Source organism: Lonepinella sp. BR2357, assembly GCF_051851525.1.
In the GTDB taxonomy this organism is placed as follows: domain Bacteria; phylum Pseudomonadota; class Gammaproteobacteria; order Enterobacterales; family Pasteurellaceae; genus Lonepinella.
On record NZ_JBPDVG010000001.1, the window covers coordinates 173014 to 230058 of the forward strand.

Annotated in this window: 62 protein-coding genes, 1 other RNA gene and 1 pseudogene (2 of these 64 cut by a window edge); 34 read left to right on the plus strand and 30 right to left on the minus strand. The window is 40.8% G+C overall.

The window, feature by feature from the left end; genetic code table 11:
• From ACTG7L_RS00805 to ACTG7L_RS00855, 11 genes and pseudogenes are all read left to right on the plus strand, one after another.
• Nucleotides 1–790: the 3' portion of a hypothetical protein gene (locus ACTG7L_RS00805; RefSeq protein WP_439287098.1), read on the plus strand. The gene continues 74 nt to the left of window position 1, outside the view; 790 of the gene's 864 nt are visible here — the last part of the coding sequence; the start codon falls outside the window, past its left edge; it ends in the stop codon at nucleotides 788–790.
• Nucleotides 791–936: 146 nt separating this feature from the next.
• A complete protein-coding gene (locus ACTG7L_RS00810) occupies nucleotides 937–1146 on the plus strand; it encodes a helix-turn-helix transcriptional regulator (protein WP_439287099.1) in 210 nt (69 codons plus the stop codon).
• Entirely contained in the window at nucleotides 1146–1415 is a 270-nt protein-coding gene (locus ACTG7L_RS00815) for a hypothetical protein (protein WP_439287100.1), read from the plus strand. The genes ACTG7L_RS00810 and ACTG7L_RS00815 overlap by 1 nt, the downstream gene beginning before the upstream one ends.
• Before the next feature lie 84 nt (nucleotides 1416–1499).
• Nucleotides 1500–1832: pseudogene (locus ACTG7L_RS00820) on the plus strand (ash family protein); the annotation flags it as partial.
• A gap of 42 nt (nucleotides 1833–1874) precedes the next feature.
• Complete coding sequence (locus ACTG7L_RS00825) at nucleotides 1875–2096, plus strand: hypothetical protein (RefSeq protein WP_439287172.1); 222 nt, start codon at nucleotides 1875–1877, stop codon at nucleotides 2094–2096.
• On the plus strand, nucleotides 2089–2310 hold the full coding sequence (locus ACTG7L_RS00830) for a hypothetical protein (protein WP_439287101.1): 222 nt from the start codon (nucleotides 2089–2091) through the stop codon (nucleotides 2308–2310). The genes ACTG7L_RS00825 and ACTG7L_RS00830 overlap by 8 nt, the downstream gene beginning before the upstream one ends.
• Nucleotides 2303–2644: a hypothetical protein gene (locus ACTG7L_RS00835; RefSeq protein ID WP_439287102.1), complete on the plus strand. Its 342-nt coding sequence runs from the start codon at nucleotides 2303–2305 to the stop codon at nucleotides 2642–2644. The genes ACTG7L_RS00830 and ACTG7L_RS00835 overlap by 8 nt, the downstream gene beginning before the upstream one ends.
• Nucleotides 2641–2850 carry a hypothetical protein gene (locus ACTG7L_RS00840; RefSeq protein WP_439287103.1) on the plus strand — a complete coding sequence of 70 codons (210 nt, stop codon included), beginning with the start codon at nucleotides 2641–2643 and terminating at the stop codon, nucleotides 2848–2850. Before ACTG7L_RS00835 ends, ACTG7L_RS00840 begins: the two co-directional genes overlap by 4 nt.
• Nucleotides 2844–3083 carry a helix-turn-helix transcriptional regulator gene (locus ACTG7L_RS00845; protein WP_439287104.1) on the plus strand — a complete coding sequence of 80 codons (240 nt, stop codon included), beginning with the start codon at nucleotides 2844–2846 and terminating at the stop codon, nucleotides 3081–3083. The genes ACTG7L_RS00840 and ACTG7L_RS00845 overlap by 7 nt, the downstream gene beginning before the upstream one ends.
• 47 nt (nucleotides 3084–3130) lie before the next feature.
• Complete coding sequence (locus ACTG7L_RS00850; RefSeq protein WP_439287105.1) at nucleotides 3131–4936, plus strand: DUF927 domain-containing protein; 1806 nt, start codon at nucleotides 3131–3133, stop codon at nucleotides 4934–4936.
• Between the two features lie 836 nt (nucleotides 4937–5772).
• On the plus strand, nucleotides 5773–6132 hold the full coding sequence (locus tag ACTG7L_RS00855; protein ID WP_439287106.1) for a ComEA family DNA-binding protein: 360 nt from the start codon (nucleotides 5773–5775) through the stop codon (nucleotides 6130–6132).
• A gap of 92 nt (nucleotides 6133–6224) precedes the next feature.
• Here ACTG7L_RS00855 and purN read toward each other — a convergent pair whose 3' ends face one another.
• From purN to ACTG7L_RS00880, 5 genes are all read right to left on the minus strand, one after another.
• Entirely contained in the window at nucleotides 6225–6863 is a 639-nt protein-coding gene (purN, locus tag ACTG7L_RS00860; RefSeq protein ID WP_439287107.1) for a phosphoribosylglycinamide formyltransferase, read from the minus strand.
• A 56-nt stretch (nucleotides 6864–6919) separates the two neighbouring features.
• Nucleotides 6920–7957, minus strand: a complete 1038-nt coding sequence (gene purM, locus ACTG7L_RS00865) for a phosphoribosylformylglycinamidine cyclo-ligase (RefSeq protein WP_439287108.1) — start codon at nucleotides 7955–7957, stop codon at nucleotides 6920–6922.
• Between the two features lie 176 nt (nucleotides 7958–8133).
• Nucleotides 8134–8388 carry a hypothetical protein gene (locus ACTG7L_RS00870; protein WP_439241369.1) on the minus strand — a complete coding sequence of 85 codons (255 nt, stop codon included), beginning with the start codon at nucleotides 8386–8388 and terminating at the stop codon, nucleotides 8134–8136.
• Nucleotides 8389–8531: 143 nt separating this feature from the next.
• On the minus strand, nucleotides 8532–9815 hold the full coding sequence (locus tag ACTG7L_RS00875) for a type II toxin-antitoxin system HipA family toxin (RefSeq protein ID WP_439287109.1): 1284 nt from the start codon (nucleotides 9813–9815) through the stop codon (nucleotides 8532–8534).
• A complete protein-coding gene (locus ACTG7L_RS00880; RefSeq protein ID WP_439241365.1) occupies nucleotides 9815–10129 on the minus strand; it encodes a helix-turn-helix domain-containing protein in 315 nt (104 codons plus the stop codon). The genes ACTG7L_RS00875 and ACTG7L_RS00880 overlap by 1 nt, the downstream gene beginning before the upstream one ends.
• Before the next feature lie 183 nt (nucleotides 10130–10312).
• Here ACTG7L_RS00880 and ACTG7L_RS00885 point away from each other — a divergent pair, with 183 nt between their 5' ends.
• Nucleotides 10313–10693: a hypothetical protein gene (locus tag ACTG7L_RS00885; protein ID WP_439287110.1), complete on the plus strand. Its 381-nt coding sequence runs from the start codon at nucleotides 10313–10315 to the stop codon at nucleotides 10691–10693.
• Between the two features lie 234 nt (nucleotides 10694–10927).
• On the opposite strand, the gene lnt is transcribed toward ACTG7L_RS00885, so the two are convergent.
• The 3 genes from lnt to infA all read right to left on the minus strand — a co-directional run bounded on the left by lnt (nucleotide 10928) and on the right by infA (nucleotide 13735).
• Nucleotides 10928–12457, minus strand: coding sequence for an apolipoprotein N-acyltransferase (gene lnt, locus ACTG7L_RS00890; protein ID WP_439287111.1), 1530 nt, complete (start codon nucleotides 12455–12457; stop codon nucleotides 10928–10930).
• A gap of 2 nt (nucleotides 12458–12459) precedes the next feature.
• Entirely contained in the window at nucleotides 12460–13362 is a 903-nt protein-coding gene (corC, locus tag ACTG7L_RS00895) for a CNNM family magnesium/cobalt transport protein CorC (protein ID WP_439287112.1), read from the minus strand.
• 154 nt (nucleotides 13363–13516) lie between these two features.
• Nucleotides 13517–13735, minus strand: coding sequence for a translation initiation factor IF-1 (gene infA, locus ACTG7L_RS00900; protein WP_132301427.1), 219 nt, complete (start codon nucleotides 13733–13735; stop codon nucleotides 13517–13519).
• Between the two features lie 154 nt (nucleotides 13736–13889).
• Between infA and miaB the strand changes: the two genes are divergently transcribed.
• From miaB to ACTG7L_RS01000, 20 genes are all read left to right on the plus strand, one after another.
• Complete coding sequence (gene miaB, locus ACTG7L_RS00905) at nucleotides 13890–15314, plus strand: tRNA (N6-isopentenyl adenosine(37)-C2)-methylthiotransferase MiaB (RefSeq protein WP_439256586.1); 1425 nt, start codon at nucleotides 13890–13892, stop codon at nucleotides 15312–15314.
• Between the two features lie 219 nt (nucleotides 15315–15533).
• Complete coding sequence (gene mraZ / locus ACTG7L_RS00910) at nucleotides 15534–15992, plus strand: division/cell wall cluster transcriptional repressor MraZ (RefSeq protein WP_439287113.1); 459 nt, start codon at nucleotides 15534–15536, stop codon at nucleotides 15990–15992.
• A 141-nt stretch (nucleotides 15993–16133) separates the two neighbouring features.
• A complete protein-coding gene (gene rsmH / locus ACTG7L_RS00915) occupies nucleotides 16134–17096 on the plus strand; it encodes a 16S rRNA (cytosine(1402)-N(4))-methyltransferase RsmH (RefSeq protein WP_439241356.1) in 963 nt (320 codons plus the stop codon).
• On the plus strand, nucleotides 17097–17426 hold the full coding sequence (ftsL, locus tag ACTG7L_RS00920; protein ID WP_439241354.1) for a cell division protein FtsL: 330 nt from the start codon (nucleotides 17097–17099) through the stop codon (nucleotides 17424–17426).
• Nucleotides 17423–19258, plus strand: a complete 1836-nt coding sequence (locus tag ACTG7L_RS00925; RefSeq protein ID WP_439287114.1) for a penicillin-binding transpeptidase domain-containing protein — start codon at nucleotides 17423–17425, stop codon at nucleotides 19256–19258. The genes ftsL and ACTG7L_RS00925 overlap by 4 nt, the downstream gene beginning before the upstream one ends.
• 11 nt (nucleotides 19259–19269) lie before the next feature.
• Nucleotides 19270–20772, plus strand: a complete 1503-nt coding sequence (gene murE, locus ACTG7L_RS00930) for a UDP-N-acetylmuramoyl-L-alanyl-D-glutamate--2,6-diaminopimelate ligase (protein ID WP_439287115.1) — start codon at nucleotides 19270–19272, stop codon at nucleotides 20770–20772.
• A 156-nt stretch (nucleotides 20773–20928) separates the two neighbouring features.
• Nucleotides 20929–22323, plus strand: a complete 1395-nt coding sequence (murF, locus tag ACTG7L_RS00935; RefSeq protein ID WP_439287116.1) for a UDP-N-acetylmuramoyl-tripeptide--D-alanyl-D-alanine ligase — start codon at nucleotides 20929–20931, stop codon at nucleotides 22321–22323.
• Between the two features lie 5 nt (nucleotides 22324–22328).
• On the plus strand, nucleotides 22329–23411 hold the full coding sequence (mraY, locus tag ACTG7L_RS00940; protein WP_439241346.1) for a phospho-N-acetylmuramoyl-pentapeptide-transferase: 1083 nt from the start codon (nucleotides 22329–22331) through the stop codon (nucleotides 23409–23411).
• 38 nt (nucleotides 23412–23449) lie between these two features.
• Nucleotides 23450–24766, plus strand: coding sequence for a UDP-N-acetylmuramoyl-L-alanine--D-glutamate ligase (murD, locus tag ACTG7L_RS00945; protein ID WP_439287117.1), 1317 nt, complete (start codon nucleotides 23450–23452; stop codon nucleotides 24764–24766).
• A gap of 8 nt (nucleotides 24767–24774) precedes the next feature.
• A complete protein-coding gene (gene ftsW / locus ACTG7L_RS00950; protein WP_439241342.1) occupies nucleotides 24775–25965 on the plus strand; it encodes a putative lipid II flippase FtsW in 1191 nt (396 codons plus the stop codon).
• 34 nt (nucleotides 25966–25999) lie between these two features.
• Complete coding sequence (gene murG, locus ACTG7L_RS00955; RefSeq protein ID WP_439287118.1) at nucleotides 26000–27082, plus strand: undecaprenyldiphospho-muramoylpentapeptide beta-N-acetylglucosaminyltransferase; 1083 nt, start codon at nucleotides 26000–26002, stop codon at nucleotides 27080–27082.
• 94 nt (nucleotides 27083–27176) lie between these two features.
• Entirely contained in the window at nucleotides 27177–28604 is a 1428-nt protein-coding gene (gene murC / locus ACTG7L_RS00960; RefSeq protein WP_439287119.1) for a UDP-N-acetylmuramate--L-alanine ligase, read from the plus strand.
• A gap of 29 nt (nucleotides 28605–28633) precedes the next feature.
• Entirely contained in the window at nucleotides 28634–29596 is a 963-nt protein-coding gene (locus tag ACTG7L_RS00965; protein WP_439287120.1) for a D-alanine--D-alanine ligase, read from the plus strand.
• An 18-nt stretch (nucleotides 29597–29614) separates the two neighbouring features.
• Entirely contained in the window at nucleotides 29615–30388 is a 774-nt protein-coding gene (locus ACTG7L_RS00970; protein WP_439287121.1) for a cell division protein FtsQ/DivIB, read from the plus strand.
• 17 nt (nucleotides 30389–30405) lie between these two features.
• The gene (ftsA, locus tag ACTG7L_RS00975) at nucleotides 30406–31698 is read left to right on the plus strand and encodes a cell division protein FtsA (protein ID WP_439287122.1); all 1293 of its coding nucleotides are present in this window, start codon (nucleotides 30406–30408) and stop codon (nucleotides 31696–31698) included.
• 91 nt (nucleotides 31699–31789) lie between these two features.
• Nucleotides 31790–32992, plus strand: coding sequence for a cell division protein FtsZ (gene ftsZ, locus ACTG7L_RS00980; RefSeq protein ID WP_439287168.1), 1203 nt, complete (start codon nucleotides 31790–31792; stop codon nucleotides 32990–32992).
• A gap of 40 nt (nucleotides 32993–33032) precedes the next feature.
• A complete protein-coding gene (lpxC, locus tag ACTG7L_RS00985; protein ID WP_439287123.1) occupies nucleotides 33033–33950 on the plus strand; it encodes a UDP-3-O-acyl-N-acetylglucosamine deacetylase in 918 nt (305 codons plus the stop codon).
• Nucleotides 33951–34099: 149 nt separating this feature from the next.
• Complete coding sequence (gene pheA, locus ACTG7L_RS00990; protein ID WP_439287124.1) at nucleotides 34100–35257, plus strand: prephenate dehydratase; 1158 nt, start codon at nucleotides 34100–34102, stop codon at nucleotides 35255–35257.
• A 175-nt stretch (nucleotides 35258–35432) separates the two neighbouring features.
• Nucleotides 35433–35711, plus strand: a complete 279-nt coding sequence (locus ACTG7L_RS00995; RefSeq protein WP_439287125.1) for a hypothetical protein — start codon at nucleotides 35433–35435, stop codon at nucleotides 35709–35711.
• Between the two features lie 15 nt (nucleotides 35712–35726).
• Nucleotides 35727–35999, plus strand: coding sequence for an NGK_0946 family protein (locus ACTG7L_RS01000; RefSeq protein WP_439256604.1), 273 nt, complete (start codon nucleotides 35727–35729; stop codon nucleotides 35997–35999).
• Between the two features lie 74 nt (nucleotides 36000–36073).
• Here the strand turns inward: ACTG7L_RS01000 and rnb are convergent, their stop codons facing one another.
• The 15 genes from rnb to ACTG7L_RS01075 form a co-directional block, all read right to left on the minus strand.
• Entirely contained in the window at nucleotides 36074–38056 is a 1983-nt protein-coding gene (gene rnb / locus ACTG7L_RS01005; RefSeq protein ID WP_439287126.1) for an exoribonuclease II, read from the minus strand.
• A gap of 175 nt (nucleotides 38057–38231) precedes the next feature.
• Nucleotides 38232–39020 (minus strand): enoyl-ACP reductase FabI, encoded by a 789-nt coding sequence (locus ACTG7L_RS01010; RefSeq protein WP_439287127.1) that lies wholly within the window; start codon nucleotides 39018–39020, stop codon nucleotides 38232–38234.
• Nucleotides 39021–39102: 82 nt separating this feature from the next.
• Nucleotides 39103–39372 carry a hypothetical protein gene (locus tag ACTG7L_RS01015; protein WP_439287128.1) on the minus strand — a complete coding sequence of 90 codons (270 nt, stop codon included), beginning with the start codon at nucleotides 39370–39372 and terminating at the stop codon, nucleotides 39103–39105.
• A gap of 11 nt (nucleotides 39373–39383) precedes the next feature.
• Nucleotides 39384–39776: a phage holin family protein gene (locus ACTG7L_RS01020; RefSeq protein WP_439287129.1), complete on the minus strand. Its 393-nt coding sequence runs from the start codon at nucleotides 39774–39776 to the stop codon at nucleotides 39384–39386.
• Between the two features lie 76 nt (nucleotides 39777–39852).
• The gene (locus ACTG7L_RS01025; protein ID WP_439287169.1) at nucleotides 39853–40164 is read right to left on the minus strand and encodes a DUF883 family protein; all 312 of its coding nucleotides are present in this window, start codon (nucleotides 40162–40164) and stop codon (nucleotides 39853–39855) included.
• 135 nt (nucleotides 40165–40299) lie between these two features.
• Nucleotides 40300–40944 (minus strand): histidine phosphatase family protein, encoded by a 645-nt coding sequence (locus ACTG7L_RS01030; protein WP_439287130.1) that lies wholly within the window; start codon nucleotides 40942–40944, stop codon nucleotides 40300–40302.
• A 2-nt stretch (nucleotides 40945–40946) separates the two neighbouring features.
• The gene (locus ACTG7L_RS01035) at nucleotides 40947–41717 is read right to left on the minus strand and encodes a Nif3-like dinuclear metal center hexameric protein (RefSeq protein ID WP_439287131.1); all 771 of its coding nucleotides are present in this window, start codon (nucleotides 41715–41717) and stop codon (nucleotides 40947–40949) included.
• A 2-nt stretch (nucleotides 41718–41719) separates the two neighbouring features.
• On the minus strand, nucleotides 41720–42562 hold the full coding sequence (locus ACTG7L_RS01040; protein WP_439287170.1) for a metal ABC transporter permease: 843 nt from the start codon (nucleotides 42560–42562) through the stop codon (nucleotides 41720–41722).
• Between the two features lie 8 nt (nucleotides 42563–42570).
• Nucleotides 42571–43425 carry a metal ABC transporter permease gene (locus tag ACTG7L_RS01045; RefSeq protein WP_439287132.1) on the minus strand — a complete coding sequence of 285 codons (855 nt, stop codon included), beginning with the start codon at nucleotides 43423–43425 and terminating at the stop codon, nucleotides 42571–42573.
• The gene (locus ACTG7L_RS01050) at nucleotides 43425–44309 is read right to left on the minus strand and encodes an ATP-binding cassette domain-containing protein (protein ID WP_439287133.1); all 885 of its coding nucleotides are present in this window, start codon (nucleotides 44307–44309) and stop codon (nucleotides 43425–43427) included. The genes ACTG7L_RS01045 and ACTG7L_RS01050 overlap by 1 nt, the downstream gene beginning before the upstream one ends.
• 12 nt (nucleotides 44310–44321) lie before the next feature.
• The gene (locus tag ACTG7L_RS01055) at nucleotides 44322–45203 is read right to left on the minus strand and encodes a metal ABC transporter substrate-binding protein (RefSeq protein WP_439287134.1); all 882 of its coding nucleotides are present in this window, start codon (nucleotides 45201–45203) and stop codon (nucleotides 44322–44324) included.
• A gap of 148 nt (nucleotides 45204–45351) precedes the next feature.
• Nucleotides 45352–45681, minus strand: coding sequence for a TusE/DsrC/DsvC family sulfur relay protein (locus tag ACTG7L_RS01060; protein ID WP_439241298.1), 330 nt, complete (start codon nucleotides 45679–45681; stop codon nucleotides 45352–45354).
• Nucleotides 45682–45766: 85 nt separating this feature from the next.
• Entirely contained in the window at nucleotides 45767–46441 is a 675-nt protein-coding gene (locus tag ACTG7L_RS01065) for a Bax inhibitor-1 family protein (protein ID WP_439287135.1), read from the minus strand.
• 118 nt (nucleotides 46442–46559) lie between these two features.
• Nucleotides 46560–47102, minus strand: a complete 543-nt coding sequence (locus ACTG7L_RS01070) for a KdsC family phosphatase (RefSeq protein ID WP_439287136.1) — start codon at nucleotides 47100–47102, stop codon at nucleotides 46560–46562.
• Between the two features lie 11 nt (nucleotides 47103–47113).
• Nucleotides 47114–48049, minus strand: a complete 936-nt coding sequence (locus ACTG7L_RS01075; protein WP_439287137.1) for a KpsF/GutQ family sugar isomerase — start codon at nucleotides 48047–48049, stop codon at nucleotides 47114–47116.
• 117 nt (nucleotides 48050–48166) lie between these two features.
• On the opposite strand from ACTG7L_RS01075, the gene rnpB reads away from it, so the two are divergent.
• Nucleotides 48167–48570: RNase P RNA component class A (rnpB, locus tag ACTG7L_RS01080), an RNA gene on the plus strand.
• A 45-nt stretch (nucleotides 48571–48615) separates the two neighbouring features.
• Here rnpB and ACTG7L_RS01085 read toward each other — a convergent pair.
• From ACTG7L_RS01085 to ACTG7L_RS01115, 7 genes are all read right to left on the minus strand, one after another.
• On the minus strand, nucleotides 48616–49884 hold the full coding sequence (locus ACTG7L_RS01085; protein ID WP_439287138.1) for a sugar efflux transporter: 1269 nt from the start codon (nucleotides 49882–49884) through the stop codon (nucleotides 48616–48618).
• 99 nt (nucleotides 49885–49983) lie between these two features.
• The gene (locus ACTG7L_RS01090) at nucleotides 49984–50772 is read right to left on the minus strand and encodes a hypothetical protein (protein WP_439287139.1); all 789 of its coding nucleotides are present in this window, start codon (nucleotides 50770–50772) and stop codon (nucleotides 49984–49986) included.
• 222 nt (nucleotides 50773–50994) lie between these two features.
• The gene (gene dnaJ, locus ACTG7L_RS01095; RefSeq protein ID WP_439241284.1) at nucleotides 50995–52128 is read right to left on the minus strand and encodes a molecular chaperone DnaJ; all 1134 of its coding nucleotides are present in this window, start codon (nucleotides 52126–52128) and stop codon (nucleotides 50995–50997) included.
• A gap of 20 nt (nucleotides 52129–52148) precedes the next feature.
• Entirely contained in the window at nucleotides 52149–52379 is a 231-nt protein-coding gene (locus tag ACTG7L_RS01100) for a DUF2798 domain-containing protein (protein ID WP_439256621.1), read from the minus strand.
• Nucleotide 52380: 1 nt separating this feature from the next.
• Nucleotides 52381–52977, minus strand: coding sequence for a hypothetical protein (locus ACTG7L_RS01105; RefSeq protein ID WP_439287140.1), 597 nt, complete (start codon nucleotides 52975–52977; stop codon nucleotides 52381–52383).
• A gap of 66 nt (nucleotides 52978–53043) precedes the next feature.
• Nucleotides 53044–54942 carry a molecular chaperone DnaK gene (gene dnaK, locus ACTG7L_RS01110; RefSeq protein ID WP_439287141.1) on the minus strand — a complete coding sequence of 633 codons (1899 nt, stop codon included), beginning with the start codon at nucleotides 54940–54942 and terminating at the stop codon, nucleotides 53044–53046.
• Nucleotides 54943–55262: 320 nt separating this feature from the next.
• Nucleotides 55263–55898, minus strand: a complete 636-nt coding sequence (locus tag ACTG7L_RS01115) for a membrane protein YczE (RefSeq protein ID WP_439287142.1) — start codon at nucleotides 55896–55898, stop codon at nucleotides 55263–55265.
• A 137-nt stretch (nucleotides 55899–56035) separates the two neighbouring features.
• Between ACTG7L_RS01115 and ACTG7L_RS01120 the strand changes: the two genes are divergently transcribed.
• A protein-coding gene (locus tag ACTG7L_RS01120; RefSeq protein WP_439241273.1) for a NupC/NupG family nucleoside CNT transporter crosses the window boundary here: on the plus strand, nucleotides 56036–57045 show its 5' portion. The gene runs 256 nt beyond the window's last position; the window shows 1010 of its 1266 coding nt (coding positions 1–1010); the start codon lies at nucleotides 56036–56038; the stop codon falls past the right edge of the window.

A 57045-nucleotide genomic window follows, 5' to 3' on the forward strand; every position in this document is an offset into this window, starting at 1 on the left:
GATAAATGTCACGATTGAAGATTTAATTCATTATGCAAGTAATCATTTATTAATGCTATGCGTAAAAGTGAGAACCAACCAAGAAGAACACCGCCTAGAATTTGATTTTATTGATAATAACCAATGCCTAGATTATGGCTTTTTCGGTGATGTTATAAAAGCGGAAATTGATAATGATATTTTAATTTATCGTAGAAAACCGAATTTAGAACAAGCGAAAAATATAAGAGAATTAAAGTTAACCTATTTTAACGAAAAAAATCATTTTCTATTAAATGGATTTTTAGGGGTTGTACCATTAAACCATAAATACGGAACATTTGAGCAAGATTTATTAAATAACGAAATATCATTACAAAGAATAACGCTAGTTATGCCAAGAGAAATCAATAATAATTTGATTATACAAATAGAATCAAAAACAGGTGAAGATATAAAGCAAAAAATTAATTACAATGATTTATATATTTTAGCAACGGAATTTGAGTTATTAAAGACGGGCGGTAAAATATTAGATAATTTTACAGAAAATAGCCTTTTAACTATCCAACAAGCCCCCAAAATCAACCGCCAAAACGTCAAGCAAGAAAACCAAATAAACTTTATTAAAACCTTGCTTTTTATGGATTATGGCATAGAAACCGCAGAACAGGCTAGAAATACTATCAGAAACGGCAATTTAGGGCGAAAATTGGAAAGACTTAAACAGGAACACCCCGAAAAAATAAACGATTTGAATTTAAAAATAATCACTGAAAAAACCTTGTTTAACTGGTATCAAAACAGCTAACTAACAAATATAAAAAAGGGTAATTACCCCTAAAAAATGGGTAATTACCCTTTTTTTATTCCCCAATCCGCCACACTACCCCACGAAACAGAAAGACAACTTAAAACACATTAAAAACACATAAAGCACACCAAAAAGGGGGAAAAATGCACAATGAAACCATAACGCTATCTGCTTATGTCACATTGCAAGAGCTAGGGGAATGGCTAAAGCTATCAAGAACAACGCTTTATCGAATGTTAAAGGATGGCAGATTACCGCCACCGTTAAGAATAGAACGTGCGTTACGCTGGCGAGTTAGTACGGTGAAAAACTGGCTAGACCAACAGGAACAAACCACACAAGGGGGAAATTAATGGGATTAGATATACATTGCCCAAAATGCAATAAACCGATGAAAGTGCGCACCAGTGACCGCCCCACAAATACCACGGTGAGAGCAACTTTATTTTGTAATAACTGTATGACGGTGAAAGCCTATTTTATGGGCGGAATAGAGCGGATCGAATACGCCCACTATTCCACCCAAGACCCCGACAAACCACAGGCACAGGCAGAATCCGAGCCAATGCCACTGCCTAAGGTGAGCCAATTAGATTTATTAAATACGCCGTATCTAACCTAACAGCCAAAAAAAAGCCCCTTTACGGAGAATAAAGGGGGGAATCTAACCAAAGATTAATTTTAATTACCAAAGGATTAAAATATGATGAAGTTTTATTATATTGATTTTACTCAAAAAATCAACAAAATAACATATTTAAACATAAATAATCATAAAAAACGCTTGACAAAGTGCGGTGATTTTTGCGAATATTTTTGCAACGGGCGTGACAACCCTACAAAACTATACACGGCGAATAATTGCACGCCTTTAAATCGTGCTTTTTTTATTCGTAGCGTTCGCACCTATCCAAAAAATAGGCTATTATGTCTATCTTCAATGATAGCGTGCAACGGGCAACCCCTAGCGGTTGGCGGCGTTCCGTGTATAGCCGTTTTGTCACCCCGTTGCACGTTATCGCCAAGCCGTGACAAGCACAGCGATAACTTCAAAAATCAACATTACACGGAGTTATCAGCAATGATCTATCTATTTTTAGGCATACACCGCCAACACCTAGCCGACACTAGTCGCACCGTTCAACGCTTACCGAAAGCACGTTTAATCATTAACGCCGACAGCGAACACACCGCCCGAGCCAAAATAGCAAGGGATTATTGTTTATTGCAATGCTGGAACGTGAAAAACCCCGAACATTTACACCGCACTTTAACCAATGTTAAGGGGGTGATTTATGCGTAAACGTTTTAACCGCCAATATACGCCACGCAGTGCAAGACATTTAAAAGCGATCGGGCAATTTATGCAAGTATGCGGAATGATTACCCTAGATATGCAAGGCTTTCAACGCAATGGCATATTAAGCCCCGAAGAATACGAAGAAGTCTTTGATATGCTAACTACTTTGCAATCGATGCTTGATGATGTGGATTTTAAGGGGGCGAATGATGAGTAACCAACCTTTAACGGATAAATCACCGCAATTTGAATATTACAGCAATATTCGACACTATCGCCCAATGCCAAGCGAACGCACCGCCCTAGATGAAAAGCTAGACACTTTTCAAAGCCTTTTGAGCGTTAAAAATTCGCTATATGTAGCGATTGATGATCAGTATCAAAAATTCACTTTCCACGGTAGCCAATCTATCAGGGAAGCAAGTAACGCCGTATTTTTTGATCTGATGATGATAGCCCAAATTCTACAAGAGAAAATCGAGCAAGAATTTCAGCTATTAAGCGAATTTATTCAAGCACAGCAACCACAAAACCAAGGGGGCGAACAATGAAAGCAAGACAATATCAACCACAAATCATTGACAGCGGCAGAGTAGAATATTGTGCAAAAATGATTAAGGGCAAAACCGCCGAGCAAATAGCGGAAATGATGAAAAATCCAGTTTTCAGAATGGTCGCCCGAAAATATGAAAAAGACCGCCAAAAGCGGCAACAATGGCAACGAGAACACGGCATCAATAGGGGGATTTTATGCTAGAAAAACAGATAACCGTCAATAGCAAAGAGTTATGGGGAATAAAGCAGATCGCCAATTATTTAGGTTTAAGTTATCGCTATGTACAAAGCCTAAAACGTGATCCGAATTTCCCAAAGCCGATCAGATTGCCAAAGCTAAATGACCCGAGCGTCACAAGCACTCGCCCGAAATTTTTTGCCGGTGATATTGTTCGATATTGTGAGCAATGCAGAACCCCAAAAAACCAAAGCTAACCCAAAGGGGCAAACCGCCCCTTTTTTTGATTGAAAGGTTATGAATTATGATGAACGGAAGACTTAAAAAAGCCCAAACTGGCAACGAGAAACAACCGCAAGAAATGGAAAAACCGAAAAATACGCCCTATGTAGATTACAAGGAAATGGAGAACCAAAGCGGGCTATTTTTTATTAATCCTGAACAGATTACCTATAAAGGCGATACACCAATTATTAAACCAGAGAAGATTAGCTGGATTTGCAATAAATTAGAGCTAAAAGGGCAAGGCAAAGACAATCAAGGCGATTATTATTACTTGTTCAGTTGGCAAAATACGGACGAAAAAGCCCCCAGACTCGAGGCGGTCGCCCTTTCTGATTTTGGCAGTGAAACAGGTTGGAAACAGCTCAAAGCCAAAGGCTTAAAAATGACACAGGGGCAAGGCTTAGTATCTAAATTAACCGACCATTTTCATCAAATTAGCCAACAAATGCCAACAAATTGGAAAATAACCAAACTTTCAGGATGGCAAAATGGGGCGTATTTATTGCCAAATGGGGAAATGATAGGCGAACCGACAAGCCCGATTTATTTCACTAACCAAAGCTCCAAAAGTTTAGGCTATACCACAGGCGGAACGCTAGAAAGTTGGCAAAATGAGATCGCTCAAAACGTCAGGGGCAATTCTTCAATGATGTTAGGCGTAGCCGTGGCATTATCCGCCCCAATGTTAAAAATTTTAGAGCGTGATTCGTTCGGCGTGCATTTATTCGGACAAAGCTCAAAAGGCAAAACCACTATATTAAAAATTGCTAATAGCATTTATGGCAAAGGAAAAGATATTATGCTTAACTGGAATGCAACCGCCCTATCTGTTCAAAATGAGGCGGCAGCCCGTAATGATGGTTTTGTAGGATTAGACGAAATAGGGCAAGCAACAGACGGATTAATGCTAAAAAAAACGGCATACGATTTATTTAATGAAATTAGCAAAGGACAAAGCAATAAAGACGGCGTAAACAAAGAGGCGAAACACTGGAAAATAACGGCACTTTCAACAGGTGAAAAGGATCTAGAAACTCAAATAAAAATAGCCTTAGGCGGAGCTAAAGGGGCAACCGTACACGCTGGGCAATTAGTGCGATTTTTAAATATTCAAATACAAGATATTCAAGCATTACACCAATTTAAAAACACCAAAGCCCACGCCGATCACTTGAATGAAAAAGTGTTAGAGCATTACGGCATTATTGGCAGAGAATGGATCAGCTATTTAGCCAAAAATAAAAAACAGGTCAAACAGAAGTATGAAGAGGTTAAATTAAAATGGATTGAATTAACCGAAACAATGAGCGACCAAGTAAAACGAGTTGCAACGGAGAGATTCGCCACGCTAGAAACCGCCCTACAATTAGCCCAACACTTAACAGGCTGGACGGCAGACGAAAACGAAAGGGCAATAACCGAGAATTTTTTAAACTGGAAAGAAGACTACGGCGAAACCAACAGGGAAGAAAAGGATATAGCCGAAACGGTTATAAACTGGATTTTGCAAAATGAAAGCCGTTTTTGTACCGTTGAACCAAATAGCGGGTTATATGATAAGGAATTTAAGCCGCAGAATATGGCGGGATTTAAAGTTATAAGCACAGAAAAAGAACCCGAGCATTTTTATATATACCCGAATGCGTTTAGAGAAATGGCAAGCGATTATCAAATAAAAATGGCGTGTAAAATTTTGTTCAGTGCTGGCATATTAAAGCCAATGCGAAAACCCGAACGGAATTATGAATATCATTTCACCATACCTAAAACTATAACAGGGGGGCGAAAGGTAAGGGCATTTAAAATAGAATTACCACAGATTTAAAAACAACCAAGAGCAAGGCGGAAACCTTGCTTTTTTTATGGCTCAAAAATACAAATTTTTATAGAGATATTATTATATTTTTAGGAATTTTAGGAACGTAAAATAATAAATATTATAATATCAATAATTTAATATATTTTTACGTTCCTAAAATACCCCTTTGCGTTCCTAAAACACCCCTTTACGTTCCTAAAAATGGCGGTTACGTTCCTAAATTCCATTTTTATAAAATTTTGCGTTCCTAAAAATACCCCCTTGCGTTCCTAAAAAATTCCTAATTTTAGGAACGCTTAAATAATTGAATTATAAAGTAAAAACGGCTTGCGTTCCTAAATTCCTAAAATTCCTAAAAAAAATACACACACCCAAAATATTTTTTTATTTTTAGATTGGAGATATGGATCCAAGGGTAAGGGCAATTAATAACATTTTGCTTTAAATATGCTCAATTATGATCAATAATAAAATTCAGAAAGCCACTAAAAAGCCACCAAAGGGAACGAGAAAAAATAGAAAAACCTTTATTTAACAATAGTTAGCGGTTGGATTTAGTTACCCCTCTCACCGCCATTCTTTTAATATATTATTCCGCTATCTATCTAGTTCTTATTCTGTTTTTTTCTTTTTCTTATTGGCTTTTTTGTTTCTTTTATTTCTTTGGTGGGCAGTTTACTTGCTGTTTTGCCATCCTTTTTTACGATTTTTGTGATCTGCATTCCAAAACTGCGGTAAATTTCTTGAGACTTTTTGCATTTTGCTTGAAATTACGTTCTGTTGAGTTTACTCACAATATTCTCAGCAAAAAAATCAACATTCATTTTCAAAAAGGAAATCTTATGAAATCTATTAAAACATTATTAAGTACTGTGGTACTTGCAGGCTCATTATTAAGCGGTGCAAACGCATTCGCAGAAAACACTCAACCAGTCACAGCTCCGACTCAACAAGTAGCAGTACAAACGGTTGCAACTGAAACACAAGCAGAAGTTGCCGTAGTCGGTGATAAATTAAATATTAACACCGCATCTGCAGCAGAGATTCAAAAAGCCTTAACTGGCATCGGAGCGAAAAAAGCGGAGGCGATAGTTCAGTATCGTGAAAAGCACGGCGCTTTTACGTCAGTAGAACAGTTATTGGAGGTGCAAGGTATTGGGCAAGCCACATTAGATAAAAATAAAGATCGGATTATTTTCTAGTTATTTGCCAATCATTAATCAAAAGCCATTGCAATATTATGGCAATGGCTTTACAACTTAGAATATACACCGCAAGGATAATATTCTAAATGTTAATCTATGGCATACCCTTGTGGTGAAAGTAATTGACCATCTAAATAGGCTTGTCCGTCAATTTCTTTCAAGCGATCATCAACAAACCATTTCACCACCAAAGGATAAATTTGTAATTCTTGTGTTTTCACTCGTTGTTGAATATCTTCTATGCTATCGTCAGGGAAAATCGGCACTTTAGCTTGTAAAATCACGGCACCGCCATCTACTTGCTCATTCACAAAATGCACCGTTGTACCATGTTCCGTTTCGCCAGCGTCCAAAGCCTGTTGATAGGTGTTTAAGCCACGGAATTTTGGCAATAATGACGGATGAATATTTAAAATCTTGCCAGCAAAGCGTTGGGTAAATTCAGCGGTGAGAATTTTCATATAGCCAGCCAACACAATCAAATCTGCCTCAAGATCAGCAATAAAATCCCCAATAGCTAAATCCATTGCCAGATTATTTGGATAATGTTTACGTTCAAAAAGTGCGGTGGGAATATTGGCATTTTTGGCACGTTCTAAACCGTAAGCATTGGCTTTATTGCTAATCACAGCCACAATTTGCCCATTAATCATTTTATTTTCGCAAGCCTCTATAATCGCTTGTAAATTGCTGCCTGAACCTGAAATAAGAATAACGATTTTTTTCATAAAGATAGGTATTAAATTGAAAAATTAAGGGCGGACATATCGATCCGCCCCGAATATTATTGAATAATCACTTGTTGTTCGCTTGCTTGTAACGGTTCAATTTGACCAATTAACCAAGCGTCTTCACCTGCTGCACGCAATACTGTCAAGGCTTTTTCTACATCTGCTTGTGGTAATGCAATCACCATGCCTACACCACAGTTAAAGGTGCGGTACATTTCATAGGTTTCAATATTGCCTTTTTCTTGCAACCATTTGAACACAGGCTGCCATTGCCAGCTTTTTTCATTAATGACCGCTTTCAAATTCTGTGGTAAAACTCGTGGAATATTTTCCCAGAAACCGCCACCGGTTAAATGAGCAATCGCATGCACATCAACATTTTCAATCAATTCTAACACCGATTTGACATAAATTTTGGTCGGTGCAAGCACTTGTTCGCTTAACGGACGACCTGCCAACTGTTCTGTGGCAGGGTTTACGCCTGATACTTCAATCACCTTACGTACTAAAGAATAACCATTGGAATGTGGACCACTTGACGCTAACGCAATTAACGCATCTCCCACTTGTACTTGCGAACCGTCAATAATTTTAGATTTTTCCACCACACCGACACAGAAGCCAGCTAAATCGTAATCACCAGCGTGATACATACCCGGCATTTCCGCTGTTTCACCGCCGACCAAGGCACAACCTGATTGTACGCAACCCTCTGCAATGCCTTTCACCACATCGGATGCTACATCTACTTCCAATTTTCCTGTGGCATAATAATCCAAGAAGAACAACGGTTCTGCACCTTGTACCACTAAATCATTGACGCACATTGCCACCAAATCAATCCCAATCGTATCGTGTTTTTTCAAATCAATCGCTAAACGTAATTTGGTGCCAACACCGTCAGTACCTGAAACTAAAATCGGTTCTTTATATTTGCTTGGCAACGCACATAACGCACCGAAACCACCTAAACCGCCAATCACTTCAGGGCGAGTGGTGCGTTTTACGTGCGGTTTAATCCGTTCGACTAATTCATTGCCTGCGTTAATATCCACGCCAGCATCTTTATAACTTAATGATGGTTTGCTCACGATGTTGTCCTTTTATTAGAAATTTTGCCGTATTATACCGAGTTTACTGATTTACGTAAACGTTTGCGTAATGGTATTTAAAATAAAAAAGTCCTAAAAAAGATGCTCCCCAATATCTAGGATATTAGGGCGTAGAGCTTTACGGTTATTTTTTCGGAAATTTCAAGAAATAATAATTAATTTAATGGCTTAAATACATTGAAACGAGCTGGATCTTTATTTTTCGCCTCAAAGAGAATTTTAAACAATGAATACAAAACTTTATTAGGGACAGGTCTAGAATTATCTTTACCGGATTTTCTTCTCCAACTTCGAATATTAGCCTTAGTCGCCTTTACCCCTTTTTCTTCCAATAGAGATAGCAATAGATCAATATCGTCAATTAATCCTGATAAATACAAGAGGTGATTGAAAGAGTCATTATTATCCATAAGATTCAACTAATTAAAGAAAATATTGGTCTTTTAGTATAGTTCAAAAACTATAATAACTCAACATCTCTACAATTTAAGCTAGAATACACATTATACCTTTTAGAGGTTAATTTGTGTTTTACCCTTTATGGGGGATTGAATTAAACCCTCAATATACTTTTTGTTTTTTCCTCGATCCCTTGCAAAATAGGTTCACGAATAAATTCAGGAATATGATCACATTGAATTTGTGATAGTGTTGGCAATGTTTGACTAATCTCATGTAAAATATCTTCCACATTTTCTTTGGCAAAACCTGCTAGTTTGGCGGTATGGAAGATATGGCGAAGTTGGATTTTATCCCAGAAATAATGCTTATTTTCGCCGTGCCATGCCATGGCCATTTTGATTTTTTGATGGCGTAGTCCTTTCGGGTTGATCAACGGATAAGCTGACATCACATCATAAAATGGCGTTAGGCGATAGCGGTTACCTTGTTCCAGAAAAATACTGAAATTTTTGGTATGTCCATCAATGGCACATAACAGCCAATACAAAATCTGTGCTTTAAAAAAGCGTTTTCGGTCATTGAGCGGATCAGCAGAGCTATTGAGTAAGTGCATAATCGACAAAATGCCAGCACCACCATCTGATTCATATTTGCGAGCGGGAGCAATATTTAAGGCTTGGCAGAGGTCTTCTTGTGGCAAACGTACAAGCCAATTTCCCGATTTTGCCCAACGGCGGTCAAATCGTTCTACAATTAACACTTTGGTTTCTCCAAAATGGCGAATTTCGGCGTTAGGTACATCTAAACCAAAGAGGCGTAAAATTTCCAAACAAAGCCATTCATTTTCACAACTCATTGAAAGATCAAGCTGACCTTGAGCGACTTGCCCAATGGGTAACTTAAAAATATGGCTAGTTGCGGTGGAATAAAGCGGACGTTTCCATTGTCCTTGATGAAGTAATAAGGCTGTTTTTTCTTGAGCACCAGCAAGTGAAATACGAAAATCATCTGATTTATCCATGCCTAATGGTAAGGATTGATAATTTTTCAACAGCACTTCAATTTCATGCTCATTTAATGTTGCTGCCTCGATTTGACGAATAAAATGCGGTGTTTCTTGATAAAGTTGAATTGCCCCGACACAATCTTGCCCAATGGCAGCAAGTAAATCAAAAGGGGTTTTGGTGTGAGTTTGAAAACGTTGCTGAATACGAGAGCGAATTTGCTCATTATCAGGTAATAAATTATCAAAAAAATTAAATACCACTTCGCCTTTATAAATTTTATTTGAAAGTGGGAGCGAAAGTGATATTGGTCGGCCACGTTCAGAATGTAGCCAGTTTGGGTTATATTGAAATTCGGTTGCCCCACTCGTTAGCTTGCGCCATTGTCCAACGTGAAATCCATTCATTGCAATATTCAAAATATTTTCCATTACCAAATCTCACTATCAACAATATAAGTTGCACTTTCTTCTCTAATCATATTTTTATCTGAGTCTTGTTTTTGGGTCGGCAACACCTGCCCCTGAGTTGGACGAGGTTGAACAATCAGTTCCAATTCCAATGCCATTAAAATTTTAAACAATGTGTCTAATTTTGTGCTTTCGGGCGTGTTTTCAAATACGGAAACAGTCGCTTGTTTTGTCGCCGCTTGTTTTGCTACATCTGTTTGGGATAAACCTGCTTGATAACGATATTCTCTAATAATTTGTGCAAGCATTTTTGCACTGGTAATACTTAATGCCATAATGAAATCCTACACTCTAAAAGGGATAATTTATATTATATCCTTTTAAGGGGTTAAAGTCAATGTTATCCTTTAAGCGGTATATTTAAAAATTTATTATTTCCAAATAATAACAAATTGTGCAAAAAAAAAACAATGTTAGAATGTGTTTAATTCAATTTCACACTATCAAGGGGTATCTATATGACAAGTAAGTATATTCAAAATCGCCTAACAAAAGATGAATACGTCGTTTACGAACCAAAAAGAAAATCAAAATTAATTTGGTGGATTATTCTTCTTTTGCTTACTTGGACGCTAATTGGGGCGTTAATTTCCATTCCAATGGCTGCATTATTGACGAAACACTACAAAACCTATTTAGCATTAACGAATAAGCGAATCATGCTACAAGATCAAGATTTACATGAATATTCCATTCCTCTTGAAAGTATTGAAAATATCGTGTTTGAAAATGGTGCGTTGAGTATTATCAGTTCTGCTTATGACAATACATTTAGAATTAACTTTATTGCAGATCAACATATTTTTAAACAAAAATTTGATGCTTTAATGAATAGTTAGGAGTGGGAGGATGAAAGATTTTTCTCATTTTTTTCTTTTTCAGAAAGTATTAGAAAAGGCGTGATGAGATTTTATTTCATCACGCATCTTGTTCTTCAAAAGCTATATATTATAAATTATCTCCTTTAGGGGTTAAATTGAATTTTATCCTTTTAAAGGGGTTGTTTCCATTTCTTGTAGAAATACAAACATTTTTCAAAAGAGTAGATAGCGTTGATGCGGGCAAGGCATTTACTACAAGTTAGGTGATATGGCTGTGATTTTCTTTTTCACGAACAGTCCCACGACACGAAATAACACAAATAATAATAGCAGAAAGTACAATGGTTTGTTCCCTAACACGGCATAAGGTGTTTTACCTTGTGTTGGGGCAATTTTCTGCGTTAATGTCGTTTCCACAAACTGCGGTGCTTTTTGGATGATATTTCCTTGTGCATCAATAAAAGCGGTTACGCCAGTATTCGTGGCTCGAATCACGGGTTTACCTAATTCTAAGGCTCGCATTCTGGCCATTTGGAAATGTTGCCAAGGACCGTAGCTGTCACCAAACCAAGCATCATTGGAAACGGTTAAAATAAAATCGGTATCGGGTTTTAAATTAGCTTGTAATTGGCTGCTTTCAATAATTTCATAGCAAATTGCGCCCATAAAATGGCGACCTTGGCTGACGAGATCAGATTGAATAGCGTGGCCACTTTGGAAAGCAGACATGGGGAGATTAAAGACCGATCCAAGAGGGCGTAATAAACTTTCTAAGGGGACATATTCCCCGAATGGCACAAGATGATGTTTATTGTAACGTTGTGCTGTGTCAGAACGGTACTGGCCGTCAACTAAGGCAATGGAATTAAATAATTTTCCGCTGTTGTTATCATGATGAACGGTGCCGATCATAATATCCGTATGGGTGGTTTGACTGGCTTGATTTAATTCCGCAAAAAATGGCTGGATACGTTCTTCTAAAGCGGGTAGGGCGCTTTCGGGAAGAATAATCAGATCGGATTTGCCAAGATGTTGGCTAATTAACTTGGCGTAAATTTGTAAGGTGGATTGTAAATAGTCGGGATCCCATTTTAGCGATTGGGCAATATTGCCTTGCGCTAACGTGATGGTAATGGCTTTTTCTTCCACGGGTTTGGTGTAATCTCTTTTGGCTAAGGTCGCAACGATACTAACCACAACAGCAAGAGCGATATTTGCGATTGCAAGGTTGAATTTTCGAGGGCGGGAAGTGAAAGCAAAAACAGCATTAAAAATCACCGCACTTAACCAAACCACAAAGAACGTTAAACCAGTGACCCCGAAAATAGGCGCAATGCCCGCAAAAGGGCTGTCAATTTGCGTGTAGCCGAATTGGAGCCATGGAAAACCGGTAAATAACCAACCTCGTAAAAATTCGGTCAATGTCCAAATTGCGCCAAAGATAACAGGGCTTGATACTTTAAAGCGTTGGACTAAATAACTGAAGAATAAAGGGAAAAGCGCTAAATAACAGGCGAGAAGTAATACCAATCCATAACTTAACCAGAGGGGCGAACCGCCAAATTGGTGAATACTGACATGTAGCCAACTGGTGCCAATGCTAAAAAAGCTCACGCCCCATAAAAAACTGGCCCGAAGTGCGGTGCTTTTGGGGGGAATTTTAGCCACATAAAGTAAACCAAACACAGAAAGATAGGCAATGCCCCAATAATCAAAGGGAGAAAAGGCAAAGACGCCCACGCCACCTGAGATTAACGCAATAAGATAGGGTAAGCCTCGCATGATTATTCTTCCGTGTTGTTTTCAATATGGCTGATGGTTTCCAACTGCTCATCCGTCACGGTAATGCGTAACTGGATAATCCGGCGGCTGTCGGCGGAAGTGACTTTAAAATGAATGCCGTCTAGCTCAATTTCTTCGCCTCGTTTGGGCAAATAACCAAAGGCCTGCATAATCACACCGCCGATAGTATCCACTTCTTCATCCGCAAAATGGGTACCAAATTTCTCATTAAAATCATCAATATCCGTTAATGCCAGTACAGCGTAAGTATGGCGAGAAAGTTGGCGGATATTAGCAATCACTTCTTCTTCATCAAATTCATCTTCAATATCGCCGACAATTTGCTCTAAAATATCTTCAATGGTCACCAAACCTGAAATGGCGCCAAATTCGTCCACCACGATTGCCATGTGAAAGCGTTCAGTACGGAAATCTTTCAGCATGCGATCCACCCGTTTGCTTTCTGGCACGATCACCGCAGGGCGTAAAATCGCTTGTATATTGAACTCATCAGGCTGTTCGCGCAGAAATTGCAACAGATCTTTGGCATGCAAAATCCCAAGTACGTTATCTCGTTCATCCGTAATTACCGGAAAACGTGAGTGTGCAGTGTCAATAATGGTATCAAGGCAACTTTCGAGATCAAGATCGTTTTCAATAAAGACGATTTGCGCACGTGGGATCATAATATCCCGAACGCGCAGTTCAGCGATTTCCATGACGCCCTCGATCATTTCTCGGGTGTCTTGGTCAATGAGATCATTTTGTTCAGAGTCCCGAATGACTTCCACTAATTCTTCACGGTTTTTCAGTTCGCCTTGAAAAAAACGACCAAATAAAGATTGAAAGAACGATTTTTTTTGATAAGTATCGGTTTGAGTTGGGTTATTCGAGTGTTCGTCCATAGTTTTTTTATTGGTTTGATAGTTGACCTGTTGAAATTAGCATATTTTTCATGCAAAGAAAAGGTTAGTTGAGCGAAAAGTGCGGTAGATTTTTAATGTGTTTTGCCAAAAAACAAAAGCCCGAATGTTTCGAGCTTTGTTGGTCAATATTGAATTATCTCGCACGGAAAATAATGCGCCCTTTGCTTAAATCATAAGGGGTCATTTCCACGGTCACTTTGTCACCGGTTAAAATACGAATATAGTTTTTACGCATTTTACCTGAAATATGGGCCGTCACTACGTGACCATTTTCTAATTCCACACGGAACATTGTGTTTGGCAAGGTTTCCAAAATGGTGCCTTGCATTTCAATGCAATCTTCTTTAGACATTAATTGATTAATCCTTTTTTCTTTAACATAAATATAAAAAACGGGCGAATTATACTATTTTGTCGCCTGTTCTGAAAGCATTAATTTGATAAAATGTGATTAAAACTGTACAATAGCCAACCGATTTTATGACCCGATTAACAAATTAATTAAAATGACGCAAAAATTACATATTAAAACCTGGGGCTGTCAAATGAATGAGTATGACAGCTCAAAAATGGCAGATTTATTATTAAGCACCCATGGCTTAGAACTGACCGAAGAAGCAGAAGAAGCGGACGTATTGTTGTTAAATACTTGTTCCATTCGTGAAAAAGCCCAAGAAAAAGTATTCCACCAGCTCGGGCGTTGGAAACAGCTGAAAAAACATAATCCGAATTTAGTGATTGGTGTGGGCGGTTGTGTGGCCTCACAAGAGGGGGCGCATATTCGTGATCGTGCGCCATTTGTAGACATTATTTTTGGCCCACAAACCTTGCACCGTTTGCCCGAAATGATTAATCAAATTCGGGGCGGAAAACGTGCTGTGGTGGACGTGAGTTTCCCTGAAATTGAGAAATTTGACCGTTTGCCTGAACCTCGAGCCGAGGGGCCAACGGCGTTTGTGTCGATTATGGAGGGCTGTAATAAATACTGCTCATTCTGCGTGGTGCCTTATACTCGTGGCGAAGAAGTGAGCCGTCCTGTGGACGATATTTTATTTGAAATCGCCCAATTAGCCGAGCAAGGCGTGCGTGAGGTGAACCTGTTAGGGCAAAACGTGAATGCCTATCGTGGGGCAACCTTTGATGGCGAAATTTGTTCTTTTGCGGAATTATTGCGTTTGGTGGCCGCCATTGATGGTATTGACCGCTTACGTTTCACCACCAGCCACCCGATTGAATTTACAGACGATATTATTGAGGTGTACAGCGATACGCCAGAACTCGTGAGTTTCTTGCATTTGCCGGTACAAAGCGGGTCGGATCGGGTATTAACCATGATGAAACGTAACCACACGGCGTTGGAATATAAAGCGATTATTCGTAAATTACGCAAAGTTCGTCCGAATATTCAAATTAGCTCTGACTTTATCGTGGGTTTCCCAGGGGAAACGGATCAGGATTTTGAAGATACCATGAATCTGATTGCGCAAGTAAATTTTGATATGAGCTTTAGCTTTATTTACTCGGCTCGCCCAGGGACACCTGCGGCAGATTTGCCTGATGATGTGAGCGAAGAGGAGAAAAAACAACGCTTGTATCTGTTGCAACAACGTATTAATAACCAAGCGGCACAATTTAGCCGTGCTATGTTGGGGACGGAACAGCGTGTCTTGGTAGAGGGGCCGTCTAAAAAAGACATTATGGAACTCACTGGTAGAACCGAAACCAACCGTATTGTGAATTTCAAAGGCACACCAGATATGATCGGCAAATTTGTGGACATTAAGATTACTGACGTGTACACCAATTCCTTGCGTGGTGATGTGGTGCGTACTGAAGATCAAATGGGCTTACGTGTGATTCAATCGCCACAAGCCGTGATTAATCGAACGCGTAAAGAAGATGAATTAGGGGTTGGCAAATATGCCGCTTAATTAAAAAATTCTGGTTATTTTCACCGCAGTTTTTGTTCTCAAATAAAAACTGCGGTTTTTTTTCACCAAAAAATGCTTTTTACTGTATAAACTGCTTGTCAATTAAACGATCTAAGTATAGAATTGAACAAAATGTGGGAAAAAGTGGAGTTTTGTGTCGAATGACCTCGCTTAACACGCATTTTCAAGTAAATAACGGACTGAATAAGGCAAATAACAATGTTTCGTGGTGCAACAGCGGTGAATTTAGATACAAAGGGACGTCTTGCGATCCCGACCCGCTATCGTCCAGAAATTCTTGAACAAAATCAAGGACAAATGGTCTGCACTGTGGATATTCGCCAATCTTGTTTATTGTTATACCCCTTGAGTGAATGGGAAACCATTGAGCAAAAGTTGTTAGCCTTATCGAATTTTGACCCCGCGCAACGCAGTTTACAACGTGTCATGTTAGGGTATGCCACGGAATGTGAATTAGATAGCGCCGGTAGAATTTTAGTCAGCGCGCCATTACGTCAACATGCGAAATTAGAAAAAAATATCATGTTAGTCGGTCAACTCAATAAATTTGAGATTTGGTCCGAAGCGGAATGGCACGCACAAATTGAACAAGACATGGCATTAGGCGCCAGTGGTGAATTTGCCTTGTCAGACGCATTAAAAACGCTCTCTTTATAAAGAGGGCAGCACTAGCAAACTCACTTAAGGGACAAAGATCCTCCGGTGAGATAATAAAAAAGGTGGCGAGCTAGAATTTTCTAGCTCCGCTCAACCTGATGAATACCTTTCTTGGATTAATTTTAGTTTTGGGATAATTTTATGAATGCGCCAAATACCTTATGTCAAACGCATATCACTGTGTTACTTCATGAAGCAGTGGATGGCTTGGCGTTGAAAGAAAAAGGTATTTATATTGACGGCACTTTTGGCCGTGGCGGGCATTCTCGTTTAATCCTTTCTCAACTGGCGGATAATGGGCGTTTAATTGCCATTGATCGTGACCCGCAAGCTATTGCGGAAGCCAACACTATTCAAGATCCCCGTTTTCAGATTGAACATAACAGCTTTTCAGCCATGCCTGAGATTTGTGAAAAATTAGGTTTAGTCGGCAAAATTGATGGTATTTTGCTTGATCTTGGTGTTTCCTCTCCGCAACTGGATGATGCTGAACGTGGCTTTAGTTTTATGAAAGATGGCCCGTTGGATATGCGCATGGATACCAGCAAAGGGCAATCTGCGGCGGAATGGTTGGCGAAGGTATCGGAAAGTGATTTAGCATGGGTGTTGAAAACCTTTGGCGAAGAACGTTTTGCTAAACGTATTGCGACGGCGATTGTGAATTATAATAAAAATGCCATGCAAAATAATCAGCCCATTTTACACCGCACGTTGCAATTAGCAGAATTGATTGCCAATGCGGTGCCCTTTAAAGATAAGCATAAACATCCGGCTACACGCAGTTTTCAGGCGATTCGTATTTTTATCAACTCAGAATTAGACGAATTAGAAACCGTGTTAAATTCAGCAGTGAAATTGTTAGCCCCACAAGGTCGTCTATCCATTATTAGTTTCCATTCGTTGGAAGATCGCATGGTGAAACAGTTTATGCGTAAGCAAAGCAAAGGCGAGGAGATTCCAAAAGGGTTGCCGTTGCGTGAAGATCAAATTCAGCGTAATCAAACTCTCAATATTATTGGTAAAGCCATTCAAGCCAGTGAGCAAGAAGTGGTGTTAAATCCTCGTTCACGTAGTGCCGTGTTACGTATTGCGGAGAAAAGATAAATGAGCGAGCCTTTATTAAATAGTCAACGCTATCCGTTACAACATGTTGTGATTCAAGATATTTTTTCGGCCAATAAATTTGCCCTTTGTTTATTGCTTGCTATTGTCGTGACGGCCGTTGGTACAGTTTGGATTACTTATCAAACCCGAGACTTAATTTCACAAAAAGCAAGGCTTATTTTTGAAAAAGAAAAACTTGAAAATCAATTTAAGAATTTAACATTAGAAGAGGCCTCCTTAAGTGACAGTGGTCGTATTGAATCTATGGCGACCAAGGGCTTGGGGTTGAGTCGTGTTCAACCTGAACAAGAAGTGGTGATAGTAGAATGAAAGTGAAATTTAACTCAATACGTGGTAAGTCGAAAGCCAAAAGTGCAGTGAAAAAATCAGCCAGTTCACCGAGCGTTAAACTCAATAAGCCTACCAAGGTCTATACCAATAGTTTCTTAAAAGGACGTTATCGTTGGGCGCTTGGTGCGGTGTGTTTGTGTTTTTCCGCTTTGGTTGCCCGTGCCACTTTTGTGCAAGCGATTGAAGTTGATACTTTTAATCATGAGGCAGACAAACGTTCGTTACGTCAACAGAAAATTCTATCACCTAGAGGCTCTATTTTAGATCGTAATGGACAACTCTTGTCTGTCAGTGTCCCCACATACAATATTAAAGCCGATCCTAAATTTATTTTAGAGGGTGACTATTTAGCTGACAAAGAACGTTGGAAAGCCTTGTCTGAGGCATTGCATATCAAGCATAAAGATCTTGTGGAGAAAATTGAAAACAAACCCAAATCTCGGGATATTATCCTAAGCCGCCAAATGAGCGAAAGTGTGGCAGAGTATGTCCGTCAATTAAAAATCCCAGGTATTATATTGGAAAACGATTTTCGTCGTTTCTATCCTCGAGCCGAAGAAACTGCGCATTTAATCGGTTTTACAGATATTGATAATAACGGGATTGAGGGCATTGAAAAAAGTTTAAATACCGATTTAACGGGTAAAGCGGGATTACGCACGTATCGCAAAGATAAAAAAGGCAATATTGTCGAAGAAATTTCCGATGTGAAAAAATATGCGGCGCATGATGTGGTATTGAGTATTGATGAAAAATTACAATCGATAGTATACCGTGAAATTGCAAATGCTGTTAAAGAAAATAAAGCGGATTCAGGCACGGCCGTACTCGTAGATGTTCGTACGGGTGAAGTGTTGGCTATGGCCAATGCACCGTCTTATAACCCAAATAAACGGGATGGTATTTCCGAAGAATTAATGCGTAACCGTGCGGTGACAGATACTTTTGAACCAGGTTCTACCGTTAAACCTTTTGTAGTGTTAACGGCATTACAACGTGGCGCTGTGAAACGGAATGAAATTATTAATACAGGTCCGTTAGTATTAAATGGTCATGAAATTAAAGACGTAGCACCACGTGATCAACAAACCTTAGATGAAATTTTGGAAAACTCGTCCAACCGAGGAGTAAGCCGATTGGCCTTACGTATGCCGCCTACAGCGTTAATGGAAACTTATCAAGGTGCTGGTTTAGGTAAACTCACGAACTTAGGTTTAGGAGGGGAGCAAGCGGGTATGTTGGGTGCAAATCGGACTCGTTGGTCTGATATTGAGCGAGCCAACGTCGCTTATGGATATGGGATTAATGCTACTCCATTACAAATCGCACGAGCCTACGTGACCTTGGGAAGTTTCGGTATTTACCGCCCATTATCCATTACAAAAGTGGATCCACCTGTGATTGGTAATCGGGTATTTTCCGAAAAAATTACCAAAGATGTGGTACATATGATGGAAAAAGTGGCGATTAAAAATAAACGGGCTTTGGTGGAAGGATATCGTGTGGCGATTAAAACGGGTACCGCTAAAAAATTAGAGAAAAATCGTTACGTGGATAAATATATGGCTTATACCGCTGGACTTGCCCCAGTGACTGATCCTCGTTTTGCTTTAGTGATTTTAATTGATAATCCGAAAGCGGGTCAATATTATGGGGGCGCCATTTCAGCCCCAGTCTTTTCGAGTATTATGAGCAGTGCGTTACGTGCTTATAACATTACGCCAGATGCTGAGGGCAGTGCGTCGAATATTAAAAATACAAAACGGGTTGTTCGGCTCAGTGATAAAAACACCGAGAAACAAACCAACTAAGTGAGAAAATAATGATAAAATTGACCGCACTTTTGGGCGATAACCGATTATCTGGGGAAAACTTATCGACCGAAACCATTGAGCAACTTGAACATATTTTCCCCCGTGATATGGCCTTAGACAGCCGCTCTGTGAAGACTGGCTGTCTTTTCGTTGCAATTAAAGGGCATACTGTTGATGGTCGTCGTTTTATTCCACAAGCCATTGCAAAGGGTGCGGTTGCCGTATTAGCTGATGCCGACCAACCAAATGAACATTTAACCGTTCATGTTGAAAACAATGTCCCTGTTATTGCGTATTTTGATTTATCTGCACACCTGTCTGAAATCGCTGATATTTTCTACGCCCGTCCCTCACAAAAATTAACCTTAGTTGGCGTGACTGGCACCAATGGTAAAACCACGATAGCGCAATTAATTGCACAATGGACGCAGATTTTAGGTCATAAACCCGCCGTTATGGGGACTATTGGCAACGGCTTATTTGGTCAAGTGAAACCCGCCGAAAATACCACAGGTTCGCCGATTGAAGTACAATCGTCTTTGGCTGAATTCGTCGCACAAGGGGCAGATATTGCTGCCATTGAAGTGTCTTCACACGGTTTAGTGCAAAAACGTATTGAGGCCTTGCATTTTGCCGTCGCCATTTTTACCAATTTAAGCCGTGATCATTTAGATTATCACGGCACCATGCAAGCCTACGCAGAGGCTAAAAAACGGTTATTTACGGAATTAGTGACACAACAACAAATTATTAATGCAGATGATCCTATTGGCGCCGCTTGGTTAACTGAATTACCCCATGGGATTGCGGTCAGTTGCCAACCGGATTTTCAACCGAATCAAAAAAATTGGTTAAAATGCACCGCCGTTTCTTTTCATCACAAAGGCGCAAGCATTGCATTCCAATCAAGTTGGGGCAATGGCACATTAGACAGCCGTTTAATCGGTGCCTTTAATGTCAGCAATTTATTGCTTGTGCTGGCGACCTTATTGGCGTTAGGCTACCCATTGGCGGATTTAATCAAAACAGTATCGCAATTAACGGGCGTTTGTGGTCGAATGGAAATGTTGCACGCACCAAATAAGCCCACAGCGATTGTGGATTACGCACATACGCCAGATGCCTTAGAAAAAGCCTTACAAGCCGCACGAATTCATTGCCAAGGGAAACTTTGGTGTATTTTTGGTTGTGGCGGTGATCGAGATAATGGTAAGCGCCCACTGATGGCAAAAGTCGCTGAACAGTTTGCAGATGTGGTGATTGCCACGGATGATAATCCACGTACGGAAGATCCAAGCAAAATTATGGCCGATATTGTGGCCGGATTTGAACATCCTCAAGCGGTGCAAATTATCCATGACCGCCAGCAAGCGATTAAAACGGCTATGCAAAGTGCGGTGGAAAATGATGTGGTTTTAATTGCGGGTAAAGGACATGAAGATTACCAGATTATTGGGAAAGTGAAACAGCATTTTTCGGATCAGGAAGTGGTAAGGAAATATATTAATTAATTTAAATCGGGTTTCGCCCCGATGGGCGACCATACTTTCTTTTGCTTGCTAAGTTCAGACGGGGTGTGTTTCTTTTGTTACTTTTCTTGGCACAAGCAAAGAAAAGTAAAGAACATGGCAAAATACAATAATAACAATTTGAAATGAAAAACCAAAATGATAAAACTAACAACCAAAAAACTCACTGAAATCCTAAACGGCACCCTTATCGGAAATGCTGATACGCAAATTGAAAACATCAGCACCGATACCCGCCAACAAACCCAAAACGGTTTATTTTTTGCCCTAAAAGGCGAACGTTTTGATGCGCACCAATATCTTGAACAAGCCATGACACAGGGTAATGTGGCTGTGATTGTTGATCATCAATGTGAGGTCAATGTGCCACAAATTATTGTCACCGATACCCGTTTAGCCCTAGGACAATTAGCCCAATGGCTAAAAGCCGAATTAAATCCATTAACCGTGGCAATGACAGGATCTTCTGGCAAAACTACTGTCAAAGAAATGACCGCCGCCATTTTAGCTCAAACGGCAAGCAAAAGTGCGGTAGAAAAAAATCAAGTTTTATTTACCCATGGCAATTTTAATAACGATATTGGCGTGCCATTGACGCTGTTACGGTTGAACGAAAAACATCAATTTGCTGTCATAGAATTAGGGGCAAATCATCAAGGCGAGATTGATTACACCACGCATTTAACCCAGCCAGATGTGGCTTTAGTCAATAACGTAGCCTCCGCCCATTTAGAGGGATTTGGTTCTATTGAGGGCGTGGCACAAGCGAAAGGTGAGATTTTTCGTGGTTTGAGCGAAAAGGGTGTCGCTATTGTGAATTTAGATTGCCATTATTTAGATATGTGGAAAAAAGAAATTGGGGCACATAAAATCCAGTCTTTTTCTGCCCATCATGATCAAGCGGATTTTTATGCGAGCAATGTCAAGGCCACAGCAACGGGTTCCACCTTTATGTTGCACAGTCCACAAGGACAAATTGAGATTAGCTTGCCTTATTTAGGCGAACATAATGTCAGCAATGCCTTGGCCGCCACGGCGTTAGCCATGAACGTGGGCGCCAGTTTACAAGATGTGCAAGCAGGCTTAGAACAAAAATCCCAAGTGAAAGGGCGTTTGTTCCCGATTCAGCCTTGCGAAAACTTGCTTTTATTAGATGACACCTATAATGCCAATGTGGGTTCATTAACCTCTGCTATTGATGTTTTGAAAAAATATCCCGCATTTCGCATTTTTGTTGTTGGAGATATGGCAGAATTAGGCGAAAATACGCCGTTCTGTCATCAACAAATTGCCGATTATGCGGCACAAGCAAAATTAGAATGTGTGGCGAGCTTTGGCGTGCATAGTGCCGTTATTTCGCAGCAATCACAGGGTCAGCATTTTACCGATAAAGCCGTGATGGCAGATTATTTAACGCAAATAATTAAACAAAAATTAGCGAATAATCAACAAGTTGTATTATTAGCAAAAGGATCACGTAGTCAAAAAATGGAAAACGTGATCGACATTTTAAAAGAAAATTTTAAAGGATAATTTTAATGTTAGTTTGGCTTGCATCTTATTTACAGCAATATTTTAGTGATTTTCACGTGGTGTCTTACCTCACTGTGCGTTCGGTTTTTGCACTTTTAACGGCATTGTTATTGTCCCTATGGATTGGGCCGAAAATGATTCGCCGTTTGCAGATTTTTAAATTTGGTCAAGAAGTGCGCAATGATGGGCCAGAAAGCCACTTCCAAAAACGGGGTACGCCAACCATGGGCGGGATTATGATTTTATTTACTATTACGGTGAGTACGCTGTTATGGAGCGACCTGTCTAATCCCTATATCTGGTTCAGTTTATTTGTGTTATTGGGTTACGGCGCTGTTGGGTTTGTGGATGATTACCGCAAAATTAAATACAAAAATACGGATGGCTTAATTGCACGTTGGAAATATTTTTGGTTGTCTGCGATTGCCTTGATTGCGGTGGTAGGGATGTATCTAATTGGAAAAGACACAGATGCCACACGTTTGGTGGTGCCATTCTTTAAAAATATTATGCCTCAGCTCGGCTTTTTCTATATTATCCTGTCTTATTTTGTGATTGTCGGCACCAGTAATGCGGTGAATTTAACCGACGGTTTAGATGGTTTAGCCATTATGCCAACGGTATTTGTCGCCGGTGCCTTTGCCTTAATTGCATGGGCTACAGGTAACATTGAAATTTCCAAATATTTGTATATTCCTTATGTGAAATACAGTTCGGAACTCGTGATTTTCTGTACTGCTATTGTCGGTGCGGGATTAGGTTTCCTTTGGTTTAACACTTACCCTGCACAGGTCTTTATGGGGGATGTGGGTTCACTTGCGTTAGGTGGTGCTTTAGGCGTGATTGCGGTGTTAGTGCGTCAAGAATTTTTATTGGTGATTATGGGCGGTGTGTTTGTCATGGAAACCATTTCGGTGATTTTACAAGTGGGTTCTTACAAATTACGTAAAAAACGCATTTTCCGTATGGCACCGATTCATCACCATTATGAACTCAAAGGTTGGCCAGAACCTCGTGTGATTATCCGCTTTTGGATTATTTCATTGATGTTGGTGTTGATGGGATTAGTGACCTTGAAATTGCGTTAGGGTGAGGGTAAAAACAGTGATGACAGAGAAAAGAAGAAATGAATAACCTATATAAAAACAAAAAAGTCGCCGTCATTGGCTTAGGCAAAACGGGTTTATCTTGTGTGAATTTTTTCGTCAAAAAACAAGCGAACGTGCGAGTTATTGACACAAGACCTTTACCGGCAGGCATCAATGAATTAGATGAAGATATTGATGTGCATACGGGATCGTTGAAACTGGATTGGTTATTAGACAGTGATTTAATTGTGATTAGCCCTGGGTTAGCGGTAAAAACTCCTGAAATTCAGACCGCACTTTCAGCCGGTGTCGAAGTGGTCGGGGATATTGAATTATTCTGCCGTGAAGCCAATAAACCGATTATTGCCATTACCGGTTCAAACGGTAAAAGTACCGTGACGACGCTGGTCGCCGAAATGGCAAAAGCGGATGGTTTGCGAGTTGGTATGGGCGGTAATATCGGTATTCCAGCCTTGTCCCTGTTAGAGGATGAATATGATCTTTATGTGTTGGAATTGTCCAGTTTCCAATTAGAAACCACGTACAGCCTAAAAGCGGCGGCAGCGACCGTGTTAAATGTCACCGAAGATCACATGAACCGTTATGTGGACTTAGAAGATTATCGCCAAGCAAAATTGAAGATTTATGTGAATGCGGAAACGGCGGTGATTAACGGCGAAGATCCGTTGACCAAACAAGACGGTCAGCAAAGTGCAAAACAGCAAGTCAGTTTTGCGGAACACCATGCGGATTATTGGCTAAAAACCGAAAACGGTAAACAATATTTAATGGCGGGTGATGACGTGATTTTGCCTTGTGATGAAGTGAAAATCAGTGGTCGTCATAATTATATGAATGCCTTGGCATCCATTGCGTTGGCGCGGGCGGTAGGCGTAAAAAATCAAGGAATTTGCACCGCACTTCGTACCTTTACTGGACTTGATCACCGTTTCCAATTAGCCCATTTTGCCAATGGTGTGCGTTGGATTAATGATAGTAAAGCGACCAATGTCGGTAGTACGGTGGCGGCGTTAACGGGATTACATTTACAAGGTAAATTGCATTTATTATTAGGCGGTGACGGCAAAGGGGCAGATTTTAGCGAGTTAGAAAAGCTGATCAATAAGCCAGAAATTCTATGTTATTGCTTTGGTCAAGACGGTGCCGAATTAGCTAAATTATCGGCGCAAAGTCAATTATTTGATACCATGGAACAAGCGATTCAGGCTTTACGCCCAACGCTTAAATCGGGTGATATGGTGTTATTATCCCCCGCTTGTGCGAGCTTGGATCAATTTAGCTCTTTTGAAAAACGTGGTGAAGTCTTTACCCATTTAGCACAACTGGCAGAATAGGATGACAGATGGGATTTTGGAATAATGTGAAACAGGGCTGCCAACGTTGGACCACAATTACGCCAGCCAATGCGCTTTATGACCGCACATTGCTGTGGTTATTTGTGATCTTGCTATTTATTGGTTTTATTATGGTGGCCTCAGCCTCCATTCCTGTTGGCTCGAAAAATGAATTAGATCCTTTTTATTATGCGAAACGTGATGCCATTTATATTTGTTTTTCTATTATCACGTGCTATATTTTTCTGCGTATTCCGATGGAAAAATGGGAAAAATACTATGTTTGGATTTTCCTGATTTCTTTACTTTTATTGGTTGCCGTGAGTATTCCTGGGATTGGAAAATCGGTCAATGGTGCTAGACGTTGGTTGCCTTTCCCATTGTTTAATTTTCAGCCAGCAGAATTTGCAAAATTAGCCTTGATTTGTTTTCTTGCTAGTTATTTTACCCGCCGTTATGATGAAGTACGTACTCGCAAATTGAGTGCCGTGAAACCGTTCTTAGTCGTCGGAGTGATGGGGGCATTTTTATTATTGCAACCCGATTTAGGTAGCACGGTCGTCTTATTTGTGATCACCTTTGGCTTGTTGTTTATTGTCGGGGCGCATTTTTTACAATTCCTCGGTCTTCTGGGGTTAGGCGGTGTGTTGTTTATCTGGTTAGTGTTAACCTCCTCTTACCGTTTAAAACGCTTTATCGGTTTTATGGATCCGTTTAAAGACCCGTATGGTGTGGGATTCCAATTATCCAATTCCTTAATGGCATTTGGCCGAGGTGAATTTTTTGGCGAGGGCTTGGGCAATTCTATTCAGAAATTAGAATATTTACCAGAGGCCCATACTGACTTTGTGTTGGCGATCATGGGTGAAGAATTTGGTTTCTTTGGTATTATGCTGATGGTCTTTTTATTAGCCGCATTAGTCTTCCGAGCCATGAAAATTGGTAAAGAATCCTTATTATTGGAACAACGTTTTAAAGGCTTTTTTGCTTTTGGCATTAGTTTTTGGATTTTCTTCCAAGGTTTTGTTAATTTAGGCATGGCGTTAGGGATGTTACCAACTAAAGGGTTAACCTTTCCATTGGTAAGCTATGGCGGATCGAGCGTGATTATTATGTCTATCAGTATTGCGATTTTATTACGGATAGACCACGAAAATAGGCTGATGTGCGGCGGTCATGCCCGATTACGAGATGATTAGACAATAAAAAATAATCAGGGATAAATTAGGTTATATGGAACAACAAAACGAAAAAAAACGATTATTGGTGATGGCCGGTGGTACGGGCGGTCATGTGTTTCCTGCCATTGCCGTGGCACAATATTTACAGCAACAAGGTTGGGAAATTTGTTGGTTAGGCACCGCTGACCGCATGGAGGCCCAACTTGTCCCGAAACATGGTATTCCGATTAAATTTATTCAAATTTCTGGTTTACGTGGTAAAGGTATCGGAGCGTTATTGAAAGCACCTTTTGCGATCACGAAAGCGGTATTACAAGCGAAAAAAATTATTCAGGATTATCAACCGCATGCCGTGTTAGGCATGGGCGGTTACGTGTCAGGTCCGGGTGGCATTGCGGCTAAACTTTGTGGTGTACCCGTGATTTTACATGAACAAAATGCCGTGGCTGGACTGACCAATAAATGGTTAGCGAAGATGGCGAAAGCCGTATTACAAGCCTTTCCAACCGCATTTCCTGATGCCGAAGTGGTCGGCAACCCTGTTCGTGCCGAGCTATTTCAAATGCCCTCACCGGAACAGCATTTTGTAGATCGTTGGAATGAACATGACGGCAAATTGCGTGTGTTAGTGGTCGGCGGTAGCCAAGGGGCGAGAGTGTTAAATCAAACGCTACCACAAGTGGTTACTCAGTTGGCGGATAAATTAGAGGTTCGTCATCAAGTGGGGGTAGGTTCGGTGGAAAATGTGACCGCACTTTATCCAGAAAATGTGCGAAGTGCGGTGAAAATTACGGAATTTATTGATAATATGGCAGAGGCCTATGCGTGGGCGGATTTGGTGATTTGTCGTTCAGGCGCCTTGACCGTGTGTGAATTAGCCGCAGTGGGTACGCCTGCTATTTTTGTGCCATTCCAACATAAGGATCGTCAACAATATTTAAATGCGAAATATTTAGCTGATGCAAATGCGGCTTATATTATTGAGCAAGTAGATTTGACAGCGGATAAATTAGTTGACTTAATCAATCAGTTAGATTTGCCTAAATTAAAAGAAATGGGTATTCAAGCCAAATCTAAAGCGACGCCGTTGTCTGCTCAGAGAGTAGCAGAAGTGATTATGCAAAATGCGAATTAGTTTACTCTCACCCTAGCCCTCTCCCAGAGGGAGAGGGGATGGCTCAGTGGATAATAATGAACAGCGTAAAAGTAGAATAAAAGCGAGAAAATAAATGACATTACGACAAGAAAAAATTAGACAAACGGTGCCAAGTATGCGGCGAGTAAAACAAATTCATTTTGTTGGCATTGGTGGCGCCGGTATGGGCGGTATTGCGGAAGTATTGTTAAATGAGGGCTATGCCGTCACGGGGTCGGATATTGCGGAAAGTGCGGTGACAAATCGGTTAGTTTCTTTAGGGGCAAAAATTTACTTTTCTCATCAAGCAGAAAATGTGCAAGATGCCAGCGTAGTGGTGGTATCTAGTGCGATTAAAGCGGATAATGTGGAAGTCGTGGCCGCACGTGAAAAACGAATCCCCGTGATTCAACGTGCGCAAATGTTAGCGGAAATTATGCGTTTCCGTCATGGTATTGCTATTGCCGGAACGCACGGAAAAACCACCACAACAGCCATGGTATCAATGATTTATACCCAAGCCGGATTAGACCCGACTTTCGTTAATGGTGGTTTGGTCAAATCTGCGGGAACCAATGCTTATTTGGGCGCCAGCCGTTATTTAATTGCCGAAGCCGATGAAAGTGATGCGTCATTCTTGCACTTGCAACCTATGGTATCGGTGGTGACCAATATTGAACCAGACCACATGGAAACTTACAACGGTGACTTTGAAGAAATGAAACGCACTTATGTGAATTTTTTACATAATTTGCCGTTTTATGGTTTATCGGTGATGTGTGCAGATGATTCGGTACTGATGGAATTGGTGCCACAAGTGGGGCGTCAAGTGATTACCTACGGTTTTAGTGAGAGTGCCGATTATCGTATTGAAAATTATGAACAAACGGGTTTCCAAGGCCATTATGATGTGATTACCCCAACGGGTGAGCGGATTAATGTATTGCTCAATGTGCCGGGAAAACATAATGCGTTAAATGCCACGGCCGCGTTAGCGGTAGCGAAAGAAGAAGGCATTAATAATGAGGCTATTTTAGCCGCATTGGCGGATTTCCAAGGAGCGGGACGTCGTTTTGACCAACTCGGTGAGTTTATTCGTCCGAATGGTAAAGTGATGTTAGTGGATGATTACGGTCATCACCCAACAGAAGTGGGTGTTACCATTCAAGCGGCTCGTTCGGGTTGGGAGAATAAACGGGTCGTGATGATTTTCCAACCGCACCGCTATTCTCGTACCCGTGATTTATTTGATGACTTTGTGCAAGTGTTGTCGCAAGTGGATGTGTTGGTATTGCTTGATGTGTATGCCGCCGGCGAACAACCGATTGCGGGAGCAGATAGTCGATCATTGGCGCGTTCCATTCGCAATTTAGGTAAAGTAGACCCGATTTTTGTGGCCGATCATAGCCAATTACCGGAAATCATGGATCAAATTATCCAAGACGGCGATTTAATTTTAGCTCAAGGGGCAGGCAATGTGAGTAAATTGTCACGCCAACTTGTGGAATTGTGGACAAAATAAGAAAAAGATAAAAGAAAAGGAAAAAGAAGATGATACCAGCACCACATGAAATCAGAATTGCAGTATTAATGGGCGGCACCTCTGCCGAACGTGATGTGTCGTTAAACTCAGGGGCTGCCGTATTACAAGCCTTACGTACGTTGGGCTATGATGCTCACCCTGTTGATCCGAAAACCGATGACGTGGCTAATTTAAAAAAACAGGGCTTTGCTTGTGCGTTCAATATTTTGCACGGTCGAGGCGGGGAAGATGGCGTGATTCAAGGCGTATTAGAACAAATTGGCTTGCGTTATACCGGTTGTGGCGTGATGACATCTGCTTTAACCATGGATAAAATGCGGACCAAAATGTTGTGGAAAGGTTTTGGCTTACCTATTGCGGAGATGGAAATTGTCACAAAAAACACCGCAGATTCGCTTAATCCACAAGCCGTGGTCGATCGTTTAGGCTTGCCATTAATGGTAAAACCATCCCGTGAGGGGTCTAGCGTGGGCTTAACCAAAGTGAAATCCGTGGCGGAATTAAAACCGGCGGTAGAATTGGCGTTGCAACATGATGATACGATTTTGATTGAAGAATGGTTAGCGGGGGACGAGTTGACCGTGCCGGTGTTAGATGGCGAAGTCTTACCAGCGGTGCAAATTATCCCAGACGGTGAGTTTTACGATTATAATGCCAAATATATTTCCGATAACACCCAATATATTTGTCCAATGCCAATGTCAGATGAACGTTGGCAAGAATTGCGTAGCTTAGTGAAGCGAGCTTATGACGCCGTGGGCTGTCAGGGTTGGAGCCGTATTGATGTGATGACTGATAGCCAAGGTAATTTCCGCTTGGTCGAAGTCAACACTACCCCCGGCATGACAAGCCATAGCTTATTCCCGAAATCAGCGGCGACCGTGGGGTATTCCTTTGATGATTTAGTGGGTAAAATTTTGCATACGGCGTTATGGGCGGATTTATCTCAAGATCCAATGGTGATGTATTAATTTGAATTGGAATCAAGTATGTCTGTGATTAAACGTAAACCACCACAAAAAACAGCAAAACTGCCAGAGTTTGGTCTGAAAAATTTTATTCAGATCAAACCAATCCTTTTGCTATTGTGTTTAGGTTTGCTATATTATACGTATACCCATTGGCAATCGTTATTAGAAAAATTAGATGATAAGCCAATCAGCGCCTTTGCCTTGTTGGGTTCACCACAGTATACGACCAATGAGGATGTGCGGGATAAAATTTTACAGCTCGGTGAGTTAAAAGGCTTTTTTGGCCAAGATGTTCATCTTGTGTGTGAACAAATTCAATCCTTGCCTTGGATTAAAGGGGCATTGGTGCGGAAAATTTGGCCAGATCGACTCAGTATTGTGGTGAGCGAATATACCCCTGTGGCATTTTGGAATGAAAATGAATTTCTGGCGAGTGACGGCACGGTATTTAGTCTGCCTTTTGATAAACTGAAAAATACCGATATGCCACGGCTATTTGGGTTAAATTACCAAAGTAGTGAAGTATTAGAGGCATGGAATAAAATCTATAAAGATTTAAAAGCCAAAAATTTAAATCTTAAAACCCTTGCCGTCAATGAACGTGGGGCATGGGAAGTGATATTGGATAACGATATTACCTTAAAATTAGGGCGTGGTGAGTGGAAAAATAAAATTGATCGTTTTGTGACAATTTATCCACAAATTGATGTGCCTGAGAATAAAAAAATTAATTATGTGGATTTAAGATATAATGTAGGGGCGGCAGTGAGTTTCACTGATGTGATTAAATAAATAGCGAAGTAAAGAAAATGGCAAAAATTGTAGAATCAAAAACCATTGTTGGATTAGAAGTTGGCACATCAAAAGTCGTCGCTGTGGTGGGTGAAGTGTTACCTGATGGCGTAATCAATGTGTTAGGTTATGGCAGTTGCCCCTCTAAAGGGATCGATAAAGGGAGCATTACGGATTTATCTGCCGTAGTGAAATCGATTCAGCGAGCGATTGATAGTGCAGAAGCCGTGGCGGATTGCGAGATTCATTCAGCCACCTTGGCGATTACTGGAAAACATATTCAAAGCCTCAATGACAGTGGTTTGGAACCGATTGCGAATAATGAAGTGACGCAAGAAGAAATTGATTCGGCCATGCACACAGCGAGTTCGGTTAAGTTACCCGAGGGCTTGTCCTTATTACATGTCATTCCGCAAGAATATGCCGTGGATCAACAACAAAATATAAAAAATCCACTTGGCTTGCAAGGAATGCGTTTGAAAGCGCAAGCTCACCTGATTGGTTGTCATCAGGCTTGGTTAAGCAATTTACAAAAAGCCGTTGAACAATGTGGTTTAAGCGTCGATCAAGTGGTTTTTTCTGGGTTGGCTTCAAGCTATTCCGTATTGACTGAAGATGAAAAAGATTTGGGCGTTTGCTTGGTGGATTTTGGCGCAGGCTCCATGGATATTATGGTGTATACCAATGGTGCATTGCGTTATAGCAAAGTGGTGCCTTATGGTGGTAATGATATTACAGATTTTGTCGCACAAAGCTTAACTACTTCACGTCACGAGGCAGAAAATATTAAAATTAACTACGGAAGTGCGGTCAATCCTAGCGAAGATTTAGCGGAACATTTTGCCAAGAAAAAGGTCGAAGTAGCAGGATTAGGCGGAACATCGGCTCGTACATTTACTAAAGCCCAAATTGTTGATGTGACTTCAAAATGCTATCGTGATTTACTGCTAGTGGTTAAAAATGAATTGGATAATTTACGTCAAGACCTTATTAAAAAAGAAGTCAAAGCGGATTTAATTGCTGGCGTTGTGTTAACGGGTGGAGGGGCCAATATGGATGATGTCGCAAAATGTGCCACCGACATTTTTGGTTTCCACGTCCGTGTTGGCTATCCATTAAATATTACCGGATTAACCGATTATGTGAATAAACCACAATATGCAACGGTGTTAGGTTTATTACAATATAGCCATCATAATGATGAAGACAGTCCCTCATTAATTGGGGGGTTGACCTCCGAAGACAGTGTTTTAGGTTCAATTTGGGGTGGGATGAAAAAAATTATCAAGAAAGTTGGCTCGGAGTTTTGATAATTCAGCCTTTTTCGGCTACAATAGGAAGAATTTTAGAATAGTTTATGTGCTATACCTCTTTTAGCACCCTCGGAGAATATAAATGGAAATGTATGCACCTGTACAATATGATTTTGATGATGAAGTCGGTCGCACGCTGATTAAAGTAGTCGGTGTGGGTGGCGGTGGCGGTAATGCTGTTAACCATATGGTAGATAGTTTACTCCGTAGTGGCGGTTCGCTTGTAGGCGAGGACTCCTTTGCCAGTGATGAACATGGTGAAATTATCTTCTATGCGGTGAATACGGATGCGCAAGCTTTACGTAAAAGTAAGGTTCAACAAACCGTACAAATTGGTGCAGAAACGACGCGTGGTTTAGGTGCTGGTGCTAATCCTAATGTAGGGCGCAAAGCGGCAGAAGATGATCAAGAGGCCATTCGTTCTATGCTTGAGGGGGCCGACATGGTATTTATTGCGGCCGGTATGGGCGGTGGGACAGGAACAGGTGCTGCTCCCATCGTTGCGCAAGTTGCCAAAGAATTAGGTATTCTCACAGTTGCCGTCGTTACAAAACCGTTCTCTTTTGAGGGTAAAAAACGCATGGCTTTTGCTGAACTCGGCATTAAAGAACTTTCTAAACATGTGGATTCTTTAATTAGTATTCCAAATGAAAAATTATTAAAAGTATTAGGTAAAAACACCACCTTGGTGCAAGCATTCTCTGCGGTCAACGATATTTTACGTAATGCTGTGACCGGTATTTCCGATATGATTACTTCTCCGGGCTTGATTAACGTGGACTTTGCTGACGTGCGTACCGTGATGTCAGAAATGGGCCGTGCCATGATGGGTTCAGGTATTGCCAAAGGTGCCTCCAGTGATGGTCGTGCAGAAAAAGCAGCGCAAGATGCGGTGGCCAGTCCTTTATTGGAAGATGTAGATTTATCGGGTGCGAAAGGGGTCTTAGTCAATATTACTGCGGGTCTTGATTTAGGCTTAGATGAATTTTATGCGGTGGGGGATATTATTCGTTCTTTCGCCTCAGATGAAGCCACGGTGGTGGTGGGAACCAGTTTAGTGCCTGAAATGTCCGATGAAATTCGAGTGACCATTGTGGCAACGGGGATTGGTGATACGGAAGAGCCTGTTGTCGTTGCAACACCACAAGCTGGACAAGTGCGACAACCAGTCGGATTACAAGAACCTCAGACCGGTTATCAAAAGCCTGTTGAACCAGCACGACCAGCACAGCCTGCTCAATTAAATAATGATTTATTTAAACCCGCATTTTTGTGTGGTAACAATAACTAAAACCAGATGTTAAACATCTAGGGAAAAGTTGAGAAAAACTATGATTAAACAAAGAACATTAAAACAAAGCATTAAAGTGACGGGTGTGGGATTACACAGCGGTAATAAAGTGACTTTGCATTTACGCCCTGCGGCGGTAAATACAGGAGTGATTTATTGCCGTACCGATCTGAATCCCCCAGTCAGTTTTCCCGCTGATGCAAAAGCGGTAAAAGATACCATGCTTTGTACGTGTTTAGTAAATGATCAAGGTGTGCGCATTTCCACCGTTGAACATCTTAATGCCGCATTGGCGGGATTGGGACTTGATAATGTGATTATTGAAGTGGACGCACCAGAAATTCCAATTATGGATGGCAGTGCCAGTCCGTTCATCTATTTATTATTAGACGCTGGCATTGAAGAACAAAATGCAGCGAAAAAATTTATTCGTGTGAAGAAAACAGTACGGGTAGAAGAGGGTGATAAATGGGCGGAAATCAAACCTTATCGTGGGTTCCATTTAGATTTCACCATTGATTTTAATCATCCAGCGATTCCGAAAAAATTAAGCCATTATCAACTGGATTTTTCTGCACAAAATTTTGTGCATCAAATTAGCCGAGCCAGAACCTTTGCCTTTATGAAAGATATTGAATATCTTCAATCGCAAGGTTTGGCTTTAGGCGGTAGCTTGGATAATGCCATTGTGCTAGATAATTACCGTGTATTAAACGAAGACGGCTTACGTTTTCAAGATGAATTAGTGCGTCATAAAATGTTGGACTCTATCGGTGATTTATATATGTGCGGTCACAACCTGATTGGGGCATTTAGTGCCTATAAATCTGGCCATGGTTTAAATAATAAATTATTACGTGCCTTATTAGATGATCAAGAGGCTTGGGAGTTTGTCACCTTTGAGGATAAACAAACAGTGCCGCAAGGTTATATGGCCACCCAGCAAGTGCTGATTTAATTCAGGTTATCAAAAAGCCATACTTTATAAGTATGGTTTTTTTGTCTCTATCATTTAGATTTTTGCAAAAAGTATCTTAGCCCTATGCTATAATCTGGTCTGTTGATATTCATCAGGCCCTTATTTTTATTACAGGATATTGTTATTTTATGGCACAAGATTTAGTGGAAATTCGCCAACAGATTACGCAAATTGACCGCAGTTTATTGAAATTATTATCAGAACGTCATCGTTTGGCCTTTGATGTGGTGCGGAGCAAAGAAATTACCCAAAAACCCTTACGTGATGAAGAACGTGAGCAAATCTTATTACAAGAATTAGTCAAATTTGCCGAAAGCCAAAATTATCAGTTGGAATCACAGTACATTATGCAAATTTTCCAACGAATTATTGAAGATTCGGTAGTAACACAACAGGTTTATTTACAGAAAAAACTCAACCAACAACGTGAGCAGAGTATTCATATTGCGTTTTTAGGCAAGCGTGGATCTTATTCCCATTTAGCCGCTCGCAATTATGCTACACGTTATCAAGAGCAGTTAGTCGAATTAAGTTGTAGCACCTTTGAACAGGTGTTTGACAAAGTCAAAGCAGGCGAGGCAGATCTCGGCGTATTGCCTTTAGAAAACACCACATCAGGATCCATTAATGATGTGTATGATTTATTACAACATACCGATCTTTCTTTGGTGGGCGAACTTGCTTATCCGATTAAACATTGTGTGTTGGTGAATGAACAGCAAGATCTTAGCCAAATTGACACGCTATATAGTCACCCGCAAGTGATACAACAATGCAGTCAATTTATTCGCAGTTTGGATCGTGTGCATATTGAATACTGTGAAAGTAGCTCGCATGCCATGGAATTAGTCGCCAGTTTGAATAAACCGAATATTGCTGCCTTGGGTAATGAAGATGGTGGTCATTTATATGGTTTACGGGTACTAAAAACGGATATTGCCAATCAACCCAATAATATCACCCGTTTTATTGTATTGGCGAAAGAACCGCTATCTGTTTCACCACAAATTGCCAGTAAAACCCTGTTATTAATGACTACCGGCCAACAAGCTGGGGCATTGGTGGACGCCTTGTATGTGTTTAAGAAACACCAAATTAACATGACCAAACTCGAGTCTCGCCCGATTTATGGTACACCGTGGGAAGAAATGTTTTATTTGGAAATTGAGGCCAATATTCATCATCCGAATACTCAGCAAGTGTTGGAAGAATTAAAACAATACAGCACCTTTTTAAAAGTATTGGGCTGTTATCCAAGTGAGATTGTGAAACCAGTTTCGGCCTAGATTTTCCCTCCTTTTTGCTTAGTTGAAAAAACTGTGGTGATTTTCACCGCAGTTTTTTTATATCTTCATCCTATCTTGATTAAAATTTTTCAAAAAAATATTTTTTTACTTGCTTGACATTATTTTTTTTTTTTTACAATAGGGAAGATTTAAGTTCAATCTAATAAGGAGTGTTATGAATAAGAAATGCGTTATAGTCAGCTTAGGATTATTGCTGTGTGGCTGTTCTTCCTTAAGCTCAATGTATTTACCTCAACAAACCGCTGAAAGTGACGCGGCAATTGCCCAGCGACGGGCAGAAATCCGCGCCATGGAGCAACAAGATTATAAAGATACACGTCAAAAACGTAAGGACAGTATTCAAGATCTTGGTGAAATGCAAATGAATGAGGCAAAAGCCATTAATAAGGCTTATGAAAATCGTAGTAAACAATCTATCCAAATTCTTTATTAACAAAAGGGACATTCTATGAAAAAAGTATTGGTATTAGTTAGTTCAATTACTTTATTAACGGCCTGTGCAGGGAGCGGTGAGATTAATGCCTCAAGAGGAGTGAATTCCTCTCGTGTAACACAAGCCGAAATAGATCAATATCACAAACAACGAGCGAATGAAGTAGAAGAAGCACAAGCTCAAGCCGCAAAAGCGCAGGGCTATTCGGAAACGATTCGCCAAGGTTCTTCTGCAGTACAATCTGCGGTGGGTGCGATTAATTCTATTCGTGGCGTATTTGGTTTTTAATGATTATCCTTTGATAGCCTCCGCCCCCTAAAAAACGGAAGTCTTTCCGATAACTTAGGAGGCGGATTTTTTATTTAGAGAATCAGTTCCCCGATCAAACTCCGTGTTTCCTCTTTCACTTCGTTTAATTGCATATTGACAATATCGCCAATTTTATAACGGCGTTCCCCGTTAATATATAACGCAATTTCATCAGAATTGACTTCCATTTCCTCTTTATTCGGGTGAATAGTCGAGGCCGGAATAAACACGCTTGCCCCATTTTCTAACAGTTGCACACGTAAACCGCCACGCATGACATCTTGCACTTCTGCCTCAAATTGTGGTTTTTGTGCTACTTTTTCATTAAGATAACGGCAATATAACCAATCGGCAATATCTCGTTCGACTAAGCGATTTTGACGGCGTGCTTCTTGTAGGCGTGCCAAAATTTCATCAGCGGGTTTTTGATAGTTGCCTTGTTTGGCTATCGCCGCTTTGATTAAACGGTGGTTGACCATGTCGGAATATTTACGAATCGGTGATGTCCATGTGGCGTAACCGCTTAACCCTAAGCCAAAGTGCGGTGCTAATTCGGCTTTAAATTCGGCAAAGGTTAAGAAACGGCGTAAGCGGAATTCGTAATAATCACCGTCAAAGGGTTCAATGTCGTGTCGCATTTGGCAATAGCCACTGAGCGTACTTAAATTTTCTGGTGAATAACGTTGTTCCAATTCCGCACGATTTTCATCATTGGCAAGATTTGCCAGCAAGAAATGATGGGCATTGGCAAGGAATTTCGTATCAAAGCCTTTATGCACATTGAAAATCCCTGTTTGAGTTTGTTCATCAAGATAATGTGCCGCACAAATATTGGCAATAATCATGGATTCTTCCACGATTTGATTGGCAATACGGCGGTGTTCAGCTTTAATTTCCAGAACATGACCATTATCGGCTAATACAAAGCTGTAATCAGGTTTTTCTTTAAATAATAAACCGTGCGTTTTACGCCATTGCATACGAGCCAACGCAAATTGGTGTAAATTGTTGACTTGTTCGGCGATTTGCGTGGTTTCAGGTTGCCACGCATTCGGCTGTTGTTCCAAATAATCGGACACCTTATTATAAGCCAGTTTTGCTTTAGATTGGACATAAGCAGAAACAAAATAAGGTTGATTGGTGATTTCGCCCTTAAGATCGGTTTCAATATAACAAACCAAGGCTGGGCGAGTTTCATTGGGCATTAATGAACAAAGATCGTCGGACAATTCACGTGGCAACATAGGAATGTTAAAGCCTGGTAAATAGTTAGTGAAACAGCGTTGTTTCGCATCTTTTTCAATTTGTGAATTGACATCAATATAGGCCGTTGGATCGGCAATAGCGACCACTAAACGCCAACCTGTTTGTGCATTATTTTGCTCGATCTTTTCGATATATAAGGCATCATCCATATCCTGCGTGCTTTCGCTGTCAATGGTGACAAAATGAAGTGCGGTTAAATCTTCACGAGTTTGTTGATCAAGCATTTCGTACTGATCTTGCCCTTGAACCGGATGTCGTGATTGTTGATGACGTGCCAACGTCACCCACCATGGCGCAAATTCATCTTCTGCACGGCAAATAAATTCACTGATCTGAGCAAATAAGAAACGATCATCACGTAATGGGTGGGTTTTAAGGGTTGCGACCACCCAGTCGCCTTCTTTTAATTCTTCTGGCACAGTTTTTAACTGAACGGCACCGATCGGCTGATTAATATTCGGGTGATCTACTAATACTTGTAATTTATTGTCTTTATTAAACCGCACTTTAGCAATAAATCGGGTGAGCATGGTTTCCACTAATTCTTCGGGAACCGCTTGCTTTTTGTCGCCCACTTCTTCGATCACGGCTTTAATTTTGTCGCCGTGTACGACTTTTTTCATCTCGGGTGGTGCGATAAAAAAGGTTTCTTTATCGGTTTCGAGAAAGCCATAGGCTTTATCCGTACCTTTTACCGTGCCTTCCACACGTACTTTGCTATCGTGAAGTTGTTGTTTGAGTTGGGAGAGTAGGGGGTTGTTTTGGAACATTTTTTTCTTCTTATAGATAAAAATCCTCTCACTTAGGGAGAGGATAACCTTTACAGCCTCTCCCTGTGGGAGAGGACGGAGAAAATTTCGTAGAAATTTTCGGGAGGTGAGGGTTGAATGATGCTGATTTACCCTCACCCTAGCCCTCTCCCAGAGGGAGAGGGGATTTGGTGAATTATTCTTCGCCTAATTCGCTCATAGCGGTGATACTAAAGCCAGCGTCAACATGCAAAATTTCGCCTGTGACACCAGAGGCTAAGTCAGAACATAAGAATGCGGCTGAATTACCCACATCATCAATGGTTACGGTACGACGTAATGCGGCCGTATTTTCGAAAGCGGATAACATTTTTTTGAAGTTCTTAATGCCTGATGCCGCAAGGGTACGGATTGGACCGGCGGAAATGGCGTTAACACGAATCCCTTGTTTACCTAAATCGGCTGCCATCACACGAGTTGCCGCTTCTAATGAGGCTTTGGCTAAACACATCACATTGTAGTTTGGAATAGCACGTTCTGCCCCTAAATAAGATAGGGTTAAAAGTGCGGCATTTTCAGTTAAGAACGGACGAGCGGCTTGTGCCATAGCGACAAAACTGTATGCACTAATATCATGTGCAATGCGATAACCATCACGAGTCGCTGCATTGACATAGTCACCGTCTAATTGATCACCTGGTGCGAATGCAATAGCATGCACAAAACCGTCAAATTTTTCCCATGTTTTGCTTAATTCAGCAAAGCAATGTTGAATACTTTCATCTGTGGCAACATCTAATGGCAGAACAATATTTGAACCAAATTCTTTGGCAAATTCTTCTACACGAGGTTGTAATTTATCGTTTAAATACGTGAATGCTAATTCAGCACCTTGTGCTTTCATGGCCTTAGCAATACCGTAAGCAATAGAACGATTGCTAGCAAGACCAGTGACTAAAATTCGTTTACCTGTTAAGAAACCCATTTTGAAATCCTATAATTGTTGATTAGTAAAAATTATGCTTAGTATAAGGCAAAAAGGCCATAACGCAAAGCTGACCTGAGAATTATTTATTTTTATTATTTAACAGATAAATGGCACCTAATCCTAAGGCGGAATAAGTTAATCCTTTTGCTGAAAGCAATTTTCGATTGAGCAAGGAAAGAAATAAAGCTCGCATTGCTGGTTGAGCAAGGGTTGAACTGACGTGCTTAATCTGTGCTAATGGGTAAGCAATGTGATGCTGAGTATGCTGACTTTGGGCTAATAATTTCATTCGTAGGGCATCACCTTTCAGGATAAGCAATTCTTTTTTTTCGGTTAAGTGATCTTTCATATACCCTCCGATTATTCCGTGCGATTGGCTAATTGTTTTAATGCGACAATATCTAATTTGACTTCTTCCATTGTGCGTTGCATAAAACCGCGTTGTTTTTTTAAGGCGTTTAATATCATAAACATGCACAACAACACCAACAATAGTGCGATACCGCTGATACTCATAAAGGCGATTAAACGTTGGCTAGGATCATCAAAATAAGCGTTGACGGCAAATAACCCACTCATTAATGCAATAAACAGAAATACAATGAGTAACAGGGCTGAAATTAATACGGCAACCAATTGTTGCGTATGTTGATGGAGTTCTATCCGTGCCATTTCTAAGCGAACCTGAGCTAATTCAAGGGTCGTTATTAGCATATTTTTTACGCCAGTTTTGATATTTTGAATTGTCTGCATAGGATGTCCTTAGAACATGAAATTAAAGGGAGTTGCCTGTCGCCAAGCAACTCTGCTGAATCAGTACAATGCGTGATTATTTTTTGCTAATTAACACACCCAATAATAAACCGATTACACCAGCCACCCCGACAGCTTTATAAGGATTGTCTTGAACCAAGGAATCGGTTTGTTTCACCACTTGTTTTGCACTGGCCACGACATCTTCTTGTAAGCCAGCAAATTTTTCTTTGACATCACCCACACGAGAATTTAATTTCTCTTTTAATTTTTTCAATTCTGCTTCGCCAGATTTACTTTTTTCATCAAATAAATCTTCTGCGTTAGTTAGAATGTCACGAATTTCATCTAATAATTCTTCACGTTTTTTATCGAATTGACTCATTATATTCTCCTTATTTATGCGATTGTATGTTGTTGTTTTATTTACCTAGTGATTACTGAATGAATGACTAGGTGCTTTTATAATAAACATATTTTTTCTCGGATGTCAAATTCCGCTCAAAACTAATCGTATGATTTATCAACTGTTTTGGCGTATAGAATAGTATGATGATGAAAGTAAACGCTGAATTTGCCAAGATTGTTTTTCTGTTAAATTCAACCGCCAAATAGCCGTATTCGGCATTGGTAAGTGCGGTTGAAATTGACGGAATTTTCGCATATCTTCGCTCGTGTTAGCTGAAAAGCCTAACAGTCGCCAAACTAACAAGGCGATCCAAATACCGTGTGTAAAACACAAACTTTGATCGGGTAATGTCTTGGCTTTATGCAGAAAATGCTCAATACGTTGATTAAATTCGGCAAAACTATCTGTATTTTCACCGCACTTTTCTAAGGGATTAGCTCGTTGCCAGTAGGCTTGGCTAATGGGGCGACGTTGTTCGCCATTGAGTCCGTCAATTAAGCTCAAAGGCAAGTAAGAAAATTCGTTCAGTTCGGGTAGAATTTGTGCGGTTAATTGATAATGTTGTAAATAGGGTTGTGCTGTTTGTTGTGTGCGTACAAATTCAGAAGTAAACACATGCTGGCTCGGTGGTAAATGTGGAATGATCCCCTGAGCTTGTCTTTGTCCCTGTTCGCTTAATGGAATGTCTTTATCGGGTAAACTTTTGGCTCCTGAATTGGCAAGACTTTCCGCATGACGAATTAAATAAATGGTTTTCATGATTAAGCTGGATTATCAATATCCACAAATTCTACATCCAAACCATATTCAGACGCTAACCATTCGCCTAAGGCTTGGATTCCACAACGTTCCGTGGCGTGATGTCCGCAAGCGAAATAATGAATGCCTTGTTCTCTTGCAGAATGGGTGGTTTGTTCGGAAATCTCACCGCTGATAAAGGCATCACAGCCTTGTGCGTAAGCCAAATCAATGTAACCTTGACCGCCACCCGTACAAATACCGATTTTTTGGATAAAGTGCGGTGCATTTGGGTTAAATTTTTCCACATCACAGGTGATCGGTTTTTTACCTAATACTTTAGCAATGCGTTGTTGAAAATCTTGCACAGAAACTGGTTCACTCAACATGCCCCACATTGGAATACTGGTTGAACCTTGTTCTAACGGTTGTAAATTGTCAATGCCGAGCGATTTAGCTAATAAGGCGTTATTGCCCAATTCAGGATGAATATCTAACGGCAAGTGATAGCCATATAAATTGATGTCATTGACTAATAAGCGTTTAATTCGTTCGCCTTTCATGCCCCGAATACAAGGATTTTCGCTTTTCCAAAAATAGCCATGATGCACCAAAATGGCATCCGCTTGTTGTTGAATGGCATAATCAATTAAGGCAAGGCTAGCGGTGACGCCTGTGATGATTTTTTTGATTTCCGCCTTGCCTTCCACTTGTAATCCATTAGGGGCATAGTCATTAATGGCTTGTGCATTTAATTTTTGGTTAATCCGTTGTTCTAATTGAATATTATTCATTTTTACACCGCACTTTTTACAGGATGAATAGAGGATATTTTAAATTTTGAATACAGCAATGCGAAGATAAACAGCACCGCTTGTAACAGAATGATACAAGGACCAATATCCGCATTGAGATGAAAGCTAATGAGCGTCCCTAAGAAACTCGACAACACAGAACTCACCATGGCAATGGCAATCATATAATCAAATTTTTTGGTCAGCATAAAAGCAGTGATGCCCGGTGATATTAACATGGCAACCACCAAAATAACCCCCACCACTTGCATAGTTTCTACAATGGTCAGGGCTAACAGGGCAAGTAAGCCATAGTGTAAGATCCTTGGGGATAAGCCAGCCACTCGAGCGTGACTTGGGTCAAAACAGAACAGTAAAAAATCACGGCGTTTTAATAACATGGTGAAGAAAATCAACACTGAAATGACTAAAATTTGCAGAAAGTCGTTTAGCCCCACGCCGAGTAAATTACCAAATAACACATGAGTTAAGTGCTGATCGCTTTCCACTTTGACAAACAACACCAAGCCAAAGGCAAACATGCCTGAAAACACAATGCCCATCACGGTGTCCTCTTTGATTCGGCTATTTTCTTTTAAATAACCAATGGCTAAGGAACAAAATAAGCCAGACAGAAAGGCACCCAACATCAAAGGGAGACCACACACATAAGCCAGCACGATACCGGGTAACACCGCATGGGAAATGGCATCTCCCATTAATGACCAGCCTTTTAATACCAAATAGCAGGATAACACCGCACACACAATCGCCACCACCACGGCTGTGGCTAATGCCATTTGCATAAATGGATAAGAAAGCGGTTCAATAAACCAATTCATCAAGGTTTCCATTAGCGATTCTCCCCAGTGATGAGCGGTTTATTTCGCATAAACAGGCCATATTTAGGCGAGAAAAAGAACGCCAACAAAAATAATAAGGTTTGTAAGCAGATGATTAATCCACCGGTGGCACCGTCTAGGAAATAGCTGACATACGCCCCAATAATGCTGGTGCTAATGCCTAAACATACCGCAATAATAATCAGTTTATGGAATTTATCGGTGAGCAAATAGGCGGTTGCCCCCGGTGTCACCACCATGGCAATGACTAAAATTGCCCCCACGGTTTGCAATGCCGCCACAATACAGGCACTTAACAAACTGAAAAATAACACTTTATAACGATAAGGGGATAACCCGACCGAAATGGCTTGAATTTCATCAAAGAACACCAGCAATAAATTTTTCCAAAAGAGTAAAAGCAACAGGGTGGCCACACTGATAATGATCGCAATTTGCACCACATCTTCATCAGAAATGCCCAAAATATTGCCGAGTACAATGCTTTGTACATCCACAGCGGTTGGATTTAACGACACAATTAACAATCCAATGGCAAAAAAAGTGGTAAAAATAAAGCCAATAATGGCATCTTCTTTGAGTTTGGTCATGGATTTGACCCAAAGAATCGAAAGTGCGGCTAAAATGCCAGAAAAAAATGCACCAACGGAATAAGGCAAAGCGAGTGAATAGGCAATGGCCACACCGGGGACAACGGAATGCGAAAGGGCATCACCAATCAATGACCAGCCTTTTAGCATTAAATAAGCGGATAAAAACGCACAAATTCCCCCCACGCCAGCACTGACCCAAATGGCTTTGACCATATAATTGTAATGAAAGGGTTCAAGTAAAATGTCTAACATTATGGCTGTTCCTGTACATCTTTTTTGCGGATAGGGGCAGGTGGATCGATTTTGGTTTGCCCATAGAACACCGCAGGGCGTTCATCATCAGTTAATACCGTGACGGCACGTTCATCTTCATCATCATGCAAATCTCGATTGGCCAATTTAACATGGCGTAAAACCCCACCAAATAATTTCTCTAAATTATGTTGGTTAAAGGTGCTTTCGGTGGAACCAGCGGCAATCACCGTACGATTAATCATCACCACTTGATCACAAAAATCTGGCACAGATCCTAAATTGTGGGTCGAAACTAAAATTAAATGCCCTTCTTGACGCAGTTGACCGAGTAAATCCACAATAGCATTTTCGGTTTTTACATCCACGCCGGTAAAGGGTTCATCAAGCAAAATCACTTTACTTTGTTGCGCTAACGCACGAGCCAAGAATACACGTTTTTTTTGACCGCCGGAAAGTTCACCAATTTGGCGATCTGCTAAATGTTGAATATCTACACGCTCCATGGCTTGTTGGACTTTTTGCTTATCAAGTGTGGTAGGAATTCGCAGAAAATTCATATAACCATAACGCCCTTGCATTACCACGTCATACACAGACACAGGAAATTGCCAGTCCACATCTTCACTTTGTGGCACATAGGAAATCAGGTTTTGTTTCAGGGCCTTTTCCACCGGCAAATGGCAAAGCTGAATATTGCCTTGTTGATAGCGGATCAAGCCCATAATACTTTTAAATAAGGTTGATTTACCGCCACCATTGACACCAAGCAAGGCACAGATCGTGCCACCCTCCAAGGAAAAAGACACATCTTGAATGGCAAGATGCCCATTGTTATAACGCACAGTTACATTATCAACGTGAATGGCGGCGGTAATAGACATGATTGTTTATCCTTATTTTTCAAAGCCTTTGACAACGGTAGATACCGTCGTGTTAAGTAAATCAATATAGGTTGGCACAGGCCCGTCTGCGGTGGACAGCGAATCCACATACAGCACACCGCCAAATTTCGCCCCCGTTTCTTTTGCCACTTGTTTCATTGGTTTATCAGAAATGGTGCTTTCACAGAAGACGACTGGAATGTTATTTTTCTTCACAGAGTCAATGACTTTACGCACTTGTTTTGGTGTGCCTTGTTGTTCGGAATTGACGCCCCAAAGATAGAGTTCGTGATAACCATAGTCTTTGGCAAGATAACTAAAAGCCCCTTCGCAGGTGACTAACCAACGTTTAGATTCGGGCACTTGCATTAATTTTTCACGCATTGGGGCATCTAAGGCTTTGATTTTTTCTGCATAAGCCGCTGCGTTTTTGGTATAGGTTTCCGCATTGGTAGGGTCGTATTTAATCAACGCATTTTTAATATTTTCAATGTAAATCAAGCCATTAGATGGTGACATCCAAGAATGGGGATTCGGTTTACCTTTATATTCCCCATCATAAATAGATAACGGTGTAATGCCGTCAGTCACTACGACAGCGGGGACATCTTTCATATTTTGGAAGAATTTTTCAAACCAACGTTCCAAATTCAAGCCATTCCATAAAATTAAGTCAGCGGATTGGGCTTGCACTAAATCTTGTGGGGTAGGTTGATATTCGTGAATTTCTGCCCCTGGTTTGGTAATGGAATGCACTTCTGCGGCATCGCCTGCGATATTTTGGGCAATATCTTTAATCACCGTAAAGGTGGTCACCACTTTGAACTTGGCATAGCCAGCGGTGGCAGAAGCCGCGAGTAGGGCAGCGAAGATAAGTTTAACCAGTTTTTTCATTGTTTTCTCCTTAATATAAACGAAATTAAACATTGATACACTTATACAATAAGGCACCATAGCACCTAATTGCCCCACGAATTATAAACCTATATTTTTACCTGTCAAGTGATAATCATTCGCATTATCAAATTGATTCTCATTTAGCTTATAAACATTTTGCTGGTTTTGGCAAGCCTGCTAATTTTGTTGCTTGCTTAGCCGGTCCATCAGGAAATAAACGTTGTAAATAGCGACTGTTGCCTTTGTCAGCCCCCAATTTTTCCGCCATAGCTTTCACCAACATGCGAATGGCTGGCGACGTTTTATATTCTTGATAAAATGACCGCACAAAGTAAATCACTTCCCAATGGGCATCCGTCAGTGACAGATCTTCCTGCTCGGCAATCGCCATAGCCACTTCTTCATTCCACTGATTTAAATCCAACAGATAACCTGCAGAATCGGTTTCAATTTGTATTTGGTTCACTTCAAGCATACCATACCCTTACTTTTTGCGTGATTATAACAAAAAAACGCCCCACAATAGGGACGTTTCATTATTATTTTATCAATTGGTTAAACTAATCATCACCACGGAAAATACCGAGTAAATTTAATAGGCTGATGAATAAGTTATAAATTGAAACGAATAGACTCACTGTGGCACGAATATAGTTGGTTTCGCCACCGTGAATAATGTTGCTGGTTTCAAATAAAATACCGCCAGCAGAGAACAAGACAAATAATGCACTCATGGCCACATGCAAGGCTGGCATGTTTAAGAAAATATTCGCCACCATACCGATTAACAACACGATAAATAAGGCAAACATCATGCCAGATAAGAAAGACATATCTTTCTTGGTGGTTAATACATAAGCTGAACAAGCAAAGAATGTCGCTGCGGTACCGCCTAACGCAAGGACGATAGCGTCACTTAAACCTGCCCCCACATAGGCGTTTAAAATCGGCCCAATGGTGTAACCTAAAAAGCCAGTAAAGGCAAAAACAGCTAAAATTCCCGCCGCACTATTGGCTAAGGCATTGGTTAAAAACAATAAACCATAAAAACCCACTAACATCACAATGATACCTAGACGAGGTAAATTCAGTGACATAGAAACATAAGCCACGATAGCAGAAAAGGCTAAGGTCAGGCTTAATAAAAAGTAAGTGTTGCGTAACACTTTATGCGTTTGAAGTAGTGATTCGCTTTGCTCACGACCACCTAAAACAATACGAGATTGTTGTTGCATAGATTTTCCTTTTAAGTAGTAAAAATAACTTCCGTTAAATTAATGTTAAATGAATGAAAAGTCAACGTATTTTGAACTTATCACGATTTATATGGGGGCTTTGTTTAAAATTTCAACGTTACTGCGCCATATTCTTAACGGATTTCAAAAAGCCAACGGCTGAATTGTATACTTCGGCTTTATTTTGTGCGGCTAAAATCATATCCGACATTTCACGAAATGCCCCTTTGCCACCGCCTAAGGTGAGAACATAATCCGCTTGATCTTTCACGTAATCGGCTGCATCCGCCACCGCAAAAGCCAAACCACAGACCGCAAAAGCAGGCAGATCCACGCTGTCATCACCAATATAAGCCGTTTGTTCTGGCGTAACATTGGCTTGTCGCATTAATTCAAAGCAAGCGGTTTCTTTTTCTAGTTTACCTAATATGGATAACGTAATGCCCAGATCCTCCATGCGTTTTTGTAAAATCGGGGAGGAACGTCCAGACAATACCGCCACTTGAATACCTTGTTCCATCAGCATGCGAATGCCTAAACCATCACGTACGTGGAAACTTTTAATGGCCTCACCGTTGGCATCATAATGCAACAAGCCATCCGTTAACACGCCATCAATATCGGTGATCACGAATTTGATTTTTTGTAATTTTTCTAACATATTGGCCTTTTTTAGCTTGAGAATTCAATTAGTCCCACCACTTCACGCTGATCATTCACTACCACTAAAGAGTGAATTTTATTTTCTTTCATAAAGATTTCAGCGGAGGATAAAAATTCATCTTGGTGAATGGTTTTCGGGTTGCGGGTCATTAGATCTTGTGCGGTTTTTGTTAGGGTTGTTGCGCCGTTGGTGGTTAATGCACGGCGCACATCACCGTCGGTAATAATGCCTTGTAATTGATTATTTTCCATCACTAAGGCCACGCCCATTCGGCCCTCGTTCATAATCATCAAGCAGTCGGTAAAACTGGTGCTTGGTAAGGTGAGAGGCAAGCGAGTTTGCATTTGATCTTTTACACGACAAAGCAAACGACGACCAAGAGAACCACCCGGGTGGAATTTGGCAAAATCAATGGGTTTAAAATCTCGAGCATAGATTAATGCCACGGTTAAAGCATCACCCAACGCCAAGGTGACTAATGCCGAGGTGGTCGGCGCAAGATTATTCGGGCAAGCCTCCCGTTCGATACTAATATCCAACACATAATCCGCATGTTTGCCCAAAGTAGAATGCGGATTGCTGGTTAATGCAATGATTTTGTTACCAAAATTTTTCAAGCTCGGAATGAGTTTATTGACTTCGTCGCTTTCACCGCTATAAGAAATCAAAATCACCACATCAATGGGTTTTAACATGCCTAAATCGCCATGAAAGGCCTCGGTGGGGTGTAAAAAAAAGCTCGGCGTGCCAGTGGACGCAAGACTGGCCACAATTTTCTGTCCGATCAAGCCTGATTTCCCCACGCCACTGACGGCAATTCTTCCGTCACATTGTAGAATAAGCTCAATCACTTGATTAAAGGTATTGTCTAAATTCTGACTTAATTTTATTAAAGCCTGTTCCGCCATCGTAATGGTTTCACGGGCATTGTGTAGATGATCCATTTTGTCCCCAGCAAAAGTGCGGTGAAAAAAACTGCTGTTTATTCACCTAAAATTGTTGTTGGTATTTTAGCGCAAGTTTTGATTTCACTCTAGCAAAAATTCCGTTATACTACCGCCCGAGTTGGTTAGACAATCGCTGGTTTATTGAAGCCCTAACGTGTTCGCAAGAACGATCTAGTGGGACAAATAGACGAGAGGAAAGTCCGAGCTACACAGGGCAGAGTGCTAGGTAACGCCTAGGGGGAGCGATCCCACGACCAGTGCAACAGAGAGCAGACCGCCCCTCACCTAGATTGTTTACAATGTAAGTGAGGGGTAAGGGTGAAAGGGTGCGGTAAGAGCGCACCGCATGGCGGGTAACCGTTCATGGCATGGTAAACTCCACTCGTAGCAAGACCAAATAGGAACTCAATGGGTGTGCCCGCTCAGAGTTCGGGTAGGTTGCTTGAGCGTACGTGCGAACGTACGCCTAGAGGAATGATTGTCCACGACAGAACTCGGCTTATCGATCAACTCATGTTATTCCAATCCCCTCTCCCTCAGGGAGAGGGCTAGGGTGAGGGGAGCTAATTCACTGCTTTCACTTTCACCAAACACACCGCCCCAATCACAATCATCAAAAACGATACATAAAACACCGAGCTATAATGCCAATATTGTGCCAATAAACCTGCGATAGGGCCAGATACCACCCAACTTAATTTGGCGGCGTTACTAAACAACGTGGTGGCAGCACCTGCTTGGTTTGGCATTAAATCTTGAAAATATACCATGCCGAGGGTGGCGATAATGCCGATAAAAATCGCATTAAAAAATTGCAGTAACACCAACTGCCACGTTTCTTGAAAAAATAACAAGCCAAAATAAAACAAAAATCCGGCAAAAAGTGCGGTGAAAATTAAGGCTTTTTTGCTGAAATATTGGGTTAAATAACCGCCTAATAACATAATGGGAATTTCCAAGCCTGCGGCGGTTCCCATTAAGGTACCCGCTAATTCAGCGGATAAATGCAATTCGTGGATCACATATAACGGCATATTAATCAAATACATCCCGTTACAGTTAAAGATCATAAACACAGTGATAAACAAATACAGCACGCTTTTTCGATTATTGGCAGGGGCTTGTAGTGCGGTATTGTTTTCCGTTTTTTTGCGTGGCACTTTGGGCAACAGGGTGACGGAAATCAGTCCGCAGAATAAAAAGGCGAGTCCTGCAATGGAATACATCCAATCAAAACCCCAATTTAACGCAATACTAAAAGACAGCGGTGGCCCTACAATCCACGCCAGCGAAATTTGGGTTCGCATAATGGTGGAAAACATCACGGTTTCTTTGCCAGTACTGTCGGCATATTCTCGTGCCAATGCAAAGGATTGTGGATTAGCGGAGGAGCCCAAGCCAAGTAATGTCGTCCCCAAGATCACTAATAACCAGTAATCTCGGATAAACGCAAACACCAAACAACCGCCCACCGCTAATATACAGCAATACATCATTACTTTTCGGCGGTCGTCCATTTTGTCGGAATATTTGGCTAATACCTGACTTAATCCAATGCCAATAATGGCATTAATCGCATAGAAATAGCCCACCATGGCAGGGGAAACCTGAATTTCTTGCGATAAAAACAGGCTCAATGTGGGTAATTGAAAAGAGGAGGCAATGCCGGTTAAAAAGGCAATCAGTAAAAACGCAAAGGCCACTAAATTAGCCGGTTTTTCAATGGGTTGGGTTGGGGTGAGCATAATCGATCTCTGAAAAGCAAAAAGTGCGGTAGATTTTACCGCACTTTGGGGAATTTGATAAGATGATTGCTGTTTTTGATGTGTCATTCACACCCAATTTTGCTTAATGTTTGCGGATGTTCAGTTTTTATGTTGATAAAAGACAATCAACACAAAAACTGAACAAAACGGGATAATTACTACTTTTTAGTAGTAATCTATATCTTTTGGCGATCTTGTTTGTGGTGAATTACAGGTAGGGAATGTGTCATAAATATCTTTACTGTAACAACTCCCTCTCTGAATATCACAAACCCCCATATAGCAAAAACCGACATCGTTTGTGCAGCGAGTATCTGTTCTTAGATATTTAGTGTAACACTGGTTTGCTTTAAATACCGCGCTACAATCATTTGGCATTATATGAATTGCACCTACAGCGTTATGAAATGGAAACCGGGCTTCATAACAATCACTAAGATGATCTGAAGGCGATACTTTATCAGGGGTAAGGCGATAAACATGGTTCTTAAAAGCGACACTCTTGTAGGCATTTGGATCTCTTTTTCTATGCGTTTCAAGAATATTTATAGCGGCTTGTTTATTAAAACCTAAAAGATCATCAATGAGATCGGCAATATCATACGCATCAAAAGAAACGCCGTTACTTATGGATAACTTATCGTAACTCGTTAAACTTTGTAAATAGCGTTCAGCTTGTGCTTTTACTTCAGGACTTACCCGCTTCATCGTTTCTGATGCTAAATCAGGCGCCTTACTACCCATTGTGAATATAGCCTTGAATTTATCTTCTCCCGTTGGTACATCATATGAGAGATGGAAATAACGTCTTTTTAGATAAAGCACTTTTGGCCAATTATTTGAATTGATAGCACTAATTACCTCGTTGTCTAGTTCCTGAGTATCAAGAACATTACTACAACTACCTAATCCTAAGCAGACTACCATAAGGAGCATTTTCAACCAATTTCGCATACTAAATTCCTTTTAAAATCGATCCCAACAGTCATAGAAACACCTAAAATAAAGGGGTAAAAATGTGTTGAGAAAGTTTGTTAATTAAAATATAAACCTCCCCATTCTAAAAAAAAAAAATTAAAGTCAATCCCTAAAAATAAAAAAATTTGAAAAAAATACCCCGCACTTTCGTACGGGGCTAGTCATGGTGACGATAGTCTGCACATTATTTGGGCAACACTATTTCCCCAAATTATCAAAAAACTTCTTCACGCCATCAAAGAAACTGGAATGTTTTGGTCTTTGGGTGTCATGGCCCTCCAAACTTTCTTCCAATTGACGTAACAAGGTTTTTTGTTCTTCGTTGAGGGAAACCGGGGTTTCTACGACGATTTTGCAAATTAAATCGCCCGCATAACCACTTCGCATGGCGGTAATCCCTTTGCCACGCATACGGAACATTTTGCCCGTTTGGGTGCCCTCTGGAATTTTTAATTTTGCACGGCCCTCTAAGGTCGGCACTTCAATTTCGCCTCCAAGAGCGGCTTGGGTAAAGCTAATCGGGACCTCGCAGTATAAATTATTGCCGTCACGTTCAAAAATATGATGATCCTGTACATGAATGACCACATATAAATCCCCTGCCGGCGCACCATTTTCACCAGCAGCACCTTTGCCCGTTAAGCGTAATTGGTTGCCTGTATCCACACCTGCGGGGATTTTAACCGACAAACTTTCGGTTTTATGTACACGTCCGTCGCCGTGGCATTGTTTACAGGGTTTCTCAATTTTCTTACCTGTACCATGACAATGCGGACAAGCGGTTTCGGTGACAAAGAAACCTTGTTGACGGCGAACCCGACCTTGCCCATGACAGGTTGAACAGGTTTCCACTTTGGATCCTTTTTCTGCCCCTGTGCCGTTACATTCATCACAATGCACCAAGGTGCGAATTTGAATGTCTTTGGTGACACCACGCACGGCCTCTTCCAAGGTGATTTCAATGTCGTAACGTAAATCGTCACCACGTACTACACGTTGACGACCACCGCCGCCCCCGCCGAACATTTCGCTGAAAATATCTTCAAAGCCACCGAATCCCCCAAAGCCACCGCCAAATCCGCCAGCACCGCCACCAAATCCACCTTGTTCAAAGGCGGCGTGACCGTATTGATCGTAAGCCGCTCGTTTTTCTTTGTCGTTTAAGATCTCGTAGGCTTCGTTGATCTCTTTAAATTTTTCTTCGCTGTCTTTATCGCCCTTGGTTCTATCTGGGTGATATTTCATTGCTAGGCGTTTATAGGCACGTTTGATTTCTTTCTCATCCGCCCCTTTTTGAATGCCTAGTACGTCGTAATAATCTCGTTTTGCCATAATCTGTTACTCGAAATAAGTTAATCTGTAAATTTAATATTGTGTACCCATTTAGCAATCAATGGCTGTAAAAACCAAATGGTTGGAAAGGCCACACAAAAGGCGACAAGCCAGTTTTTAGGCCAGTTCATAATAAAATCAAGGGTAAAACCATTATTAAATAAGGACATCCCAAATGAAATAAACATTGAATAAATAAATACCGATACGCTGACCATAATGGGGCGAAACCATCTTCTTTTAATTGCCATTTTACTTCTCTTTGATTAATTGTGGATTTTTATATACTTCAATGTGTTTATAATTTGATGTATTTTTAGTTAAACATTCGCTATCGTAGGTGATACCATTTATTTTTTGGCTAAGAATAAAACCATCTTTAATAAATTTATTAAATGTTAATTTAACTTCACCACCTTTATTAGAAGAGTGAATATTATATATTTTTTCTTCTAGTTTTCGGAGTTCATTGCCTTTTTGGATATCTTCCCAAATACTTGTCGTAATCAGACGTTTGAAGTCTTTTTGTTTTAAATCATAAGTTAAGGTATCACCCGATAATTTCCATGTTCCTTCATTAATGCTGAGATATCTAAATGGAGAACTAAAATAATTATCTATATTTTTATTTGTAAGAACATTCAGGATATGATCTAAAATATAATTATCATCTTTTAATGATCCATCTGCATTTAAGGTCATGAAATCAACCGTACCAACATTGGCATGTTTATATTCTGTGGTACAAATCCATTCCCCCACTAATGCGTCTTTAGTTAATGGTTGGGCAGCGCTAGAGCAAGCAGTCAATAGTAATGTTGGAACTAATGCTAAATATAATTGTTTCATTGTTATTCCTTAATAAATACACCAAAAGGGCGTAAACTTACGCCCTTAATTAATGGATAATAAAGATTATTTATTATCTTTCACTTCTTCAAACTCCGCATCCACCACATCATCTTGTGGTTTTCCGCTTTGAGCTTGTTGAGCGTCTGGTTGTGGTTGAGCGGCTTGCATTAATTTTTCAGATACTTGAATTAACGCTTGCAATTTCGCATCAATTTCCGCTTTATTTTCACCTTTGGCTGCGGTTTCAAGCTCGCCTAAGGCTTTTTCAATCGGAGCTTTGTCATCAACAGAAAGTTTGTCGCCTACTTCGCTTAATTGTTTGCGAGTAGAGTGAACAATTGCATCTGCTTGATTGCGAGCTTGGACTAATTCTTCAAATTTACGGTCTGCTTCGGCGTTGGCTTCGGCATCACGTACCATTTGTTGAATTTCTTCATCACTTAAACCAGATGAGGCTTTGATAGTGATTTGTTGTTCTTTACCTGTTCCTTTATCTTTAGCAGAAACGTGGATAATACCGTCTGCGTCAATATCAAACGTCACTTCAATTTGTGGCATACCGCGTGGTGCTGGGTTAATGCCTTCAAGGTTGAATTGACCCAAAGATTTATTGGCTGACGCTTGTTTACGTTCACCTTGTAACACGTGGATGGTTACCGCACTTTGGTTATCTTCTGCCGTTGAGAACACTTGCGATTTTTTAGTTGGAATCGTGGTGTTTTTCTCAATTAGGGTAGTCATTACACCGCCCATGGTTTCGATACCTAATGATAATGGGGTAACGTCTAATAATAACACGTCAGTCACATTACCAGATAACACACCACCTTGTACCGCTGCACCCACTGCAACGGCTTCATCTGGGTTCACGTCTTTGCGTGGTTCTTTACCAAAGAATTCTGCTACTTTTTGTTGCACTAATGGCATACGAGTTTGACCGCCCACAAGAAGTACATCATCAATTTGTGAAATACTCAAGCCCGCATCATTTAACGCTACTTTTACAGGTTCAATGGAACGAGCGACTAAATCTTCCACTAAGGCTTCTAATTTTGCACGAGTTAATTTAATGTTTAAGTGTTTTGGTCCAGTCGCATCAGCTGTGATATAAGGCAAATTCACGTCTGTTTGTTGAGCAGAAGAAAGTTCAATTTTGGCTTTTTCGCCTGCTTCTTTTAAACGTTGCATCGCTAATGGATCGTTGCGTAAATCGACACCTTGTTCTTTTTTGAACTCATCTACCAAGTAATTGATTACACGGTTATCAAAGTCTTCACCACCTAAGTGAGTATCACCATTGGTTGCTAATACTTCAAAGGTTTTTTCGCCACCGACTTCATCAATTTCGATGATAGACAAGTCGAATGTACCACCACCCAAGTCATACACCGCAATGGTTTGGTTGCCTTTGCCTTTATCTAAACCGTAAGCCAATGCCGCCGCAGTTGGTTCGTTGATGATACGTTTTACATCTAACCCTGCGATACGACCTGCGTCTTTGGTGGCTTGACGTTGGGCGTCGTTAAAGTAAGCCGGTACTGTGATGACGGCCTCGGTGACGGTTTCGCCCAAGAAATCTTCGGCGGTTTTTTTCATTTTTTTCAACACTTCGGCTGAAATTTGTGGTGGCGCTAATTTGTCGCCTTTCACATCTACCCACGCGTCGCCGTTGTCGGCTTTCACAATGCTGAATGGCATAATGTTCACATCACGTTGTACTTCTTGGTCCTCAAAACGGCGACCAATTAAACGTTTGATGGCAAATAACGTATTTTTCGGATTGGTGACCGCTTGACGTTTCGCCGGTTGACCCACTAAGGTTTCATTGTCATTGGTATAGGCAATGATTGACGGGGTGGTGCGATCGCCCTCGGCGTTTTCAATCACACGTGGTTTGTCGCCATCCATCACAGCCACACAAGAGTTGGTTGTCCCTAAGTCAATACCGATAATTTTTCCCATAATTTGTTTTCCTTCTAGTTAAATCTGTTTATTTCGCAATGCTTTTCTTGTTGATATTCAGAATAAGCTCGCTTGCTTGTTACTTAAAATGTGGTTGGCTTTTCCTTTTTCAAGGGCTGTTTTAAAATTTTTTTGACATTTTAAAATGGCGGGACAACATCACATTTTTTGATTGTGTTGATAAAGTAAGGTTGGTTTTGCGTATTTCAAGTGGGGAGAATGAAAATAGGAGGAGAAAGAGAATAGGGGGAGATAGCTTAAAATCAAGGTGAAACTGCGGTGTAAAAATATGAAGATTTTCCACCGCACTTTGTCGCAAATTAATGATGTCGGATTAAGCTCAGTGTGCCTTGAATAATCCAACCGACCGCAAGCGCATAGACTAATGTGCCGATACCGACCGTGCCACCGAGCCAATATCCTAATGCGCAAGCGGTCACTTCAATGACGGTTCGGACCACCGCAATGCGCCAATGAAATTTTTGGCATATTCCCACCATTAAACCATCACGAGGGCCTGCCCCAAGATGGCAAGTGAGATAAAAGGCAGTGCCAACGCCAAGTAGTAACATGCCCATTAAAAAGTAGCCAATTTGTCCTGTTAAATCCGTTGGGAAAGGGAGATAGGCAACGGTGATACCGAGTAATATGGCGATCACAATGACATTTAACAGGGTGCCAATACCCAGTCGCATTTTGAGGGGGATCCACAGCAGCATGACGATTCCGCTGATTAGAAAAGACGCCCAGCCAACACTAAAATTACCCTGTAAAGCAATGCCTTGTGAGAGTACCGTCCACGGGGCCGAACCGAGATCAGACAGCAAAATCAAGCCCTCACCAATCCCCATAATCATTAGGGTTGGCAATAGCACAAACAAGGACTTTGTTTCTAGTGACCAAATATGTTTGGCGGTCCAAATCGTGTCGGGTAACGTGGCGGGTTTTAGTTTCATTCAATCGTTCCAAAGCAGTTGAGCCTATCATAATCAAAAAATGATGAGAAAAAAACAAAATTAAACGCATAACTTATAGCAGAAAAATATAAAAGCGGTTAGAATGGGGCAATTTTTACTTTCAGGAGAAATACATCATGGGGTCATTAATTAGTATCTTAGGGATTGTGGTATTATTGGGTATCGCATTCTTATGTTCAAACAATCGTAAAGCCATTAATTTCAGAACCGTGTTCGGGGCGTTACTTATCCAAATCATTTTTGGCGCACTGATTCTTTATGTGCCTGCGGGACGAGATGCCTTGCTCTGGTTATCCAATGGCGTGCAAAAAGTGATTGGTTATGGCTTTCAGGGGATTGAATTTGTTTTTGGCGGTTTAGCCAGTAATAAAATTTTTGAAGTGATGGGCGGTGATGGCTTTATTTTTGCCGTGCGTGTTCTCCCAAGTATTATTTTCTTCTCCGCCTTGATTTCCGTGCTGTATTATATCGGTGTCATGCAATGGGTGATTAAAATTATCGGCGGTGGCTTGCAAAAATTATTAGGCACCTCCAAAGCGGAGTCCATGTCTGCGGCGGGGAATATTTTCGTTGGACAAACCGAGGCACCCTTACTGGTGAGACCTTACATCAGCAAAATGACCAACTCCGAACTTTTCGCCATTATGTGTGGTGGTTTGGCGTCAATTTCAGGCTCTATGTTAGCCGGTTATTCAAGCATGGGCGTGCCATTACCTTATCTGATTGCCGCCTCCTTTATGGCCGCACCGGCGGGTTTATTATTCGCTAAAATGTTATATCCACAAACCGAAAAATTTGATGACAGTATTGAACATGTTGAATTAGAAAAACCCTCTAATATTTTAGACGCCGCAGCAGGTGGCGCCTCTTCTGGTTTACAACTGGCGTTAAATGTGGGCGCAATGTTAGTGGCCTTTATCGCTTTAATTGCCTTGATTAATGGTATTTTAGGCGGTGTCGGTGGCTGGTTTGGCTATGATGAATTGTCTCTTGGCGTGATTTTTGCTTGGATTTTCAAACCATTAGCTTGGTTGATCGGGGTGCCTTGGGAAGACGCAGGTGTTGCAGGCCAAATGATTGGTACAAAATTAGCGATTAACGAATTTGTCGGCTATTCAGATTTTGC

What these genes read in the sequence shown, in the direction of transcription:
- murF (WP_439287116.1), top strand. Translation starts at nt 20,929, where the DNA reads ATGATAAAACTAACAACCAAAAAACTCACTGAAATCCTAAACGGCACC.
- ACTG7L_RS01015 (WP_439287128.1), bottom strand. Translation starts at nt 39,372, where the DNA reads ATGAAAGATCACTTAACCGAAAAAAAAGAATTGCTTATCCTGAAAGGT.
- miaB (WP_439256586.1), top strand. Translation starts at nt 13,890, where the DNA reads ATGACGCAAAAATTACATATTAAAACCTGGGGCTGTCAAATGAATGAG.
- ACTG7L_RS01065 (WP_439287135.1), bottom strand. Translation starts at nt 46,441, where the DNA reads ATGCAACAACAATCTCGTATTGTTTTAGGTGGTCGTGAGCAAAGCGAA.
- ACTG7L_RS01085 (WP_439287138.1), bottom strand. Translation starts at nt 49,884, where the DNA reads ATGACACATCAAAAACAGCAATCATCTTATCAAATTCCCCAAAGTGCG.
- ACTG7L_RS01000 (WP_439256604.1), top strand. Translation starts at nt 35,727, where the DNA reads ATGAAAAAAGTATTGGTATTAGTTAGTTCAATTACTTTATTAACGGCC.
- ACTG7L_RS00850 (WP_439287105.1), top strand. Translation starts at nt 3,131, where the DNA reads ATGATGAACGGAAGACTTAAAAAAGCCCAAACTGGCAACGAGAAACAA.
- mraZ (WP_439287113.1), top strand. Translation starts at nt 15,534, where the DNA reads ATGTTTCGTGGTGCAACAGCGGTGAATTTAGATACAAAGGGACGTCTT.
- murD (WP_439287117.1), top strand. Translation starts at nt 23,450, where the DNA reads ATGAATAACCTATATAAAAACAAAAAAGTCGCCGTCATTGGCTTAGGC.
- ftsA (WP_439287122.1), top strand. Translation starts at nt 30,406, where the DNA reads ATGGCAAAAATTGTAGAATCAAAAACCATTGTTGGATTAGAAGTTGGC.
- murG (WP_439287118.1), top strand. Translation starts at nt 26,000, where the DNA reads ATGGAACAACAAAACGAAAAAAAACGATTATTGGTGATGGCCGGTGGT.
- ftsZ (WP_439287168.1), top strand. Translation starts at nt 31,790, where the DNA reads ATGTATGCACCTGTACAATATGATTTTGATGATGAAGTCGGTCGCACG.
- murC (WP_439287119.1), top strand. Translation starts at nt 27,177, where the DNA reads ATGACATTACGACAAGAAAAAATTAGACAAACGGTGCCAAGTATGCGG.
- ACTG7L_RS00970 (WP_439287121.1), top strand. Translation starts at nt 29,615, where the DNA reads ATGTCTGTGATTAAACGTAAACCACCACAAAAAACAGCAAAACTGCCA.
- lnt (WP_439287111.1), bottom strand. Translation starts at nt 12,457, where the DNA reads ATGCGAGGCTTACCCTATCTTATTGCGTTAATCTCAGGTGGCGTGGGC.
- ACTG7L_RS00870 (WP_439241369.1), bottom strand. Translation starts at nt 8,388, where the DNA reads ATGGATAATAATGACTCTTTCAATCACCTCTTGTATTTATCAGGATTA.
- ACTG7L_RS01070 (WP_439287136.1), bottom strand. Translation starts at nt 47,102, where the DNA reads ATGTTAGAAAAATTACAAAAAATCAAATTCGTGATCACCGATATTGAT.
- ACTG7L_RS00840 (WP_439287103.1), top strand. Translation starts at nt 2,641, where the DNA reads ATGAAAGCAAGACAATATCAACCACAAATCATTGACAGCGGCAGAGTA.
- ACTG7L_RS01060 (WP_439241298.1), bottom strand. Translation starts at nt 45,681, where the DNA reads ATGCTTGAAGTGAACCAAATACAAATTGAAACCGATTCTGCAGGTTAT.
- corC (WP_439287112.1), bottom strand. Translation starts at nt 13,362, where the DNA reads ATGGACGAACACTCGAATAACCCAACTCAAACCGATACTTATCAAAAA.
- ACTG7L_RS00880 (WP_439241365.1), bottom strand. Translation starts at nt 10,129, where the DNA reads ATGGCATTAAGTATTACCAGTGCAAAAATGCTTGCACAAATTATTAGA.
- ACTG7L_RS01045 (WP_439287132.1), bottom strand. Translation starts at nt 43,425, where the DNA reads ATGTTAGACATTTTACTTGAACCCTTTCATTACAATTATATGGTCAAA.
- ACTG7L_RS01010 (WP_439287127.1), bottom strand. Translation starts at nt 39,020, where the DNA reads ATGGGTTTCTTAACAGGTAAACGAATTTTAGTCACTGGTCTTGCTAGC.
- rnb (WP_439287126.1), bottom strand. Translation starts at nt 38,056, where the DNA reads ATGTTCCAAAACAACCCCCTACTCTCCCAACTCAAACAACAACTTCAC.
- ACTG7L_RS00995 (WP_439287125.1), top strand. Translation starts at nt 35,433, where the DNA reads ATGAATAAGAAATGCGTTATAGTCAGCTTAGGATTATTGCTGTGTGGC.
- ACTG7L_RS01115 (WP_439287142.1), bottom strand. Translation starts at nt 55,898, where the DNA reads ATGAAACTAAAACCCGCCACGTTACCCGACACGATTTGGACCGCCAAA.
- dnaK (WP_439287141.1), bottom strand. Translation starts at nt 54,942, where the DNA reads ATGGGAAAAATTATCGGTATTGACTTAGGGACAACCAACTCTTGTGTG.
- ACTG7L_RS00875 (WP_439287109.1), bottom strand. Translation starts at nt 9,815, where the DNA reads ATGGAAAATATTTTGAATATTGCAATGAATGGATTTCACGTTGGACAA.
- ACTG7L_RS00815 (WP_439287100.1), top strand. Translation starts at nt 1,146, where the DNA reads ATGGGATTAGATATACATTGCCCAAAATGCAATAAACCGATGAAAGTG.
- ACTG7L_RS01055 (WP_439287134.1), bottom strand. Translation starts at nt 45,203, where the DNA reads ATGAAAAAACTGGTTAAACTTATCTTCGCTGCCCTACTCGCGGCTTCT.
- ACTG7L_RS00855 (WP_439287106.1), top strand. Translation starts at nt 5,773, where the DNA reads ATGAAATCTATTAAAACATTATTAAGTACTGTGGTACTTGCAGGCTCA.
- ACTG7L_RS00835 (WP_439287102.1), top strand. Translation starts at nt 2,303, where the DNA reads ATGAGTAACCAACCTTTAACGGATAAATCACCGCAATTTGAATATTAC.
- ACTG7L_RS01105 (WP_439287140.1), bottom strand. Translation starts at nt 52,977, where the DNA reads ATGAAACAATTATATTTAGCATTAGTTCCAACATTACTATTGACTGCT.
- dnaJ (WP_439241284.1), bottom strand. Translation starts at nt 52,128, where the DNA reads ATGGCAAAACGAGATTATTACGACGTACTAGGCATTCAAAAAGGGGCG.
- ACTG7L_RS00925 (WP_439287114.1), top strand. Translation starts at nt 17,423, where the DNA reads ATGAAAGTGAAATTTAACTCAATACGTGGTAAGTCGAAAGCCAAAAGT.
- murE (WP_439287115.1), top strand. Translation starts at nt 19,270, where the DNA reads ATGATAAAATTGACCGCACTTTTGGGCGATAACCGATTATCTGGGGAA.
- ACTG7L_RS01050 (WP_439287133.1), bottom strand. Translation starts at nt 44,309, where the DNA reads ATGTCTATTACCGCCGCCATTCACGTTGATAATGTAACTGTGCGTTAT.
- pheA (WP_439287124.1), top strand. Translation starts at nt 34,100, where the DNA reads ATGGCACAAGATTTAGTGGAAATTCGCCAACAGATTACGCAAATTGAC.
- ACTG7L_RS00965 (WP_439287120.1), top strand. Translation starts at nt 28,634, where the DNA reads ATGATACCAGCACCACATGAAATCAGAATTGCAGTATTAATGGGCGGC.
- ACTG7L_RS00830 (WP_439287101.1), top strand. Translation starts at nt 2,089, where the DNA reads ATGCGTAAACGTTTTAACCGCCAATATACGCCACGCAGTGCAAGACAT.
- ACTG7L_RS00845 (WP_439287104.1), top strand. Translation starts at nt 2,844, where the DNA reads ATGCTAGAAAAACAGATAACCGTCAATAGCAAAGAGTTATGGGGAATA.
- ACTG7L_RS00825 (WP_439287172.1), top strand. Translation starts at nt 1,875, where the DNA reads ATGATCTATCTATTTTTAGGCATACACCGCCAACACCTAGCCGACACT.
- infA (WP_132301427.1), bottom strand. Translation starts at nt 13,735, where the DNA reads ATGTCTAAAGAAGATTGCATTGAAATGCAAGGCACCATTTTGGAAACC.
- ftsW (WP_439241342.1), top strand. Translation starts at nt 24,775, where the DNA reads ATGGGATTTTGGAATAATGTGAAACAGGGCTGCCAACGTTGGACCACA.
- ACTG7L_RS01100 (WP_439256621.1), bottom strand. Translation starts at nt 52,379, where the DNA reads ATGGCAATTAAAAGAAGATGGTTTCGCCCCATTATGGTCAGCGTATCG.
- lpxC (WP_439287123.1), top strand. Translation starts at nt 33,033, where the DNA reads ATGATTAAACAAAGAACATTAAAACAAAGCATTAAAGTGACGGGTGTG.
- ACTG7L_RS01030 (WP_439287130.1), bottom strand. Translation starts at nt 40,944, where the DNA reads ATGAAAACCATTTATTTAATTCGTCATGCGGAAAGTCTTGCCAATTCA.
- purN (WP_439287107.1), bottom strand. Translation starts at nt 6,863, where the DNA reads ATGAAAAAAATCGTTATTCTTATTTCAGGTTCAGGCAGCAATTTACAA.
- rsmH (WP_439241356.1), top strand. Translation starts at nt 16,134, where the DNA reads ATGAATGCGCCAAATACCTTATGTCAAACGCATATCACTGTGTTACTT.
- ACTG7L_RS01020 (WP_439287129.1), bottom strand. Translation starts at nt 39,776, where the DNA reads ATGCAGACAATTCAAAATATCAAAACTGGCGTAAAAAATATGCTAATA.
- ACTG7L_RS01035 (WP_439287131.1), bottom strand. Translation starts at nt 41,717, where the DNA reads ATGAATAATATTCAATTAGAACAACGGATTAACCAAAAATTAAATGCA.
- ACTG7L_RS00885 (WP_439287110.1), top strand. Translation starts at nt 10,313, where the DNA reads ATGACAAGTAAGTATATTCAAAATCGCCTAACAAAAGATGAATACGTC.
- ACTG7L_RS01075 (WP_439287137.1), bottom strand. Translation starts at nt 48,049, where the DNA reads ATGGATCATCTACACAATGCCCGTGAAACCATTACGATGGCGGAACAG.
- ftsL (WP_439241354.1), top strand. Translation starts at nt 17,097, where the DNA reads ATGAGCGAGCCTTTATTAAATAGTCAACGCTATCCGTTACAACATGTT.
- ACTG7L_RS01090 (WP_439287139.1), bottom strand. Translation starts at nt 50,772, where the DNA reads ATGCGAAATTGGTTGAAAATGCTCCTTATGGTAGTCTGCTTAGGATTA.
- mraY (WP_439241346.1), top strand. Translation starts at nt 22,329, where the DNA reads ATGTTAGTTTGGCTTGCATCTTATTTACAGCAATATTTTAGTGATTTT.
- ACTG7L_RS00810 (WP_439287099.1), top strand. Translation starts at nt 937, where the DNA reads ATGCACAATGAAACCATAACGCTATCTGCTTATGTCACATTGCAAGAG.